General features: G+C 46.8%; 48 protein-coding genes, 1 tRNA gene and 1 pseudogene (2 of these 50 only partly in view). 16 read left to right on the forward strand and 34 right to left on the reverse strand.

The genetic code is table 11. The features are described 5' to 3' along the window. A protein-coding gene (locus DXT99_RS04745; RefSeq protein WP_115564369.1) for a hypothetical protein crosses the window boundary here: on the forward strand, positions 1–969 show its 3' portion. Its footprint begins 27 nt before the window's first position; only the last 969 of its 996 coding nucleotides appear in the window; the start codon falls outside the window, past its left edge; it ends in the stop codon at positions 967–969. A 76-nt stretch (positions 970–1,045) separates the two neighbouring features. Here the strand turns inward: DXT99_RS04745 and DXT99_RS04750 are convergent, their stop codons facing one another. The 3 genes from DXT99_RS04750 to DXT99_RS04760 form a co-directional block, all read right to left on the reverse strand. Beyond that, the gene (locus tag DXT99_RS04750) at positions 1,046–1,756 is read right to left on the reverse strand and encodes an SIMPL domain-containing protein (protein ID WP_115564370.1); all 711 of its coding nucleotides are present in this window, start codon (positions 1,754–1,756) and stop codon (positions 1,046–1,048) included. A 168-nt stretch (positions 1,757–1,924) separates the two neighbouring features. Beyond that, entirely contained in the window at positions 1,925–2,266 is a 342-nt protein-coding gene (locus tag DXT99_RS04755; RefSeq protein WP_115564371.1) for a hypothetical protein, read from the reverse strand. 66 nt (positions 2,267–2,332) lie between these two features. Beyond that, a complete protein-coding gene (locus DXT99_RS04760; RefSeq protein ID WP_115564372.1) occupies positions 2,333–2,617 on the reverse strand; it encodes a hypothetical protein in 285 nt (94 codons plus the stop codon). 202 nt (positions 2,618–2,819) lie between these two features. On the opposite strand from DXT99_RS04760, the gene DXT99_RS04765 reads away from it, so the two are divergent. Continuing rightward, positions 2,820–2,891 (forward strand) — tRNA-Glu (locus tag DXT99_RS04765). 392 nt (positions 2,892–3,283) lie between these two features. On the opposite strand, the gene DXT99_RS04770 is transcribed toward DXT99_RS04765, so the two are convergent. The 21 genes from DXT99_RS04770 to DXT99_RS04870 all read right to left on the reverse strand — a co-directional run bounded on the left by DXT99_RS04770 (position 3,284) and on the right by DXT99_RS04870 (position 21,164). Beyond that, positions 3,284–4,351, reverse strand: coding sequence for an SDR family oxidoreductase (locus DXT99_RS04770; RefSeq protein ID WP_115564373.1), 1,068 nt, complete (start codon positions 4,349–4,351; stop codon positions 3,284–3,286). 177 nt (positions 4,352–4,528) lie between these two features. Further along, positions 4,529–5,560, reverse strand: coding sequence for a pyruvate dehydrogenase (acetyl-transferring) E1 component subunit alpha (gene pdhA, locus DXT99_RS04775; protein WP_115564374.1), 1,032 nt, complete (start codon positions 5,558–5,560; stop codon positions 4,529–4,531). A gap of 219 nt (positions 5,561–5,779) precedes the next feature. After that, positions 5,780–6,454 carry an SDR family NAD(P)-dependent oxidoreductase gene (locus tag DXT99_RS04780; RefSeq protein ID WP_115564375.1) on the reverse strand — a complete coding sequence of 225 codons (675 nt, stop codon included), beginning with the start codon at positions 6,452–6,454 and terminating at the stop codon, positions 5,780–5,782. Positions 6,455–6,726: 272 nt separating this feature from the next. Further along, positions 6,727–7,404 carry an alpha/beta hydrolase gene (locus DXT99_RS04785; RefSeq protein WP_115564462.1) on the reverse strand — a complete coding sequence of 226 codons (678 nt, stop codon included), beginning with the start codon at positions 7,402–7,404 and terminating at the stop codon, positions 6,727–6,729. Between the two features lie 173 nt (positions 7,405–7,577). Continuing rightward, positions 7,578–8,228, reverse strand: a complete 651-nt coding sequence (locus DXT99_RS04790) for a YceI family protein (protein ID WP_115564376.1) — start codon at positions 8,226–8,228, stop codon at positions 7,578–7,580. Between the two features lie 94 nt (positions 8,229–8,322). Then, positions 8,323–9,156 (reverse strand): 4,5-DOPA-extradiol-dioxygenase, encoded by an 834-nt coding sequence (gene ygiD / locus DXT99_RS04795; RefSeq protein ID WP_115564377.1) that lies wholly within the window; start codon positions 9,154–9,156, stop codon positions 8,323–8,325. Positions 9,157–9,270: 114 nt separating this feature from the next. Beyond that, on the reverse strand, positions 9,271–9,933 hold the full coding sequence (locus DXT99_RS04800; protein WP_115564378.1) for an NADPH-dependent F420 reductase: 663 nt from the start codon (positions 9,931–9,933) through the stop codon (positions 9,271–9,273). A 105-nt stretch (positions 9,934–10,038) separates the two neighbouring features. After that, a complete protein-coding gene (locus DXT99_RS04805; protein ID WP_115564379.1) occupies positions 10,039–10,617 on the reverse strand; it encodes a Crp/Fnr family transcriptional regulator in 579 nt (192 codons plus the stop codon). Between the two features lie 235 nt (positions 10,618–10,852). Then, positions 10,853–11,059 carry a DUF2798 domain-containing protein gene (locus DXT99_RS27935; RefSeq protein WP_394851318.1) on the reverse strand — a complete coding sequence of 69 codons (207 nt, stop codon included), beginning with the start codon at positions 11,057–11,059 and terminating at the stop codon, positions 10,853–10,855. A gap of 177 nt (positions 11,060–11,236) precedes the next feature. Next, positions 11,237–12,391 carry an ergothioneine biosynthesis protein EgtB gene (gene egtB, locus DXT99_RS04815; protein WP_115564380.1) on the reverse strand — a complete coding sequence of 385 codons (1,155 nt, stop codon included), beginning with the start codon at positions 12,389–12,391 and terminating at the stop codon, positions 11,237–11,239. Between the two features lie 30 nt (positions 12,392–12,421). Then, positions 12,422–13,411, reverse strand: a complete 990-nt coding sequence (locus DXT99_RS04820; RefSeq protein WP_115564381.1) for an L-histidine N(alpha)-methyltransferase — start codon at positions 13,409–13,411, stop codon at positions 12,422–12,424. A gap of 22 nt (positions 13,412–13,433) precedes the next feature. Then, entirely contained in the window at positions 13,434–14,408 is a 975-nt protein-coding gene (locus tag DXT99_RS04825) for a zinc-binding alcohol dehydrogenase family protein (RefSeq protein ID WP_115564464.1), read from the reverse strand. A 96-nt stretch (positions 14,409–14,504) separates the two neighbouring features. After that, the gene (locus tag DXT99_RS04830; protein ID WP_115564382.1) at positions 14,505–15,299 is read right to left on the reverse strand and encodes an alpha/beta fold hydrolase; all 795 of its coding nucleotides are present in this window, start codon (positions 15,297–15,299) and stop codon (positions 14,505–14,507) included. A 20-nt stretch (positions 15,300–15,319) separates the two neighbouring features. Beyond that, on the reverse strand, positions 15,320–15,712 hold the full coding sequence (locus DXT99_RS04835) for a nuclear transport factor 2 family protein (protein ID WP_115564383.1): 393 nt from the start codon (positions 15,710–15,712) through the stop codon (positions 15,320–15,322). Positions 15,713–15,789: 77 nt separating this feature from the next. Beyond that, entirely contained in the window at positions 15,790–16,146 is a 357-nt protein-coding gene (locus DXT99_RS04840) for a nuclear transport factor 2 family protein (protein ID WP_115564384.1), read from the reverse strand. Between the two features lie 54 nt (positions 16,147–16,200). Then, the gene (locus tag DXT99_RS04845; protein ID WP_115564385.1) at positions 16,201–17,070 is read right to left on the reverse strand and encodes an alpha/beta fold hydrolase; all 870 of its coding nucleotides are present in this window, start codon (positions 17,068–17,070) and stop codon (positions 16,201–16,203) included. A 140-nt stretch (positions 17,071–17,210) separates the two neighbouring features. Next, on the reverse strand, positions 17,211–17,888 hold the full coding sequence (locus DXT99_RS04850; RefSeq protein ID WP_246000441.1) for a family 16 glycoside hydrolase: 678 nt from the start codon (positions 17,886–17,888) through the stop codon (positions 17,211–17,213). A 109-nt stretch (positions 17,889–17,997) separates the two neighbouring features. Then, on the reverse strand, positions 17,998–18,528 hold the full coding sequence (locus DXT99_RS04855; RefSeq protein ID WP_115564386.1) for a DinB family protein: 531 nt from the start codon (positions 18,526–18,528) through the stop codon (positions 17,998–18,000). A gap of 35 nt (positions 18,529–18,563) precedes the next feature. Continuing rightward, positions 18,564–19,694 (reverse strand): right-handed parallel beta-helix repeat-containing protein, encoded by a 1,131-nt coding sequence (locus DXT99_RS04860; RefSeq protein WP_115564387.1) that lies wholly within the window; start codon positions 19,692–19,694, stop codon positions 18,564–18,566. Positions 19,695–19,756: 62 nt separating this feature from the next. Then, positions 19,757–20,434, reverse strand: a complete 678-nt coding sequence (locus tag DXT99_RS04865) for an NADPH-dependent F420 reductase (RefSeq protein ID WP_220273348.1) — start codon at positions 20,432–20,434, stop codon at positions 19,757–19,759. Between the two features lie 88 nt (positions 20,435–20,522). Beyond that, on the reverse strand, positions 20,523–21,164 hold the full coding sequence (locus DXT99_RS04870) for a Crp/Fnr family transcriptional regulator (protein WP_246000442.1): 642 nt from the start codon (positions 21,162–21,164) through the stop codon (positions 20,523–20,525). Positions 21,165–21,726: 562 nt separating this feature from the next. On the opposite strand from DXT99_RS04870, the gene DXT99_RS04875 reads away from it, so the two are divergent. The 7 genes from DXT99_RS04875 to DXT99_RS04905 all read left to right on the forward strand — a co-directional run bounded on the left by DXT99_RS04875 (position 21,727) and on the right by DXT99_RS04905 (position 32,969). Continuing rightward, positions 21,727–23,346 carry a type I restriction-modification system subunit M gene (locus DXT99_RS04875; protein WP_115564389.1) on the forward strand — a complete coding sequence of 540 codons (1,620 nt, stop codon included), beginning with the start codon at positions 21,727–21,729 and terminating at the stop codon, positions 23,344–23,346. A gap of 66 nt (positions 23,347–23,412) precedes the next feature. Continuing rightward, positions 23,413–23,595, forward strand: coding sequence for a hypothetical protein (locus DXT99_RS04880; RefSeq protein ID WP_115564390.1), 183 nt, complete (start codon positions 23,413–23,415; stop codon positions 23,593–23,595). Further along, a complete protein-coding gene (locus tag DXT99_RS04885) occupies positions 23,592–25,931 on the forward strand; it encodes an AAA family ATPase (RefSeq protein ID WP_115564391.1) in 2,340 nt (779 codons plus the stop codon). The genes DXT99_RS04880 and DXT99_RS04885 overlap by 4 nt, the downstream gene beginning before the upstream one ends. Positions 25,932–25,992: 61 nt before the next feature. Further along, on the forward strand, positions 25,993–27,168 hold the full coding sequence (locus DXT99_RS04890) for a restriction endonuclease subunit S (RefSeq protein ID WP_115564392.1): 1,176 nt from the start codon (positions 25,993–25,995) through the stop codon (positions 27,166–27,168). Beyond that, positions 27,149–30,169, forward strand: a complete 3,021-nt coding sequence (locus DXT99_RS04895; protein WP_115564393.1) for a type I restriction endonuclease subunit R — start codon at positions 27,149–27,151, stop codon at positions 30,167–30,169. The genes DXT99_RS04890 and DXT99_RS04895 overlap by 20 nt, the downstream gene beginning before the upstream one ends. Positions 30,170–30,200: 31 nt before the next feature. Beyond that, positions 30,201–31,124 carry a phospholipase D-like domain-containing protein gene (locus DXT99_RS04900; RefSeq protein WP_115564394.1) on the forward strand — a complete coding sequence of 308 codons (924 nt, stop codon included), beginning with the start codon at positions 30,201–30,203 and terminating at the stop codon, positions 31,122–31,124. 60 nt (positions 31,125–31,184) lie between these two features. Beyond that, entirely contained in the window at positions 31,185–32,969 is a 1,785-nt protein-coding gene (locus DXT99_RS04905) for a GmrSD restriction endonuclease domain-containing protein (protein WP_115564395.1), read from the forward strand. 343 nt (positions 32,970–33,312) lie between these two features. Here the strand turns inward: DXT99_RS04905 and DXT99_RS04910 are convergent, their stop codons facing one another. The 5 genes from DXT99_RS04910 to DXT99_RS04930 all read right to left on the reverse strand — a co-directional run bounded on the left by DXT99_RS04910 (position 33,313) and on the right by DXT99_RS04930 (position 37,129). Beyond that, positions 33,313–33,720: a hypothetical protein gene (locus DXT99_RS04910; protein WP_115564396.1), complete on the reverse strand. Its 408-nt coding sequence runs from the start codon at positions 33,718–33,720 to the stop codon at positions 33,313–33,315. Between the two features lie 164 nt (positions 33,721–33,884). Beyond that, positions 33,885–34,691: a hypothetical protein gene (locus tag DXT99_RS04915; protein ID WP_115564397.1), complete on the reverse strand. Its 807-nt coding sequence runs from the start codon at positions 34,689–34,691 to the stop codon at positions 33,885–33,887. 164 nt (positions 34,692–34,855) lie between these two features. Beyond that, positions 34,856–36,265 carry a DNA primase family protein gene (locus DXT99_RS04920; protein ID WP_115564398.1) on the reverse strand — a complete coding sequence of 470 codons (1,410 nt, stop codon included), beginning with the start codon at positions 36,263–36,265 and terminating at the stop codon, positions 34,856–34,858. 106 nt (positions 36,266–36,371) lie between these two features. Then, entirely contained in the window at positions 36,372–36,758 is a 387-nt protein-coding gene (locus DXT99_RS04925) for a hypothetical protein (protein WP_115564399.1), read from the reverse strand. Then, positions 36,755–37,129, reverse strand: a complete 375-nt coding sequence (locus DXT99_RS04930) for a helix-turn-helix domain-containing protein (protein WP_115564400.1) — start codon at positions 37,127–37,129, stop codon at positions 36,755–36,757. Before DXT99_RS04930 ends, DXT99_RS04925 begins: the two co-directional genes overlap by 4 nt. A 148-nt stretch (positions 37,130–37,277) precedes the next feature. Here DXT99_RS04930 and DXT99_RS04935 point away from each other — a divergent pair, with 148 nt between their 5' ends. Beyond that, positions 37,278–37,538, forward strand: a complete 261-nt coding sequence (locus tag DXT99_RS04935) for a transposase (protein ID WP_115564401.1) — start codon at positions 37,278–37,280, stop codon at positions 37,536–37,538. A gap of 894 nt (positions 37,539–38,432) precedes the next feature. Here DXT99_RS04935 and DXT99_RS04945 read toward each other — a convergent pair. Further along, positions 38,433–39,692 carry a site-specific integrase gene (locus DXT99_RS04945; RefSeq protein ID WP_115564403.1) on the reverse strand — a complete coding sequence of 420 codons (1,260 nt, stop codon included), beginning with the start codon at positions 39,690–39,692 and terminating at the stop codon, positions 38,433–38,435. Positions 39,693–40,159: 467 nt separating this feature from the next. Between DXT99_RS04945 and DXT99_RS04950 the strand changes: the two genes are divergently transcribed. The 6 genes and pseudogenes from DXT99_RS04950 to DXT99_RS04975 all read left to right on the forward strand — a co-directional run bounded on the left by DXT99_RS04950 (position 40,160) and on the right by DXT99_RS04975 (position 54,547). Then, entirely contained in the window at positions 40,160–42,391 is a 2,232-nt protein-coding gene (locus DXT99_RS04950; RefSeq protein WP_115564404.1) for a glycosyl hydrolase family 28-related protein, read from the forward strand. Positions 42,392–43,179: 788 nt separating this feature from the next. Further along, complete coding sequence (locus DXT99_RS04960; RefSeq protein WP_181885031.1) at positions 43,180–47,607, forward strand: DUF7619 domain-containing protein; 4,428 nt, start codon at positions 43,180–43,182, stop codon at positions 47,605–47,607. Between the two features lie 637 nt (positions 47,608–48,244). Further along, a pseudogene (locus DXT99_RS27940) lies at positions 48,245–49,165 on the forward strand (NHL repeat-containing protein); the annotation flags it as partial. 264 nt (positions 49,166–49,429) lie between these two features. Further along, positions 49,430–52,606: a DUF7619 domain-containing protein gene (locus DXT99_RS04965; RefSeq protein WP_246000443.1), complete on the forward strand. Its 3,177-nt coding sequence runs from the start codon at positions 49,430–49,432 to the stop codon at positions 52,604–52,606. Between the two features lie 622 nt (positions 52,607–53,228). Beyond that, entirely contained in the window at positions 53,229–53,441 is a 213-nt protein-coding gene (locus DXT99_RS04970; RefSeq protein WP_115564408.1) for a hypothetical protein, read from the forward strand. A 482-nt stretch (positions 53,442–53,923) separates the two neighbouring features. Further along, positions 53,924–54,547: a hypothetical protein gene (locus DXT99_RS04975; protein WP_115564409.1), complete on the forward strand. Its 624-nt coding sequence runs from the start codon at positions 53,924–53,926 to the stop codon at positions 54,545–54,547. Positions 54,548–55,157: 610 nt separating this feature from the next. Here DXT99_RS04975 and DXT99_RS04980 read toward each other — a convergent pair. The 4 genes from DXT99_RS04980 to DXT99_RS04995 form a co-directional block, all read right to left on the reverse strand. Continuing rightward, positions 55,158–56,423, reverse strand: a complete 1,266-nt coding sequence (locus tag DXT99_RS04980) for an APC family permease (RefSeq protein ID WP_115564410.1) — start codon at positions 56,421–56,423, stop codon at positions 55,158–55,160. 191 nt (positions 56,424–56,614) lie between these two features. Further along, a complete protein-coding gene (locus tag DXT99_RS04985; protein ID WP_115564411.1) occupies positions 56,615–56,824 on the reverse strand; it encodes a phosphatase PAP2 family protein in 210 nt (69 codons plus the stop codon). Further along, positions 56,824–57,243 (reverse strand): DoxX family protein, encoded by a 420-nt coding sequence (locus DXT99_RS04990; protein WP_115564412.1) that lies wholly within the window; start codon positions 57,241–57,243, stop codon positions 56,824–56,826. Before DXT99_RS04990 ends, DXT99_RS04985 begins: the two co-directional genes overlap by 1 nt. A gap of 359 nt (positions 57,244–57,602) precedes the next feature. Beyond that, positions 57,603–57,671, reverse strand: the 3' portion of a protein-coding gene (locus DXT99_RS04995; protein ID WP_115564413.1) for a DUF6705 family protein. Its footprint extends 426 nt past the window's final position; the window shows 69 of its 495 coding nt (coding positions 427–495); its start codon lies beyond the right edge, outside the window; its stop codon occupies positions 57,603–57,605.

Genomic DNA, 57,671 nt, shown 5'->3' on the forward strand with positions numbered 1-57,671 from the left:
TTCGAGAAAATGCAGTTTTCTGATAAAAACTGCTTCCTCTGCGGCACCATTATCACGCCCGACCACCGCACACCTGTTTTCGCTGAATGGCTTCAACAAAAATACGGTCTAAAAAACAAAGAACTTTTGCTACTGGATAAAAGCGTCACAACCTTTGATCAACTCACCATCCCCTGCTGTGACCGCTGCCATACACATTACCTGTTACCGCTGGAAGCAAAAGTAGAAGAGGCAGCAGCAAAGGGTATAGAAGGCATGAGAGCATTGGAAGCACAGGAACTTTTCCAGTGGATTGGCAAAATGTACTATGGCACCCTTGTCACTGAACTTATCAAAGAAACAAGTCCGCTCATTATGCCGCAATATGCGGTAAGCGAAGACCCGCTGATGCTAGGCAAGTTCAGAGCTTTCTTCCAGGTGCTGCAATCGTTGCGGGTACCCATGGTATTTTCTGATTTCCTGCCTTGTTCGTTGTTCCTCTTAGAAATAGACCCAGCTGAAGACGAGCTTCCATTTGAGTACCAGGATGAACTCACCACCATGTCTTTCAGCATTAAGATAGGCACAGTCGCGGTTGTCTGCACCCTTTTAGACAATGGCATCATCCGTTCAGCAATGGGCAGGTTATACCAGCTCACACAGGGAAAAGCTTTGCACCCCATTCAGCTGGCCGAATTTAAAGCACGCGTATTTTATGCCGCCTACATATTTAATGTAGTGCCGGAGTATTTTGTGCGCCCAGTGAAGCCGGAGGATGACCACCTGGTGCTTGACACGCTGATTGACGACATCACCAATGAGATCTTCAACCCTTGGGAAATGCTGGCCTACGCCCATATGTTGGAAGAGATGCTAAAGCCCTGGAACATTCGGGAACAGGAGATTCTAAAGAACCCAAGGCAGCCGCTCAGCTTCCTGCTCGATGAAGAAAACAATTTTAAAGAAATGAAACACTACCAGAAGCCATAATCAAGGAAGCTCAAACAGAAGATGCGGCTGCAAATATTTGCAGCCGCATCTTCTGGTATTTAATGCTAAATGCGAATTATTCTATAATAAAGCTAACATCCACATTAGCCGTTACCACTACCTCACCGCCTGCGATGGAAGGCCCTCCGGCGCCATCATAAGCAGCTGACTCCATCATAGCGGATTTATACATTGGTCTTGGGCCACCGCCACTTCCTCCTTCATTAATGGCATATACACGACCTATTTTTGCATCCAACTCAGCCGTAAGGGCGCTAGCTTTCTGTTTCGCATCCGCTACGGCTTTTTTCCGGGCTTCGGCCTTGTACTTTTCAAGGTCTGTTACCTGAAAATTGATACCATGTACATGATTAGCTCCAACGTTATATATCCCCGATAGTATCTCATCAAACCTGTTAAGTATTTTAATCGTAACGGTCATGTTTTTCTGCGCTAAATAAAAGTCCGGTGTTGTTCTACCGTACTCCCCGCCGTTATGCATGGGCTGGAGCGTTACATAGGACGTTTGAATATCCTTCGCATCTACACCCTGCTTTTTCAGGTAGTTGATAATGGCTGCTGCCTTTTTATCTGTTTCAGAACGCGCAGCATCAAGGGTCTTCTCCCGTGTCTCCACGCCTAGGTTTACCACCACCTCCGTTGGCTGCACCTTTACCTCTCCTACTCCGGACACATTAACGAGTGGCGGCAATGGCTGTTGCTGCGCCTGCGCCTGCAGCATCGTCATCGCAAAAAGCAGCAGGACTATCAGATTTATCTTTCTCATTTCTTTTTCTTTAAATTCTAATGATAACGGAAATATAGTTGGTACCTATATAGATGCAGCTTAATCAAATCATGTGCCAGTTTGCTATAGCATTTTCCATAAAAGGAAAAAGCCCCTGGCACGTCGCGTGCCAGGGGCTTTTTAAAAATTAGTTTGATATAAATCCCTCTAATCTAAATCAATATCATCACCAATAGGTCCGTACTTTGTTAACAGAACAGCACCAATTGTTAAAGCGCCTGCAGCTACAACTAACTGCGTGGTAGTGAACCTACGGGAAGCTTTCATGATGATCTGCCCGAGATCCTGCATCAACTCAGGAAGCTTCTCTGTACGGCCCTGGAACACATGCAACGCAGATTCCACTGTTTTAGACATGTCGTGCGGTTGCAGGAGCGTTAATACACTTTCCTCTTGCTGCCCCTGCTTTTTGTTACTGTTGTCTTTGTTACCTGAGCTGTTGTTATTAGAGTTATTGCTATTCTGGTTTTTTGAATTGTTGTCTTCCATAGTTTCTTAGTATGTTTCTAAAGTCAAAAATTTATATTTTTATATACGTGATGCTGGCGCAAAAAGCTACGCCACTCCCTGCTTCGGCCTGCCACCATGCTGCACCACCGTCTCCGTCAGGCGGCTCGCGAGGGTATCGATGTTCAGCATCATACTCGCCGGAAAGCCAATGCTCAGATCATTCAACTCCAGTTCTTCCGTTTCTGGGTTGTAGTTGTATTTTCCGGACACTCCTTTTTCTTTAAAGCTTCCGCTGTTTTCGCTCAGGTCAATACCATAGGCCTGTAGCTTGCTTTTAAATTGATCAAAGGCCTCTGGTTTTAGCCCTTCATAATGTAAATTCTTCGCCATTTTTGCTATACGTCATGGGTTATAAAAGAATGCTTGTTTTAACGGATCATACACTTATTAGTTAATGTAAAGCGAACAATCTGCAGCATAAAAATTTTCAACCTGATTATCAATCATATCTATGACCACAGTGCAATTATTTTACTCAACCGTTTGCACAATATAAATCAGGCCGTATCTTTGCATCGCAATACAGCAACAAGGCCCGTTCGTCTAGGGGTTAGGACGCCAGATTTTCATTCTGGTAACAGGGGTTCGATTCCCCTACGGGCTACACGAAAGGGCCTCAGCAGCAGCTGAGGCCCTTTTTTCATTTGCTTCGGACACTATTCGGACACTAAAACCGCCACCTGTAAATTTAGCCCTTCCCGTTTTGGCCAATTTTTGTTTTTCTGGAGGGGGTAAAGCTTGGGTTATTTGCCTGATTCCTTTTGTGCCATCCCCTACTGTTTGCCTTTAGGTGAATCCATCACTTAGCCAATGAACACCCTTTTCATGATATCTACAACGTCTCACTTACCCATCTCTTAAAACAAATCATTAGTATGATTTGCAAGAAGGCAAAATGAGACACATTACAGGCTGCAGGCAGGTTCCACAATCTAAACATTCCCACACTTTCCGGGACGGTTGCTGTCAACCTGCATCAAGAAAAGACAAAGAGTGTCACGGAATCAAGCGGTCTTTGCGCAGTTGCGTGAACAGGTCGAAAAACGACTCGTCGGTTCTTTGGTATACCAGGAAGCCCAGCTTGCGGCTCTTGGACATATCGGTCATCACCTCAATCGGACGTCCCAGGTCCAGATCAGTGTGCCAGGGTGAAGCCAATCGGTTCAGATCAGGTTCTGCCAAGCTGTACCGCCCGGCAATCTCATGCCACAACGGACCATCCTGGGCCATTTGGTCCTCCAGGGGATGAACGGTGCCGTCAAAGCCAACAGGCTCCACACCGAACCAACCGGCCAGGCGCTTCCACAGCCATTTCCAGCGAAAGTATTCTCCGTTGACTACATTGAACGCTTCATTACGGGCTGCTTCCGTGGTTGCTGCCCATATCAAATGCTTGGCCAGCACCCGTACGTCAGTCACATCCGATAGGCCGTTCCATTGCGCCTCTGAGCCTGGCCATCGGAACGGTCGCTTCGTTTCCCTGCAAATGGAGGCGTAAACGGCCAGGGTGGTTCCCAGGTTCATCTGGTTGCCTACTGCCTTGCCAATAACCGTGTGCGGGCGATGAATGCTCCAGGTAAAGCCATCACGGGCGGCAGCGGCATACACCTCATCTTCCTGGGCATAATAAAAGTTCTCTATATCCAGCCGGGGCTGCTCCTCGCGCAAGGGCGTTTCAGGCAGAAATCCTTCTTTAGCATAAGCTTCGAAAGGACCCAGGTAGTGCTTCAGTCCTGTTACCAAGGCCACATGCTGCACAGAATGCTTCGGAGTCAAGGCATCCAGCAGGTTACGAACCATAGCTGCATTCACCCTAATGTTTTCTGCCTCCGACTCCATCCGCATCCAACTGGTGAAAAACACGTGCGTGGGCGCAACATCGGCAAGGGCAGATGACAAGCTTTCAGGGTTGAGCAGATCTGCTGCAACTGGCCGTAAACCATCTATGCTCACATGAGGATTTCGAGCCAGGCCATAGGTAGTCCACCCCTGCTTTACCAGTTCTTCTGCCAGGTTGCTACCCGTGATCCCGCTTACCCCCACCACTAAGGCTGTTCTGTTCATAATTCTTTTCCAGTTTTAAAATTCATCCAAGGCTTATAGGTACGACTTATAGCTCCAGGGGGCTACCAGCACATTCATTCTTTATCAAAAGTTGTACTTTTTATTTATGAGATAGCTTCTATTAAAATGGCCGTTTCTGGGGCAGGAACTTAAAGAATGAGACAGTGACTTCATAAGTTAGTCTTGCACATACGGATAATCTTCCTGTACATAAACGTCTTCATAAAGCTCTTCAGGAGCTGGATAAGGAGATTCCTCAGCAAATTTAACCGCTTCGGTTATCTGGTCTTTGATTTTTGCATCAATAGCATCTAAGTCAGCTCCTGTTGCATAATCGTTCTCCAAGAGAGTATAACGTACCATTCCAACTGGGTCCTGGTCCCGATAAGTTGCTAATTCCTCTTTTGTTCTGTACTTGGCTGGGTCGGACATGGAGTGGCCTTTGTAGCGGTAAGTTCTGAACTCCAGCAGGGTTGGTCCTTCGCCGGCACGCGCACGCTCAGCAGCTCTTGCTACCGCCTCATGCACATCCTCCACGCTCATGCCGTTTACAGGCTCAGAAGGCATGTCATACGCCTCACCTAAGGTGTAAAGATCAGTTACATTAGACGTACGCTGTACGGAGGTACCCATCGCGTAGCCGTTATTCTCTATTACAAATATTACCGGGAGTTTCCAGGTCATGGCCATATTGAACGTTTCGTGCAACGCACCCTGGCGTACGGCACCATCGCCCATGTAGCAGATGCATAGGTTTTTGGTTTTGTTGTATTTTTCGGCAAACGCTAAACCTGCGCCCAATGGAATCTGAGCGCCCACAATACCGTGACCACCCACAAAGTTTACGTTCTTATCAAAAATGTGCATCGAGCCACCTTTGCCTTTGGAGCTTCCGGTAGCTTTGGCAAACATCTCAGCCATAACCGCTCCGGGCGAAGTACCTAACCCAAGTGGATGTGCGTGGCAACGATAAGCGGTTATCCACTTGTCGTCCTTGTTCAATGCAGTGATAGCACCGGCTGCACAGGCCTCCTGGCCAATATACAAATGGCAAAAGCCTTTTATTTTTTGTTGACCGTATAGCTGCCCTGTTTTCTCTTCGAACCTACGCATTAACTGCATCATCTCGTACCAGCGCAGGTAAGTCTCCTTTGAGAACTCTGTCGCTGTACCTTCCTTTTTATGTTTTTTTTCTTTTGTATTTGCCATTATACTTTTGCTTCTAATTCTGTTTTGTGTGAGAAGATTGGCTGTCGGAGCGTCTGTGAAGGAAGAGGACTCTTCAGGAAGGATTGGCCACTTGCTGCGGATGAAGGTCAAGTACTCTACCGTGAGATCATCCTGCGCCGGGGTGGGAAACAGTCCCTTCGAAGCACCCGTCCTGACATAATGCAGTCAGCACAAGCTGTGCTGACTGCTGATTTTTCATCAATACTCCTCTAAACCGCCCACTTCGATGTTCCAGAACTTTCCGCTTTCAGTGTTTTCGGTTAGCGCCTTATAAATACCAGTGACAGACTGTTCAACTGTAACCGGAGCGTTCTCGCCACCCATTCTGGTCTGTACCCATCCCGGGTGCAGTGGGGTTACCCTGATACTTTTTTCCGCTAACCTTTGCGCAAGTATAACTGCATACATGTTGATGGCAGCTTTGGACATTCTGTAGGCCGGGCCGTTTGGGCCTGCATTGCGGATAAGTGCCATAGCGGTAGAAAGAAACACAATATGAGCGCCGTCTTTTAGATAGTTCAGCACACCTTCGGTAAATAACACGGTGCCGGTCGTATTAACAGAAAATGATGTCTTCAGATGGTCTGCTGTTGGTACTTCGTCTCCCAAATCGGGACCTACACCTGCATTGTTTATCAGATAATCTATCTGGTTGGATACTTCCCCGATTTGCTCGATAGCCTTGTTGATACTCGCCTCATCACTAATATCTCCCTGTACAACGGTAAGGTTGGGGTGACTGTAATTCTCAATTTTACCGGAGCGGGTTACGGCGATAACATGAATGCCTTCGTTAAGCAGCTTTTCAGTAAGGAATCGTCCGATGCCGTTGCTTGCGCCGGTAATTATTGCTTTTTGAACTTCGTTTGTCATAAAGAAAATTTGTTATTTTATTGGCCCTGTACTACATCCTTAAAAGCAGGAGTAGATTCAGGGTGATTATTAAAATTGTGTTGGATTTTGAATCAAGAGCGGGCTTAATGGCAAGGATCAGTAGCTCTCTTATATACTGGGGACGTCTGAGGCTTTCACATCGTCAACATATTGTCTGACGGCACTGTTCATGACAGTACTCAGTGCTAACGGATAGGTTATTTTGTTATGAAGTGATTTTTTGTTTTAGACCCTTTCCCTTTTCTTAGCAACTACTCACCCTTAAGCCACGCTTCCAGGTCCATTAATACCCCACTGTTAATCTGATGTCCCATGTTATATTCGTGATAAGTTAAGGCCACACCCAGGTTCTGAAGGAACGCTTTTGCTTGTCTTGCGTAGTGAACAGGCAACGTCCCATCCTGAACCCCGTGGGCAACAAATACCTTCAAGCGGTGCAGTTCTTCGTTCTTAGTCACTATGGACTGAATGTTCTCCAGAACCCTTCCGCTAAAGGCTATAACTCCGTCCACCTCCTTCGGATGGGTCAACCCTATACTGTAACTCATGATGGCCCCCTGGCTGAATCCACCAAGATAAACTTCCTGAAGACTGTACTTTTGTTTGATCTGCGCTAGAAACTCCCTGATGACTTCTCTGCTGGATAGTTCCTGCGCTGCATTGATGAGAGGTTTGCCTGTTGAAAAATCCACGTTGTACCAGGCAAACCTCTCAGGACCCACGGAAAATGGGCCACGGGCTGAAATAACAATGAAATCTGCAGGTAAGTGGTCTGCAAGGCTGAACAGATCCTGCTCATCGCTGCCTACACCGTGTAACAGAACAATAGCTTTGGTCTTTGAAGATTTAATTTTTGGCTCCCGCACAAGATAGTGCAGGACAAGATTGTCAGATGTTATGACGCTTTCTTTTACGGGTGTATATTTCATATAAGTACTGTCTGTTGGATAAGAGATGGAGAAGAAGAGGAGTAAGCACAGCAGCATTTCCAGCCAGTTTTTAACAGTGTTAAGTTACCTCCCCAGTCAGAAGAGCTAAAGCCAGCTGGGTTAGCAACTGGCTTTAGGAACATCCGCTTAGCGGGACTCTTCTCAGCAACAAATTAATTGCCTTTAGTGGTGGCCGTTGCGCCTACAGGGGTAGTCACCAGCCTCAGGTCAATGATAAACTCATTATCGATGGCTTTATCGCCCAAATCAGCAAAGAAAGAAGGTGAGCCATAGCGCACATCGAACTTGCTCCGGTCTACCTCAATTTTCGCTACTGCCTCGGCTGTATTCCCGCTGATTTTAACAGCGGCAGGAAAACTTACGGTTTCTGTCTTACCCTTAATGGTAAGGTCACCAGTGATCTGGTAGTTGTTTGCACCTGCTTTGGCTCCGGTGATAGGCGCCGCCTTCGTAATTTTGAACGTAGCTTTCGGATGCTTTTCGACCCCAAAGAAGTCGTCTGACTTGAGGTGCCCCACCAGCTTTGCATTGTAGTCGGCGTCTGTAATATCCGTATTGGTGATGCTGTTCATGTCTATATCAAAGGCACCTCCTACAAGTTTGTTCTGCGCTACCTGCAGTGAGCCGGAGGCCAGGGACACCTTGCCGGTATGCTCGCCGCCGATTTTCTTGCCCGCCCACACCAGGCTTGATTTCTGGGTGTCGGCTGTCAGGGTTTTACCCGCTCCGCTTTGAGCAGCAAGCTGGGTGGTCGTGAAGGCCAAGGTGGCCAGTACTGCAAAGAAATATTTGGTGATTCTCATGTGTTAAAATGTATTTAGATGATGAAATAAATTGAATGATAAAATGATATCTCTTGAGGTGCTACAGCTACTATAGCAGGCATAACCCACTTTCTTAGCCAATTTTTACAGATGTCATGGTCAGTGAACCGCCTACTACCCTGTCGTTGAAGAATGACACATCCTCTTTGCTTCCCTTCAGCCCGAGGGTATAAAGAAGGGGCCAGTAATGTTCCGGGGTCGGGACAGCCAGCATGGCTTCCTTGCCCAGTTGCTCGTACTTTATCAGCTTATCGTGGCTCCCGTTACGGATAAGGTCTTTGAACTTCGTATTTATCTGCACTGCCCAGTCAAAGCCATATTCAGGTTCGTTGATTTTATCCCAGGCTACCATGCGCAGGTTGTGCACCATGTTGCCGCTGCCCATAATAAGCACCCCTTTCTTGCGCAGGCCTGCCAACTCCTTTGACAGCTCATAATGGTATTGCGGGCCTTTGGTATAGTCAATGCTTAGCTGCAGCACAGGGATGTTGGCTTGTGGGTACATGTGTCGGACAATCGTCCAGGCACCGTGGTCAAGGCCCCAGTCATGGTCCAGTTCTACTGCGGTGGAACTGATGATGGAAGCCGTTTCCCTGGCCAGCTCAGGGCTACCCGGCGCCTTGTACTGTACGTCGAACAACTCCTGCGGAAAGCCGCCAAAATCGTGTATGGTTTTCGGAGAGTCCATGGCCGTGACACGGGTGCCCTTGCTCAGCCAATGCGCTGAGATAACAAGCACCGCTTTAGGTGTTGGGATTTCTTTGCCCAGTTGCTTCCACTTTTGGCTGAACTCGTTATCCAGAATACCGTTCATGGGTGAGCCATGGCCAATAAACAAGACCGGCATCAGTTGCTCCTGCTCACCCAGGCTGTCTGTGAATCTATTGAAAGCGGATAATGTGGACATACCTATTGCTCCAGTCATAAGTGTTTTAATGAATTGATTCCGTCGCATAATAGCTTGGTCTGCTAAATCAAATGATGCAGCATCCTGCTCATTGATGAATTTTAGAGGAGTGGCTTATTGGTGTAGGATTTTCCATCCTGCCAGCCAATTGTAGTTATACTTCATGTTTAGCTGAATGAGCAAAAGCTGCATGTTCTCCAGGGTTCTGCTAACAGACAAGTCACCTGCTACAATAGGGTTAAACCCGGCAGTGCTCACCAGTTCAGAAGCTATCTGCAAAGCATCCTCATCATTGCCTGCTATAAAAGCGTCCGCTTGCTTGCCGTCAATCACCGGTGTTGCAAAATCGGCGGCAAAGGTGGTATTGAAGGCTTTCACTATTTTAGCGTTGGGCAACAGCTTTTGCAGTTCTTCTGCCGCACTGGTGTCAGGCGCTGTCACTAGTCCGTTGTAAGTGTCGTTTAGCGGATTGGATATGCTGATAACGATCTTCTGGTTGGCTACCTCCTGAATTTTTTGCGCCACTTCTTTCTCCGCAGCAAAAGGAACCGCTACAACAATAATGTCTGCTTCCCAGGATGCCTCCAAGGAGCAATCTATTGACTTTACGTCCGCAGCAGGATGGCCGCTTTTGATCTCCTCAACTACTGCCTGCACCTTGTCTTGCCCTTGGGCACACAGGAGTAATCGGTAATTGCCCTTTGACAGGCTTTTTGAAATGGCAGCCCCCATGTTTCCTGAGGCTCCAATGATGGCGATTGTCTGCATTGTCTTCATGATTTATATTTTCAACAATGCAAAGTTACCACCGCACCATGCCCCCATGCATTGCGCAAAGTCAAGAAAAACCATTGACTTTTGTCAATGAAACGGGAGGTGGGTTTATTTCTGATCTGCCATTTTCTTCCTGATCCGGCTCAAGGTTTCCGGCTTTACGCCCATGAAGGAGGCAATCATGTGCTGCGGCACTCTTTGGGCAATATCCGGATACATTTCTGTAAAGCTTGTATAGCGTTCTTCTACAGGTAAACTGATATTAGAGGTAAGGCGCCTTTGCAGGGCTATGTAGGCACCTGTTATGAGCAGCCGCATGTAGGTCTCATACTTAGGCTGCGCTTTCAAGAGCTCTTCGTGTGCACTCCTGGTTATCAGAACCAGTTCGGCGTCTTCCAACGCGTCAATATTATAGGTGGCCTGCTCTCCGGTCAGGAAGCTGAACAAGTCTGAGATTGTCCAGCCTTCTATGGCAAACTGAAGAATGTGTTCGCTCCCATTCTCAACAGAGTACTCTCTAAGTGCTCCTTTTTCTACAAAAGCGATGGCCTTGCAAACTTCTCCTTCCTGCAACAGGTACTGCCTTTTCCGTAGCTTTTTCGGGGTTAGGTACGACTTGATCTGTTCCCGCTCTTGGTCAGTAAGCGGAACCTTCTCCTGGAGTTTTTGAAAGAATAAGTCATACATAGGCAAGCAACAAATCGGTTTTGCACATCGGAAGATACTAGAAATAACAAGTGCTATTAACTGTGCATCAGCCTTCCTTTTAATGAAATGAATACTGCTTCATTTTGTTACACCTACACAGATAAGTTTCCAGAATACAAAAACTCTTCCGTTCGTAGAAGCTGCGAACTGATAGCCCATAGTGGGTTATGCGTAACAGCAAGCGTGCAAGAGGTAAAGTCACCCTCCACCTGAGCTAAAATCTTGACGCTACCCTATCAGCCATCTTTTTTGCGAATGGGATAATAAAGAAGGCTGTTACATAGGCAACCGGGGCCATCGCTGTCCATGAATGGAGAAGCTTTGAACCCCAACCCACATCAAAACCGTGGTTCCTGGCAACACTTACAAAGGCCATAATAAGAGTCATGGGAAGAACCACAAACAAGGTCTGGATGTGCATTAAATATTTCTTGTTCACGCTGTATAGAATGTGATGGTAGCCAAAGTATAAGTTAAACCTGCTGTTTGCTACTGTCAACCGGGCTGCTCAGGCTTCACTAGCTGTTCGGGAGTCTCCGGTTTTGGTACTTGCCAGTAATCTACCTGCAGCAGATCATTTTTAGCAGGAATATTCCTGCTATTCTGCAAGCCTGATTCCGGAAAACTGCCATTGATGCTGCGGATGGAAAAAGTTACGGTAGCTCTTCCGGCTGTGCCCGGCTGACGTAGCGACAGAAGCACCGCGGAGCACCATTTGGTTTACCATGAATTTCCCGTTATACTCCCCGACTGCACCAGCCGCCCTTTTGTAGCCCGGGTAAGGCAGGTAGGCACTATTGGTCCACTCCCAGCGTTCCCCCCAGTTAAATTGATCTGCTGCGGCTTCCCATTCCGCCTCGGTCGGCAACCGCATCCCCTTCCAGGCCGCGAAAGCAGCTGCTTCGAAATAACTGATGTGGCAGACAGGTGCTGCAGGCTGAACTTCCTGTAACCCTGACAAGGTATAATGCATCCATTTGCCGTCCACTTCATGCCAGTACAAAGGGGCCGCACTACCCTTACTTTTCACCCAATCCCATCCCTCGGCATGCCAGTACCTGAAGTCCCTATACCCGCCTTCCTCCACGAACTCCAAATACTCCCTGTTTGTAACCAGACTCTTAGAGATATTGAATTCATGCAGGTAAACCTTGTGCCTGCCCAACTCATTGTCAAAGCAGAATCCTGTTCCCTCAAAGCCGATCTCATAAATGCCTTCCTTCATAGTCAGGTAAGCGCCTGTAGCATCATGCTGCTGATAAGACACTCCCTGGCGGGTATAGGCTGGCAATAGCGGGTTGTGCCCCAGGATGTACTTGATGTCTGTGTAGAGGAGTTCCTGGTGCTGCTGCTCATGATTCAGCCCAAGTGTGATAATCTCTGAAAGAGCTGCATCAAGTTCAGTAGTTTCCAACAAACGGGTCATTCCCTGGTCCACGTGGCTCCGGTAGCGGTAAACGTCATCTACATCAGGTCGGCTCAGGTTGCCCCTGTCCGTGCGGACCACCCTTGCTCCCACTGTCTCATAGTAGCTGTTAAAGACGAAATTATACTGAGGGTCGAACTCCCGGTAGCCCGGCAATGAAGGCTTCAGCACAAAGGTTTCAAAAAACCAGGCAGTATGCCCCAGATGCCATTTTGGGGGGCTTACGTCCACCACTGGCTGCACCACGTAATCTTCTTTTTTAAGCGGTGCACAAATATCTTCCGTAAGCTTTCTTACAGCTTTATATTGGTCTAATATATTGTCCATGGAAATAGGTTAGTATAGAGTTGATAGGTACTAAACTGCCTTCCAAAAGGCATCCACAAACCAGCCTTTCGTATCGGGACAGCTGTAGACAGGCACAAAACCTGTTTCTCTGGCAAGGTTGTCTACCTCTTCCAGCGTATACTTTTGTGATATCTCCATAAAGACAGACTCATCACGGCCAAATACAATCTTGCTATCGCCAATGGTGACAATTTGATCCTGCAGACTTACCAGGTGGCTTTTACAGGCGCCGCTACCCGGATCGTAGGTTTGATAGTGCTCGAACTGGTCCGGGTCGAAATCACCTTTAAGCTCCCGGTTGATGCGATGGAGCAGGTTGAGGTTAAATCTGCTGGTTAGGCCCGCGCTATCATTATAGGCCTCCCAAATTAGCTTTGGGTGCTTTTTCAGGTCAACACCCATCAGCACCAGGTCACCCGGTGCCAGGTGTGCCCGTAAATCTCTGCAAAACTCCTTCGCCTCCCGGGGTTCCATATTGCCGATATTGGCCCCCAAAAACATGACTATCTTGCGCCTGCCCGATAGCTCCGCTGCTATACGGAGCATCTCGAAATACTCCCCTTCCAGGCACGTGACATCTAAGCCTGTTATTTCATCCTTCAATCTCTTTTCAAGTACCGACAGGATGTTGCCGGATATATCGATGGGCATATAGGTGAAGGAAGCCTTCTGGTCTGAAAGGTACTTGAGCAGGTATTGTGACTTTGTAGCGTCACCGGCTCCAAGTTCAATCAAATCAAATGTTCCGTTATCGGAGGTGATGATTTGTGCCAGATCCGCAGTCTTGCTTTGGAATATCTCCAGTTCACAGTTGGTTAAATAGTACTCCGGGCAAGCCATGATCCGCTGAAACAGCATGTCTCCTGTCTTGTCGTAGAAATATTTCGATGGAAGCCTTTTCGCTTTGCGATGCAACCCTGAGAGTACCTCCTCGCGAAATTTCCCCAGTAGGGTATCGTTCAGCGGATACAGACCCGCTGGATAATTATCTGAAATCATAATGTATGCTTTGATTTTGGCTTTATTCCCCGGTGAGGACCACTATCTTCCCGCCAGCCGAATTGCTTTCCATAAACTGATGTGCTGCTGCGATTTCACCAAGCGTAAACGATTTGCTTATGCTTAGTTGAATGGCACCTGCTTCCACATCACGGATAAACTGCTGAAAGCTTTGCCCATCAACTCTGATCTGTCCGCTGTCGTAAATCGTGAGGTGTACAGTGGCGGGAATGTATTCCATGGGTGCGAAATCCGCGACCGACCATTGTTCGGCCAGCATGCCCGTCATGCAGGCCGTGCCACCCGGAGCCGTACAGTGCAGTGAGTCTTTCAACATGGAGGTACCAACGAGCTCCAGCACCTTGTCTACGCCTTCGGGATAAATGGCCGTTACTTTTTCTGCCAGGCTGCCGTCATCAATAAGTACATAGTCAGCGCCGTTGCGCAACAGCAGCTCCATCTTCTCCTCTTTCCTGGTGGTAGCGATGACGGTAAGGCCGCTGTTCTTGGCCAGTTGGGTGGCCAGCATGCCTATGGAGGAAGTACCGCCTCTAATAAGAATCGTTTCCCCTGCCTTTATTTTCAGCGCCAGGTGCAGTGACCCAAAGGCAGTCTGGAACATCTCCGGCATGGCTCCCAACTGTTCCCAGCTTAGATGGCTTTCAAAAGGACAAAGCAAGGACTGGGGAAGCATTGCATACTCCGCGTAGCTTCCGTCGAATTCCCGGCCCATGCCTCCCATGAAGGCCGCTACCTTCTGGCCTGGCTCAAACTCCCCTGTTGGGTCAAGCTCCACCTCACCCACGCACTCAATGCCCAGCACCCTTGGAAAGGTGACGTTTGGCGAAAGGCCTTTGCGCGTCATAAGCTCTGAGCGGTTCAGGCCGAAGGCTTTTACCTTCACCAGTACCTGCCCGGCCTCGGGAGTGGGTTTGGGCCTGTCCTCCAGGATGAAGTTCTCGGGACCACCGGACTTATGTATAACGGCTGCTTTCATAGGTGTTTTTTTTGGTGAATAAAGGTGGCTACCGCTTCCGTGCATTGTTGAAGAGGTTACGGAAAATGTTCCACTCATCCTGCTCAATACGGAAGATTATGCCTTGTTAAGGCAATGGACCACAAGGTCTTTTAGCTGCTCCGGGTCGAATATATGTGCCAGGTGTCCCTGGTTTCTCACTGGGTACATGGTGATGCCGCGGACCCTTGCCACAAGTGCAGCTGACGCTGTTCGTATCCCAGGTTGCGTCTCCGTCCCCAACAACAAATACGTTACCGCTTCTATGGCATCGGTTTCGGTTGACGTGGGGGTAAGGTTATCCAGCGCCTCAAGTTCACGAAGGAAAACCTTCGTCATTTTTGTGAACTCAATCCAGGCAGCGCTTGCTCTGGAAGCCTCTACAGCCGCAGGATCAAATCCAACTATTCTTGTTTGGGTCAATACCGTGGCCTCGTCCATTCTACCGGCCTCGACTAAGGACGATAACTGTGGAAGGAACCCCTGACTTATTTTCCCATAGATGCTGTTCATCGGCTCATAAAAGATGACATGTCCTTTGAAACCTGATTGGATTATGTAGGCCAACGCTACACCGCCACCGTAGGAATGACCAACGATTGATGCGCCAGGCCCCGCCAAGTCTACCATGGAGGCAAGGTCATCAACCTCCCTTTGAAAGGAGAACAGGCTCTTGTCATCAGGGCTTTGGCCTCGCCCTCTGCGGTCGTAGACATAAACGGTATTGGTTGCAGCCAACAGGCTTGCGAACTGAAACCAATGGCTCTGCACAGTATAGCTACCATGTACGAGTACCACTGCCGGGCCACTGCCAAATTTGGTGTAGCCGATTTTAAGCCCATCTCCCGATACTAGATAGTCATTGCTGGTCATTATTTTGTATCCAAGTGTGACTATTGTTCCTTCACATTATTGAAGGTGTAGCGGAAGATCTTCCACTCCTCCTGCTCTTTACGGAGAACAAAAAAGTCCTGGCTGGTATGCAAAGCCTCCTTGTTGGCTTTCAGGTCAGTAGCCACTGTTTGTGCGGTGGCCTGCACGAAGGCGTATCTGCCGTCAACTACCATGTTTTGAACAGAGTAACCAATCTGAAAGCCTTTTCCCCTGAAATAATCTTCCCCTCTCCTCTTCAACTCGCTTGAAGTGGTTGTTTTCAAACCCTCAGGCATAAACTGCCCATCGGCTGTATAATAAGATGGAATAGAGGCTGTATCGGCTGAGTTCAGGACCTGGGCGTATCTGCCGAGCAGTTTTTCAACTGCTTCTCTTTCAGTTTGCGTGCTCATCTGTTTTCTTGTTTCTGGTTAATCATCAACTCCCTACCCATTTCAGTGTTTGCTGATGAGATAAAAGCCTCTCACCCTTACTCTGCCAGCCTGTAATCGGCCACTGTATGGAACCTGATTTTATCGCCTTCCAGGAAAAAGGTATCTGTACCCATAGGTATTTTGGCAACTGCCGATTCACTTGCCCATGCTATATAGGCAACATTGCCAGTAACTGTCAGTTGCTTCATTTCAAAGGCAGAGCCCGTGGGAATCGCTATGAAAAAGTCTTCGAAGAATTTACGGATAGCGGCAAGCCCTTTCAAAGGGCCCTCTGGTGTTAGCACTTCCGACTCCGCTGTATAATCTTTCATGATCCCATCAAGGTCGTTGTTGCCAAAGGCAGTGAGGTGATGTGTTAATATGTCTCTTGTTACTGTTTCGCTGGTTAGCATTATAATCTGGGTTAAAATTGGGGTGATACAGTAATCTGTTGATTGTGAATAGCACTACTGCTCCAGGAAGGGAAGTATGCTTGTCCACACAGCCGGAAAGTTTTCTAAGAAAACAGCGTGTGTGCTGTTGGGTATAATGCTTAACTGGCTGTTGGGTATCAGTTGGGCGGTGTTCACCACCCGCTGTACCGAGTTCGACTCGTCACGGTCTCCTGCCATCACGAGCACCGGGCTCTTAATGGTGCCAAGCAGTTCTTTTCCAACCGTGAGACGATTATACATGCTGCCCAGCTTGGTGAACATTTCCTGCAGTCGTTGCGGCTCGGGCATCAGCGTAAACTGCTGCTTCCAGTATGCACTGTCGAGTGCTACTGCCTGTTTGGCATCAAACTCAAAGTTCCGGACACCGGGGTACAACTCGCTGGCACCTATGGCAATCAGTTTCTTTACCCTTTCCGGGTACATGCTTGCCAGCTTCAGGCCAGTATAGCCACCATCGCTAAAACCAAGGACAACCACGCTGTCTTTGGTTACCGCGTTGATCACAGCCATCACATCATTGGCCTTTTGCTCATAGGTAATTGGTTTGGTACCAAGTTCAGACTTGCCATGGCCGCGTGTGGAAACAGCGATCACCTGGAAGTCTTGTTTCAGGCTGTCAATAAACTGGTGCATTTCATAGGTAGAGCCAAAAATACCCCCATGAAGAACAACAACAGGCTGCCCTTTGCCATATACCTCATAATAAATTCTTGCATCCCCTGCTTTCACATAATGCCCCGCTCTGGGATTGTTGCCGTAGGGTATGGCATGAGCCGGTGAAGGCGCCTTTTGCATAAAGTGTATCAGGCGCTGGGGTGTTTGCGCCTGGCTATCTACAAAGGCAAGCGAAAGCGCTAATAGGAAAAATAAAATGTGTTTCATTCGTATTCGTCTGTTAAAAAATAGCCTAATCCTGCAATAAGCGGCACACCGCTTATTGCAAAAACTTAGACTTCGTATGCTGTGAGTCCCTTTTCGCTGAATTTAGAGGGGGAGTTAGTTTTGCCGTTTGGTACCGCACATCATTCGTTGCGGACCTTCAGGTCGGTAAAGAATCCCTCCGTCCCGACATCCACCCACAGGCCGATGGCCCCCGAAGTGTTGGCACCGTGCTTCAGGTCATTGACAATCAAGGAGGGATGTTCCTGGCCGTTTACAAAGAGCTTGGCCTGCTGGCCCTTCACCTCTATTCTAATTTTGATCCATTCATTCAACCCCATGTCCGCGTAAGACTCATACCGTTCCGGGGCTTCCTTCCTGAGCCGGTCAAATTTGTAGTCGGGGTAAGCGTAATATTGAATGGAATGGTTGCGTCGTACCTGGTCTTCCGACCTGCTATTGGTTGGGCGGACATAAATACTTTCATACTTTGTATTATTGTCGTTGATCCTGAAGGCAATCCCGATGAAGCCGCGTGCAAAGTCGGGCGCATCCTTGAGCAGCCTGCTCAGCACCTTTACCTCGATTGTGCCGTCTTGAAAGTCAATCCCTTTTATCCTGACAAAGGTAGGCTCGTCAAACTCCTTCACTGCAGTGTCCTTGACCACTCTAACGACCTCTTTGTTCATTAGCTTTTGAATGGACATGGATACATTAACCGGCTCCAGTCTGTCTTTATTAAGTTTGACTACCTGAGAGTACAAGTCAGTTGGTATTAGCAGCAGCAGACTTACGATTGCAAGTAATATGCTTCTCATCATTCATTTTTTAGATTAAGTCTGCAGGCTGCAAGGAGCAGCCTGCAGACAAGGGTACAGGTGTTTTACGGAGGAGGGGCATTGGCTGCCCTTCTCCCTGAAACTTTACTGATTAGAACAGCTTCTCTTGCGGCGGAGTCACGCCTGCCAGGCGCAGGTAAACAGTAGTCTGCCCCCGATGGTGCGTCTGATGCTCGAAGAGTTTGCTTAGGGCGGCTCCCTTCGTCATCTCAAACTGATTAAATAGCTTGATCTTCTCATTCAGCTGGGCAGGCGTCATTCTCTTCGCGTTGTTGATGACAAAGTCATAGCCTGCCATCACCTGCTTAGTGACACTTGCCTTTGATTTATCCGCCGACTTCTCTGATTCACCCTGGCCTACGGGGCTTTTTGCGCCTGTTGCCGCAGCGGCAAAGCCATAGTTGGCGTCCGTTAAATGCAGCATCTGCTCAGCAAAGGAGCGCATCTCAGGCGTGGGTTTAAAGGCATAGCCGGTCTCTGGCATGGCATCCAGGAACTCTTTGGTGTAGGCTTTGGCCCTTTCCCATTCTTTGACTGTTTCATCAACAGATGTTTGTGCCTGCGCAAAACCGCTAAGACTTAAGAAGAGAAATAGTGCTGCAAAAAGATTTTTAGCATTCATTTTGTTTTGTTTATGATGTGGAAAATTGATAATGATTATTTAGTGAAAAGGCCTGCTCCAAGATTGGCACCCGGTGTGCCTGGCTTCAGATGGAGGTAGTTGCGTTTGGTCTGGTCTTCCACGACTTCCACCCTGGCATCTTTTCTGATGTTGACATTCTCTCCAAGCTTCAACCGCTTCGGGTTGGCTTTTACACCGAAGTCTTTTGGCCCGCCTCCTTTATGCACCAGCTCATTATATCCTAAGACCATGGAATTGGATAACTTGTACGTTCTTTGCTCCTCCTTGTCCAGCACCCAAAATATGTTGGCGTTGGCGACCACATTGTTGTAGTACTTGAAGTCTTCTGCAGGAGACCAGGTCCATACTGCCGCGCCATAGTTGCCTACAATCAGGTTGTGGTGCATCTGGCAGTTCTCTGCAGGCCGGTCGGAATTCCAGAAAACAACGGCATCCTTTACATTGTAAAATACGCAGTGATCTACGACCACGCCATGTCCGCTGGCAAGTATAGCCACGTGGTTTGGAATGGCATGCCTGTCACCAATGAACAGACACTGTGTGATTCTTAAATCATCCAGATGGATTCCTTCCCGAACAATGGGGTAGTTTCTGCGAACAGCATCCGAATCCGGTTGCTCATGTACCGGTGTTCCCAGCACCCGCATGCCCTGTATTGTGACATGGCTGGTTTCAATTTGAATACCGTAAGAGGTGCCTTTAAGGGGATCCTTATTCCCATAAGGCTTAAAATTGAGTGGCATGGTAGAAACGATCACGGGCATCTTGGCCGGGTCCCAGTCGGCATCATCAGGTAAAATCTCGGCACGGATGGTCAGCCGGTTCTCTCTGGTAAAATGCCAGTTTACGGGGTGAAAGGTAACCGTAGCATCCAGGCCATAAATACCTGGGGCAAGATACAGGGTAAGTGCTCCTTTCCCATTAGCCCCGTTCACCCGGCGGGCTGCTTCAAGAAGGGAACTAAGTGGGCTGTCTTTGGTGCCGTCATTGGAATCTTTGCCCACTTCAGGGTCTAAATAGAGCGTACCGTCCTGGGGGATGGAGGCAGTATGTTCATACCGCTGTCCAAAAGCAAGATGGGAAACTATGAAGAAAATTCCCGTTAGCAAGAGTAGTAAGGGCTGTGTTGTTTGGCTTTTGTTCATGATGTATGGTTAATGCTTTTCAATAGCTTGATTGCTTTGTTATGAATGCCCCTGAACAGGGCTTATACCCTCTCCTTTGCTTCCGGTGTAGTAACCGTTTTGCCGAGTGCACCAAATTCATGCAGGTCGCCGAAAACCTCGATACGAATAGATTGACTAATGCCACCGACACCTACAGGCTCAAAACCACTGTCACGGATTAGTTGCTCAATCTCACCGTTAATGCCGGTGTCATCTGTAGCATAGAAAAGCACTGCAGGCTGTGGCTTTTGGAAAGCCGCACCGGTAAGTGAGGAAAGGCTTAATGAGCCTAAGGCTTTGGCTAATTTTGCATCTTTAGGAAGAAGTGCAGAAAGGATTTCGCCTGCAGATTGCTCTTTACCGATGACTTTTTTGAATCCTCCTTTATCATCCGGTGCAATGGGATTGGAAGGGTCAACAATGATTTTTCCCTGAAGTTCTGTCGCATATTTGTTTAGCAGCTCTCTTATTGCATCAAACCAGACGGCAAATACAACAATGTCTGCTTCTTTAATGGCAGAGGGGATTTCCATCGGCTGCGCCAAGCCACCTAACTTCTCGGAGAGCTTATTTGCCCTCTCGATTCTTCTGTCTGCAACAATAACAGGGCGGTTGCCTTTTACCAGGTTTTTGGCAACAGCATTGCCGATATTGCCAAGGCCGATAACAGCAACTTTCGATTTGTTAGAATTTATCGGTGACACAGCTATTTCTTCCAATTGGTTAACGGTTAATTTGTGGATACAAATATCCGTCTCTGGGCAGCGTTCCCCAATGACCTAGGTTAAGAAATAGCCTTGATCTAGATTAAGATTTGGCCCTGGGTGTTTTACTGAGCCTCTTGCGCAAGCGGCTCAGGAACTCCGGCGTGATGCCCAGGAACGCAGCAATTTGTACCTGCGGAAGGCGGTTTGATAAGTGTGGGTAAACTTCAAAAAAGGACTGATACCGTTCCTCTGCTGTAGAGCTGATGTTTTGCAGTAACCGTTTCTGGAGTCTGATAAAACTGTTTTCTACCAGAACCCGAAAAATACGGTCAAATTTTGGAGCCTGCATATAGAGTTCTATCAAATCCTTATGGCTGATCTGCAGCACCATGGTGTCTTCCAGTGCATCAATGTTCAGTTCAGAAGGCTTTATACTATGAAAGCTTCCCAAATCATTAATCCAATAATTTTCGGCCGCAAATTGAAGGATGTGTGTGACACCCTTGTCATCTACTTTATACATGCGCAAGCACCCGCGGACAACAAAATAGAACTGCGTACAGACGTCACCTTCCTGAAGCGCATACTGCCGTTTGCGATAGAGACGCGGGTGAAACTTTTCAGCGATCAGCTCCTTCTCCACTCTGTTTAAGGGAATGAGCCGATCAAAATAATCGAGCAATGGCTGAATAGAAGCTTCAGATTGATTTCCCTTCATCTGCGTTGTATCGCTATCATGCATATTTCATCTACTAAGGTGATTTAACGCTGGCTCACAAGATATACAAGAGCCCGTGAAAGAAGCAAAATTCCAGTCCTCCAGTTGCTTAAAGACACTTTCGCTTAAAACACTTCTTATGCAAAACAAAGGGTTTTAAATGAATATGACATCTACAAATTTAGTGCTCCTCTCCTACCTGCAGATACTTATCCATTGCCACTTAGTATTTGTGGATAGGCTTTCATAATTCAGTCTTGAGTGCTACAGGGAAGCCATCAGCAGCAATCTGCAAAAGTTACTTTATTAACTCCTTGTGTCTATCTTCTGGCACTACATAAGCTTGAATAAAAAAGAATTAAAAGCGCCCTTATTACAAATATAATATCCCAAACTTCTATTATTTCATCTATTAAGATAGGAGCTTAATTATTTCTTTAGTCAATAACCACTCTTGTAGCCTAGAGTCGTATCCCCACAGCATAGTGTCTAATTTTAATGCATCTCAAATTATATATATTGATTTCATAAAATCTTGCCAGCATTTTGTTACCTTAAGCCTTTGTTAAAACACCGAGTATATTACATGGCTAAGAACACTACCCACACCCCCGCCAAACCCAAGGCGGATATAGATTTTGAAAACGAACTCTGGAACGCCGCCAACGAACTGCGTGGCGCTGTAGCCGAAAACCAGTACAAGGATTACGTGCTCTCGCTGCTGTTTGTGAAGCACCTCTCTGAGCGCTACGAAGTACGTAAACAGGAACTGCAGCTCTCCTTCTCCGACCCCGAAAGCGACTACTATAATATAGAAAATCACGAGCAGGCGCAGGTGCTGGAAGACGATCTGGAGTACCAGGTAAAGAATGTGTACCGCCTGCCGAAGGAAGCCACCTGGGAGTACTTGCGCGAGAACGCCGAACAGGACGACATAAAAGTGAAGGTGGACCAGGCCTTTGTGCTGCTGGATGAATTGCTGGCCAAACGCAACCCCGACTACAAAGGCGTGCTGGAGCCTATTTTCGTGAAAAGCCAGCTCTCTCCTACGCAGGTGGCGGGGCTCATCAACCTGTTCTCCAAAGACAAGTTCTCCGAAATAAACAACCCTGAATCCGACATCTACGGCCGCGTGTATGAATATTACATTGGCAAGTTTGCCATGGCCGAAGGCTCCGGTGCGGGGCAGTTCTTTACGCCCGGCTCGGTGGTGCGTTTGCTCGTGGAAATGCTGGAGCCGCTGAAGGGCCGCATCATGGACCTGGCCTGCGGCTCGGGTGGTATGTTTGTGCAAAGCCTGAAGTTTCTGCAGGCGCACGGCGGCGACAAAAACGACATCTCCATTTATGGGCAGGAGCGCTACGAAGGCACACTGCGCCTCTGCAAAATGAACCTGCTGCTGCGCAACCTCTCCTTCGACGTGAAGCTGGGAGACTCGCTGCTGCAGGACCGCTTCGCTGACCTGAAGGCCGACTATGCCCTCATGAACCCGCCGTTCAACATCTCGAACTGGCACCCGGAGCTGCTGCCCGACAACGACCCGCGCCTCTTCGGCTCCAAAGACACCTTTACCACGCAAGGCAACGCCAATTACATGTGGTTCCAGACGCTGTGGCACCACCTGAGTGAGCGGGGCACTGCAGGCGTGGTGATGGCCAACGGTGCCATGACTACCGGAAGCGCCGGCGAAAAGAACGTGCGCGAGCACATGATTCAGCAGGGCATGGTAGACTGCATTGTGCAGATGCCCGACAAGCTGTTCCTTACCACCGGCATCCCCGCCTGTATCTTTATCCTGAGCAAGAACCGCGACGGCAAAGACGGGGAGCACCGCGAGCGCAAAAAAGAAATTCTCTTTATTGATGCCCGCAAACTGGGCACCATGGCCAGCCGCCGCCTGCGCGTGTTCGAAGATGCCGACGTGGCCCGCATTGCCGACACCTACCACAACTGGCGCAACCTAGGCGGCAGTTACTCCGACACCGAAGGATTCTGCAAAGCCGCTACCTTAGACGAGGTGGCCGCCAACAATTACGTACTCTCGCCGGGCCGCTACGTGGGGTCCGAAGCAGAGGAAGACGATGGCGTTCCGTTTGAAGAGAAGATGAAGCTGCTGACTACCGAACTGGCCGCTCAGTTTGAGGAAAGCGCACTGCTGGAGAAGCGGATTCGGGAGAATCTGGAGGAGATTGGGTTTGATATGTAAGGCGGACAAAAACTCATTTTTGAAGAAAATATTCATTTTAAAACTTTATCAACTTTTTTACAAGCTATGGAAAAACAACTACCACCTGATCAAGCACTTAGTGAACAAATTGCGAAATCATTGATTGAAGAAGGTTTAATTGAGAACGATGACTGCTTTAAGCAGTTATTAACAGATGGTAGGGTTAAAGAATCTGATTGGAAACTTGCTTTTGAAAATATAATTCAATCTAAAGAGCAAGCGCAATGAAGTTCTTTAAATTAGAATTAAACAAGTTCCGAGGTGCCACACAACCTTTAACTATTGAATTCGACCCATCAAAGAAAATCAGCATGATTTTCGGTGAAAATGGGAATGGTAAGTCAACCATCTCAGATGCAATCGTGTGTTTATGTACTGATGAATTAGGCTCAATCCGAGACAAGTCTTCTATTGATAAGTCATATTTAAGATCTTTAAATAGTAATTATAAAGACCTACTAATAAAATTAAGTACAGATAAAGGTATCTTTTCAGCCAATTACAATTCTACAGGTACTACGTTAATTAAGACTCCTCCTATTAACCTACCTGTTGTTAGGCATTTAAGAAGAAGCCAAATTATAAGCTTGATAGATTCAGAACCTTCAAAGCGGTATGAAGCCCTTAAACATTATATTGATGTAACCAATATAATCAAATGCGAAGATGAACTCCGCAAAACAATTAGAAAGGCTGACGATGAATTAAAGAGTATAATCAGAGTAATTGAAGAATCCTCAAAAATACTACATAAGTCTTGGCAAGATGAAGGTTGTTTAAATGGTAGTTATCAAGAGTGGGCAAAATCCGAGGCGGAGAAAGATTTAACATTACAACAAACAAGACTTCAGAAGCTAAACCAAGTCATTGATAACTGGAAAAAAGTTTTAGATAAAAGAGATGGAGTCAGTAAAACTGTAAAGAAATTTCATACTGAAAAAGGGACGGAGTCAAAATTCAAAGAAATAGTAGATGAATTGATAAGTAAAGATGCAGCCTTAAATACCAAACTTTTAAATGTTTTACAGGAGGCTGAAACTTATATAAGAAGCGTTGATGCATTATCTAAATGTCCTGTATGCGAAGGGGATGCTGAAAAAGACAAGGTTCTTCAATCTATATCTTTACAGTTATCATTTATGAAGGACTTTCAAAACGCACAAAAGAGCTATTCCGAAGCTAAAAAGCAAAGAGAACAAACTGAGGCCTTGCTAAAGGTTTTAATCCAATCTTTCATAAATGAACTTAATTTATTTATCTCAATCTTTTTATTACTAATTGAACCATCTAATATTTTGGTAATCAAAGTAAACGAAATCAAAGACAAAGTATCAAATAATGATAAATACAGGCATCTTAATGAAAATTTAGATACAATTTCAGAGAAAGTTACTCAGTATGAGTTAGAAGCTACTCAATTAAATAAGTCTATTAACCAGTTCAACTTAATTAAGCAACAGTATACTTCACTAACAAAAAATAAATCAAAGGAAGAGAGTGTAAATAAGCTATGTAAAGCTTCTAAGAGAGCATTAGAGATAGTAGAAGGTACACGTAAGCAATTTATTGATCACGAGTTAGAATCAATCTCGAGTGACGTTGAAGGTTTATATCAAAAAATTCACCCAGACGAGAACCTTGGAGGTATAAAGCTCTTTTTAAAAACAAACGCAAAGAACTCTTTAGAGCTTAATGCTGACTTCTATTCTGCAACCTCGATAGCTCCCCAATCTGTTTATAGTGAATCTCATTTAGACACTTTAGGCATTTGCATCTTTATTGCACTAGCCAAAAAGTATAGTGAAGGTACAACAATACTAATTTTGGATGATGTTGTGATGTCTGTTGATGAAAACCACCTTGATAGATTTATCGATCTTTTACATGATGAAGTATCAAACTTTGCTCACATTCTCATAACAACACATTATCGTCCTTGGAAAGATAGGTATAGATTCAGCAGAGCTCCATCTCATCATGTTCATTTTATAGAACTTCGTAAATGGGAATTAAATAGAGGAATCCGTTACCAGAATGGTAAAATTGATATTCAAGAATTAAAACTTGCATTAGATTCTGATGAATTCGATAGACAAAGGATTTCTAATCTTGCTGGAACAATTTTGGAAAACATTCTCGATTTCTTGTCGGTGAGGTATCAATGTAAATTACCCCGTAAACCCCGTAATGATTATCAGCTTAAAGAACTGATTGATTGCTTATCTGCAAGGTTACAAAAAACTATGAAGGTTCAACACCTATTAAAGGGAGTTGATGGTAAGTATACTGGTGATATACTTGTAAGAGAACAGGAATTGAAGCCAATAATTGATTCTCTAAAGCAGCTAAACCCGGTAAGAAATCAAGTTGGAGCTCATTTTAACTTCGATGGCTCCTTGATTTCAGACTCGGATGTTGAAGAATTTGGCAATAAAGTGTTTGAACTTGCCGAGTTGCTAGTATGCCCTGATTTAGGAAACTTCCCAGAAAAGAATAGATCCGGCTCATATTTTGAAACTAGGACTGGTTCAATAAGATTATTCCCTTTAATAGAGCCTAATTAAAGGTTATACACTAGGTGGTTATATCAAATCAAATACAATAATATTAAAATCTAAAGTATAAATGACCAACTGGAAAACATATAGGTGGGGAGACATTGCTACATTAGAGTATGGCAAGTCCTTAAGGGATTATAGAACTTCTTCAGGGAATATACCAGTTTTTGGCACTAATGGGCAAGTTGGATATACGGAAAAGGCATTATGTAATTTCCCTAGTGTCATTATTGGAAGAAAGGGAGCTTATCGTGGTGTTCACTATTCCTCAAAGCCATTTTTTGTTATCGACACTGCTTTTTACCTTAAGCCTAAGTCAAAAAATCTTGATTTGAAGTTTGCTTACTATAATTTATTACTTCAAGACATAAATGGATTAGATTCAGGTTCAGCGATACCTTCAACAAGAAGAGAGGATTTTTATGAGCTTGAAGTAAATTTACCCGATCTTCCCACCCAATGCCGCATAGCTGATATTTTATCTGCGCTTGATGAAAAAATAGAGCTGAACCGCCGCATGAACCAGACACTGGAACAAATGGCGCAAATGCTCTTCAGGCAGTATTTCGTGGATGATATTGATGAAGAAAAGCTGCCGGAGGGATGGCGAGTTGGTAAGCTTGGTGAGATAACTGTTAGAATAACTAAGGGCACTACGCCAACTACTCTAAAAAAACAGTTTGTAGAATCAGGTATAAACTTTATTAAGGTCGAAAGTATAACTGAAACAGGAAGTATTGATTTAAACAAACTAAACTTCATAGATGAAGAAACCAATCAGTTACTCCAAAGATCTAAAGTACAAGACCGAGATATACTGTTTTCAATAGCTGGAACACTAGGAAGGATGGCTGTAGTCAGTCCTGAAATTTTACCTGCTAATACTAATCAGGCAGTAGCTATCATCAGGCCAGATAATTCACTGATAGAGCCATTGTATATTTACTACTGGCTAAAATTAGAGAAAGTACGTGAGGAAACGTTTTCAAGAAAAGTACACGCTGTTCAGGCAAACTTAAGCCTTAGTGTTTTAAGTGAAATAGAAATTATAATACCTCCTTTATCAATTCAAAATCAGAAGTTTACTGAGATTAATAATCTTTTCAAAAAGATTAATTGTAATGGGATAGAAATTCAAAAACTCACCACTCTCCGCGACACGCTCCTTCCCAAACTCATGTCAGGAGAAATTGATGTAATGCAAACCCAAGCAGCAGACATGCATGAGCCAATACTTAGCTGAGAGTGACATAGAGGAAGCGGCCATTGCCTGGCTGCGCGAACTGGAGCCCTACCAGTATAAAAACGGCTCCGAGATAAAGCGGCCCCTGAACAAAGCCGTGCTGGAAGATGTGTTTGAAGCCTTCCTGCAGCGCAGCTACCCGCAGGTGCCGCAGAAAGTACTGGCCGAGCTGAAACAGGAGTTCCTCTTCAACAAAGGCACCGACGTACACCAGCGCAACCACGCCTTCCACCTCAAGCTCAGCAAAGGCATCAGCAAAACCTGGAAAGACGATACCGGCAAAGACCATTTCGGCCACTTCTACCCTATCGCCTACGAACACATTTCGCAGAACGAGTTCCTGGTGGTCAACCAGTTCACTATCGTCGGCAAAAACAAGCGCATCCCCGACCTGATTCTTTTCGTGAACGGCCTGCCGCTGGTGCTCTTCGAGTTCAAGAACCTGTTCAACCAGGACGCCACCGTAGAAGCCGCCTACAACCAGGTGCAGCACTATACCCTGGACATCCCGCAGGTGTTCGAGTACAACGCCCTCACCGTGGTCAGCGATGGCCAGACCACCCTGCACGGCATGTACAACAGCGGCCTGGAGTGGTTCGCCACCTGGAAAAGCATCGACGGCCGCGAAGTAGTCGGCAACGGCTTTGCGCTGGAAACACTTATCAAAGGCCTGCTCGTGCCGGAGCGCCTGCTGCCCTACCTGCGCCACTACATCTTCCATGAGCTGGACAAGGGCCAGCTGATAAAGAAAGGCGCCAAGTACCACCAGTTCTTCGGCATACAGTACGCCCTGCAGGAAACGCTGCAGTCGGTGCGCCCCTACGGCGACGGCCGCATTGGCGTGGTATGGCACACCACCCGCTCCGGCAAAAGCATTACTATGGCCATTTACACCGGCATCCTGCGCCAGCTGCCCGAGCTGAAGAACCCGACCATTGTGGTGCAGGTAGACCGATTCGACCTCAACCGCCAGCTCTTCGACGATTTCGTGGCCGCCAAAGACCTGGTGGGCGACGTGCAAATTGCCAACACCACCGACGAGCTGCGCAGCCTGCTGAGCGGCGAAGGCGGCGGCGTGGTGTTCAGCACCGTGCAGAAGTTTAACCTCAAAGACACCGCCACCGGCCGCGAGCTGGAGCACCCCGTGCTCAGCAACCGCGACAACGTGATTGTGATTGCCGATGAGTGCCACCGCACGCAGTACGGCCTTATCGAAGGCTTTGCCAACAACCTGCGCCGCGCCCTGCCGCAAGCCTCCTTTATCGGCTTCACTGGCACACCCGTCGACAGCAAAGACGCCGACACCGTAGCCGTGTTCGGCGACATCATCCATACCTATGACATCCGCCAGGCCACCGAAGACAAAGCCGTGGTGCCCATTTACTACGAGCCGCGCCTGGCCAAACTGCACCTGGGCAACGCGCAGCTGGAGGAAGAAGCCGAAGAGATAACCGGCGGTCTGGAAGATAACGACAAGAACAGGATACTGTGGGCAGCCATGGAAGACGCCGCCGGTTCTGCCGGACGGGTGGAAGCCATTGCCAAAGACATCCTGCAGCACTATACTTCACGGGCAAAGAGCCTGAGCGGCAAAGCCATGATAGTATGCATGAGCCGCCGCAACTGCGTGAAGCTCTACAATGCCCTGACTGCACTGGAAGGCTGCCCCGAAGTGGCCGTCATCATGACCACCAACATCGCCAAAGACCCGTTGGCCTGGAACCCGCACGTGCGCACCAAGGAAGCAATGGAAGGCATTAAAACCCGCTTCAAAAATCCGGATGATGCGCTGAAGCTTGTGATTGTGCGCGACATGTGGCTCACCGGCTTCGATAACCCCGCCATGCACACGCTGTATGTAGACAAAGTGATGAGCGGCCACAACCTGATACAGGCCGTCAACCGCGTCGCCACCGTTTTCCGCGATAAGCCCAGCGGCCTGATCGTAGACTACATCGGCATCGGCGACAGGCTCCGAGACGCCACCAAAAAATATACCTCGGCTGGTGGCCAGAGCAAAGTAGCTTTTGACATTGAAGAAGCTTTCTCGCTCACGCAGGAAGTGATTGAATTGCTGCAGGAGCAGTTGCCGGAAGGTTTTACCTACAGCAACTGGCCTGCTTTGACTGGTCCGGAAAAAATTAAGCTGGTCAGCCAGGCTACAAACTTTATCGTGTCAGATGATGAGTTGTGCAAAGCTTTCATGCTAAACGAAAAGAAGCTCAGCAGCCTCGCTCCTATTATTAAAAGCCACGACAACATCAACGACATTGCCGTTGACCTGATCTTCTTTCAGCACGTAGGCGCAGCGGTACGAAAAGTAAAGTACCCGACCACCAACATCAAGAAATCGCAGGGCCAGATAAAAGACCTCATCCACCGCTCCATCGAAAGCGAAGACGTGGTGGACGTGTTCCAGATGGCCGGCATCGAGCGCTTCGACATATCCATCATCAACGACGAATTCCTGGCAACCGCCAAGGAGAAAAAGACCGGCAATGAACTGAAGCTGGAGCTCCTGCGCCAAATCATGAACGACGAGATAAAAGTCCGCTCCAGCAAAAACCTGGTAAAGTACCGCAAGCTCAAAGAAGAGGTAGAAAAGATCATCAACGATTACCACAACCACTTCTTCGACAGCCTTATTGCTATGGAGAAAATGCGGGAGGTAGCCAGAGAAATGCAGGAGGAAGACCAGCGCCGAACGCAGTTGGGCCTAACAGAAGAGGAAGAAGCCTTTTACGAAATTCTGGCCAAGCACCCCAACGCCGTGCAGGACTTCGAGCTGATAAAAGAGCTGGTAAAAAAGATACTGGCCGAAGTAAAGAAAAGCGCCTCCCAACCCGACTGGTACAAAAAAGACGACACCAAAGCACAGCTGCAACTGGCCGTGAAAAAGGTGCTGCGCTTCAAAGTAAAAGCCGAACTGCAGGAAATTCTGGATGAGGTAATGGAGCAGGCAGAGGCACGGTATAAAGAGTACCAAATGAGTGTGGCATAAGCCAAAGGAAACAAACTAATTTATATATCAAATGTCAAAATTCATTACTGGAAAAGAACTTGAAGAAGCTGTAGACAGAGTCATTTGGGAAGCAGATGAGCAGTTGATGATAGTATCGCCTTACATCAAACTGGATGAACATTTCAGAAAATTATTTACAGAACACCTTCTCAAGCCAAAGCTCCACATCACGTTGATGTTTGGTAAAAACGAAGGTCGCGTAGATAAAAGCTTCAACAAAGCCGACTTCGATTTTTTCCTTCAGTTCCCGAACATCAGTATTGTGTATGTACCTAACCTGCACGCCAAGTACTACGCTAATGAATTAATGGGGGTAGTTACTTCTATTAACCTCTACGATTACTCTTTCGTCAATAACATAGAGTTTGGAGTACTTTACGAATATAAGTTACTTTCCCTGACCAACAGTTCTGATGATGATGTGTGGGACAAGTGCCAGGATATTGCTAATGAAAATGAAGTAATTTTTGTGAAAAGGCCAATTTTCCAGAAGGGCTTCCTGGGAATGAGCAAAAGCTATATGAGCTCCAAAATACTATTGGATAGAACAGAAGAGTTGTATAGCGGCAAGCAATTAGCAAAAGGTAAGCAAAAGCTTGAAGATTTTGAAGAAGAGCTGAATGCAACCACCGACCACTCCGAAAGACCAATACGCCAGGAAATAGAGACTAAGAAAGGAACCGTTTACTATGCTGCCAAACAACCCACTCCCGAAAAGCCGTTCGAACCAGGTTACTGCATCCGGACAGGCGAAAAAATACCATTCAATGTTAAAAGCCCTTTCAGCAAACAAGCTTACCAGAGTTGGAGCAAGTATAAAAATGATAAGTTTGCTGAGAAGTTCTGCCATTTTTCCGGTGAGCCTTCAAATGGAGAAATCAGCTTCAAAAAGCCGATTTTAGCTAAAAATTGGAAGATGGCCAATCCGGCGTAAAGCTCAGAATAAAAGATTTTAAAAAAGGTCATATTAAGGCAAGCTCACCAGAAGGAAAACATGCAAAAGTACTCTGTCAATCAATACTTAATTGAAACTGTTTTGGCCTGGGTTAAATCAGGTGAAATCGCCATTCCGGAAATCCAGAGGCCTTTTGTTTGGGATGGCTCTAAAGTGCGTGACCTGATGGACAGCCTGTACCAAGGCTATCCTGTGGGTTACGTCATCGCTTGGAAAAACCCAAATGTGAAATTGAAAGACGGTACTTTAAGTGAAGGTAAAAAAATACTGATAGATGGGCAACAGCGTATCACTGCTTTGACTGCCGCTATTCTGGGCCAGTACGTGGTGAACAAAAACTACAAAAGGGTTAAAATAAAAATAGCCTTTAATCCTTTAGATGAAAGGTTTGAGGTACAGAACCCTGCTATTCTAAAAGACAAAACCTGGCTACCCGATATAGCAGATGCCATTAACGGAGATCTCTTTGATCTTGCTATAAAGTACTTCGAACTGAACCCGGAAGTAGATAAAAAGCAGGCACAGAACGCCTTTACAAAGCTTGTCAATATTCCTAAAAAGCAGATTGGTTTAATAGAATTAGCACCTGACCTGGATATTGAAACTGTTACTGAAATTTTTATCCGCATCAACTCCAAAGGTGTAGTTTTGAGCCAGGCAGATTTTGCCATGAGCAAAATAGCATCTAATGCCGAGTATAATGGTAACGAGTTGCGTAAAGCGATCGACTACTTCTGCCATTTAGCCATTGCCCCGGATTATTACCGGCATATTGTAGATAACGATCCTGCATTTGCCAGCACTGAGCTTTTTCAAAAGATGCAGTGGCTAAAATCAGAGACAGAAGATTTGTATGACCCGGAGTATACAGACTTGATAAGAGTCGCGTTCACCTCTAAATTTAACCGGGGAAAACTTTCTGATTTGGTTAGCCTCTTGTCTGGACGAAACTTTGAAACCAGAACCTATGAAGCCGCTATTGCTGAAAGTTCATTTGCCTTATTGAGAGAAGGTGTTCTGAACTTCATAAATGAAACAAACTATAAACGTTTCATCATGATTGTTAAATCGGCAGGATTTATCTCACCCAAACTAATCAGGTCACAGAATGTGCTCAATTTTGCATATATCGTCTACCTCAAGTTAAAAGACCTTGGGGTAAACTCCGTAGCTATTGAGAGTCATGTTCGGCGCTGGTTAGTGTTTTCAATTTTAACAGGGCGTTATTCCGGTTCTCCTGAAAGCACGTTTGACTATGATATCAAGCAGATTTCAAAAATGCCTTTTGCAGAGTACCTGCAGGAAAATGAAGCAGGCGGCCTGTCAGAGGCTTTTTGGGATTTCTCTCTACCCAAAAGTATGGACACTTCAGTTACCAGCAGCCCTTATTTCCTGTTATTTCTGGCTGCTCAAGTGAAGGCTAATGACAAGGGCTTCTTATCAAAAGACATTTCTGTGTGTGATCTTATAACGCATAAAGGAGACATTCACCACCTGTTCCCAAAAGAATACCTGAAGAAGAACGGATTAGAACGTGGCAAATACAACCAAATTGCCAACTACGCATTCATGCAATCTGAAATCAACATCAAAGTAGGCAGTAAATCACCAAAAGAGTACTTTGAGTTAATAAATTCTCAAATGCAGGATCAGAACCTGAAAATATCAGGTATATCAACCCAAGAAGATCTACTGCAGAACTTAGAAATGAATTGTGTGCCTTTATCTATTGACAACATGAGTATTCAACATTACGATTACTTTTTAAATGCTCGTCGTAAAATGATGGCGAACAAAATCAGAGAGTACTATTTTTCGCTATAGCTCTACATTCATAGAGTAAGAGAGCCTGCAGGTTTTAAAACTGCAGGCTCTCTTTTTTATAGAAAATCCCCCTGCTACTCGATCCAGCTCAGCCAGATTATGACAGTTAATGTAGGGATAGTAGTATTGTAAAGCTATTTTGTCCTCATAGGTCAATGCAAACCCTTTAATTAAGCAAGAACAGCCGTTGAAGCAAGAAAACTTTAGGGACTTCCTGTACTTCAACGGCTGTAATCATTGTGGTTTAGCTTCAATAGAGGTAAGGCCATCACTGGATAGGCCCCAGCCTGTTATTCATTGCCCTTATTACAGGTTGTTGGGCAACAGCCTTGTTTCATAGTCACTATACCAATATACCGTCACCAAAAGCGTATTTCTCCAGGTCTGTGACCTGCATCAACGTGTACACATACTCTTTTGCCAAAAAGGTGTGGCACTTGCTATATGACGGCATAGGGTCGTGCCGTAGCGGCTTTACCCAAACCCCATCCTCCCCCACTTCGTGCAGTGGGTTGCCTTTTCTGAATTTGATAGCTGGGATATAGCCTTCCACTTCGTCTCTTTCATTGTCATGTATTGGTATAGCCTGGTACTCCATTCCTATCTGGAAGCCAAGGTAGTCCAGCGCCATATAGTAGCTTGATGGTTTGCACTTCACCTTGTACTTTTCAATGACCTTGATGGCCTGGTGCTCTGGAAAGCGCTTTACTAAGTCCGCAACCTCGCGGTTGAATGCAATTATGTGTTCCATGATGTTTCGTTATTTAAGAAGTTAATATTAGTGCTGGCCGGTCATATGTTGTACCAGCGAGCTTTCTTTAAATTTTTTTATTGGCTGCCACAAGGGCATTTTTTAGGTCGCACCTTATCGTACCGCTTTTAGGATTACGATAAGGCACAAGCGGTACGAGACTATCAGGCAGCGCTGCTGTGCTCTGGTTCTACAAAGTAGAAGTCAGCATCCTGGGCTCTCCTGCACAGGTTCACCAGTTCTACATTCAGCGGAAGCCTTACATAGCTCAGGCCTATTTCAGTTTGAATTACCGGCGCTGTCCGGAGCACGTTCCGCAGATAGCGCTCACATGACTCCAGAACTCCAGACAACAGCAGGTTTTCATACTCAAAACCATGTTCGCTGCAGTGGGTCTGCGCCTGCTGTTTTAATTTTTCGACCTGAAGAAGGTATTTATTACGCATAACATGCGTCCAAACCGCCCTTTTCTGGTGAATGCCGCGTTGCAACTCATGCAAAAAGCTTCTATATGTAGGCAAAAAACCATAAATAGGAGGAAAAACAGGTGTTTTCGCTGTTTTTACACCTATTTCTTCTGTTTTTTGCTGTGTTTCCTGCATGAAAACTTCTTCTTTTGCGGCATTTTTCACCGTATCAGGGTGTGTTTGTTGCTCCAGAAAGAGTGTCTGAACCCATGTCTGACGGTAATTTTGCGTTGTCTGACCCACAATTTGTAATGTCTGTTCATTGTCCGAGTGCAACTCATCACCTGCATGCTCTGTCTGACATGCTGTGTTGCTGGATGTCCGGAGCTCTTCTTCTTTTGTCTGAAAAAGTGTCTGAAGGCGCTCTGACTCCAGCTCTTTCAGGGCCGTTTCAACGGCGTACTTCGTGACTCCCAGCTCCTGAGCAATTTTCCGGATAGGCATTTTTTTCTGGCGCAGCTGCTGCACCTTTTCCTTTACTGAAAGTGTATTTAAATTTTTCATGGGTCTTAAAAGTGGTTTTCAATTTGGTTCTAGTTTTTGATAATAGTGGTCCTATAAAAATTAAGAATGTTGTTTTGGGGCTACACCAGCGTAACTCCTACACTCTTGCCTGTGGGTTCGGGAGTGTAGCAGTGCAGGCGGTGTAGCCGCCAACAAACATTTTTTTAATTAGCCGGAGCCTGCAGCGCCAGGTAAACGACCCAACCGCAATTGCGCCTTACTACCTGCACGCCTGCGCCATCAAGCCTTTTGCGGAAGTTGGTGCAGTTCAGGGGCCTGTATCCATCCTCCTGGCAAAAGCCCTTGTAGCTGGGGTAAAGGTCTTTCAGCGTCAGGCACTTCTCCAGGCTTTTAGCATAGGCATTTTCCTCCATGAACATCTGCACGCTGTCAGACTCCTTCTTATAAAGGGCCACCTGCGACTTAGAGGCAGCACAGTCGCTGAACCTTTTCTGTGCCATTAGCCTGCTGAGCCCCTGGAGAACCCAGTTAAAAACGCCAGAGAGTTCACTTGCGATTATCTTGTTAGCCAATTGCTTGTCCTGGTCTTTCTCTGCGATGGTGCGGTCAAACTCCACAATCAGCAGTCTTCGGAAAAACGCGTCAGTGTGCTCTATATCCCTTGGCAGCTCGTTGCAGTTAAAGAGCATCTTGGCATAGCTGTGCAGGATGGTGGGCTCCTTGTAAGGCAGGCGCACCTCTATCGGCTCACCCGATGTCAGCTGCTTGAATATGTTCGGGTCCAGCCGCGTGGAAAGCTCACTGGCGTAGTTGAGCAGCTTGTCACCCAGCATATACCTTGAATAGCCGTTCTCATTGGTCAGGCTTTGCAGCGAATAACTGCACACGTTGCTGTGGCCCAGCAGCGCATAAATGATGTCGAAGAAAACAGACTTTCCGTTTGCCCCGGTGCCGTAGAGCATCAGCGCCTTCTCCAGTTTCAGCACGGTCTGGTCCACGAACACATAACCCAGGTACTCGGCGATAACCGCCTGCTTCTCTTTGTCAGGCAGCACCTGCTCCAGGTACTTTTCAAACAGCGGCGCTTCTGCACTTTCATCGTAGCTGAAGGGAAGCTGGTAAGTCATGAAGTCCTCTCTCCTGAACTCCCGAAGATGAGGCCTATCAGGGCCGATTTCGAAGGTTCCATTCTGAAGATTGATAAGAACAAACCCTTTTCGTCGCGGCGACATGGAAAGCCTGGCGGAGGCAAGGAACTGGCGGTAGAGCTGCTCTATGAACTGATAGAAACGAGCATCAAAACGGTCTATGCCCATTTTCTCTGCGGCCTTGCCAAGAAAATCCTTCAAGGCGTTCTCCTCTATCGGCTGCCAATAGCTTCCGTTGTAGAGGTAAACAGAGCCGTTGTGGCGACACAAGCCGCACTGCTGCTGCTCGGCTCTTTTTAGTACATGTTCGACAACAAGGACATAGAGGTGGTTTCGCTTCAGTTGTTTTCTTTCTTTGAGTCCGGCTTCTGCCAGAAAGTCTACCTGCTCGAAAGAATCAAGCAGCTTTTCCAGCAGCCCCTCGTGCTTCGGAGGGGCTGCCAGTAAATTGGGTTTTGGGTTCATTAAAATAGGATTGGGTTAAGGGTGATTGATTTTTTTGGGCACAGTGCGGCCTGCGACAGGCTTAAAAGTGCCTGCCGGGAGCTTCTAAAAGCGCTGCCGTCCTATGTTATGCTGCGTTGGGAATTGTGTTCTGGAGCCTTGGCTGAAGCTGTGCAATGGTGATGTCAATCAGCTCGACTTCCAGGTGCTGTGACTTGGCGAAGTCCTGTATGATGCTTCTTTCCAGGTTTATTTCCATCTGCTGATGCAGCAGCTGCGTTCTCAGCAGCTGCACCTCATCTATCAGACGGTCTACCTCCCGCTGCGATTCGCAGTAAAAGCTCAGGTTCGCCTCCAGCTCCTGGGTGAGCAGAAGGCCACGGGTTTTGTCATGCTGCGGCTTAGCCTTGAACTCCTGCAGGCGTTTATCCTGGTTGGCATTTACCTCCAGGAAAAGGCTCTGTGCGGTGAGGTACTTGGCGCTGGGTTGTCGGGTGCTGTGACTCACTCTCATGCGGCCTTCGATATATAAGGCGTTTTACCTAGGCTTTGCTTGCCGGTGCCCCTGCTGCCTGGCAGGCGCTTGGGCTCTTCCATGGCGGCCAGTACTTCGGAGCGGAAAAAATACACCCGACTGTTCACACGATGAAAAGGTATCCTGCCCTCGTTTCTCCATACATCCAGTGTTTTGCGGGTGATGTTAAAAAGCTTGCACACCTCCGGGGTCCTCATAAGTTCCTCGTCCTCTTTTTTGAGGTAGGAGTCTGATGGCGTAGGCCCGCTCTCTTTCTGGAGCTGCACGACGCGCTGGGCAACGCGCTCGATAAACTCGTCTGCTGACTGGTACATCAGCAAATCATGGGGTGGTTTAAATTCTGGTTTCATTCTGTTAAATGGTTTTATGTGTTTGTTGAACTGTTGCAAAGATGCAATGTCGAAAATTGTACATTACCGTTTCTAAGGTTTTGCTTCCCTAAAATAGGGCAGCTTATATATAGAAAAAACACTTATCTTTAGAGCAAACTTCAAAAACATGGAAAGGCTCAAAACTGAGAAGATTTTAAGTATTGTAAAGGAGTACGAGAACGGGAAAAGTGTAAAAAAGATCAGTGAGGAGAACGGCGTAAGCGTATCTGGCATTTATAAATGGCTGAAGCATTACAGTAATGTGAATACTACAGCAAAGGATCGGTTAAAGGAACTGGAAGAGGAGAACCGAAAGCTACAGGCGGAAAACGAAAATCTGGCATTGGACCTGAAACTGGCAAAGGAGGCGCTCGAAAAAAAGCCCTGAAGCCCTGCCAGAAAAAGCGTATCGCACAGGAGCTGTGCCGAAAACACGGAGTAAGCATCAGCAGGGCGTGCCGAATACTCCACTTAAGCAGATCTGTATACCATTATAACTCTCTGAGGGATGATAGCCAGGTAATTACCGCATTGCAGCAAAAAGAAGAAGCGCACCCACAGGAGGGGTTCTGGAAAATATACAATCGGCTTCGTCAGGAGGGCAACCTCTGGAACCACAAGAAAGTGTACAGGGTCTACAAGGACATAGGCCTACCTATTAGAGAGAGAGCTCTGCCAAAGTACCCCTTGCGCGAAAGTCGGCTGCTACAGCTACCAGAAACGCTGAATCATACCTGGACCTTAGACTTCAATTGGGCTGAAATCCATGATATGCCTTGTTGTTCATTCCATGTGACTGATGAGCGTAGCCGAGAGGCATTGCGTGTTGCTGTAATGGGGGCCTCCGGTACACAGTTCGTATTGGAGCAGCTTGACTACTTGCTCAAAAACAGGGCAAAGCCCAAGCGGATACAGATTGAAGACCAGCCTGAGCTAATCCATTCTCTCGTGGAGGAATGGGGTCAGGCAAACGAAGTTGAAATCATCTTCATTCTACACTGTGAACTTTATCCGGTTGTCTATTTAGAGGGTTTTGGTGCCTTAATTAGAAAACATCTATCAAGTCTTAATAACTTAGAGACTCATAATGAACTAGTACAATTTCTTAGATTATCAAAAAAAGTGTACAACTCACGCCTACAGGTAACACTGCTGCAAGGCCTTGGCCCAACCAAGTTCGCTGATGGGGTGCAGTTTTTAAAAAGCACTGGAATGAACCTTAATCGTATGTCTCGATTAAAACGCTCAAAGGTAACACTATTTGATCTCTGCGTTTCACTCGCTACTGTGCCAGAAGTACTGCTTCCTCCTGCTCTACTTTACCCCATACGCGCTCCATTTCCAGCTCCTTGATGTTGTCTGTGATTTTGATATACTTCTTAAAGGTCTGGTAGTTGGTATGGCCAGAGACTTTCATCACCACCTCGGCCCGCATGCCGCCCTCAAGTGACAGTGTGATAAACGTTCTTCTGGCCGTGTGCATCGTGAGGAAATCATACTTTGGCTTTGTATCCACCAAACGCTCTCCTCCTCTTCTGGTGGTCATGCTGGTCGGCTCATCCAGGCCCACCAACTCACCAAGCTCTTTCAGGTAGTCGTTTGTCTTCTGGTTAGACAGCACTGGCAGCGGATACAGCTCTTCCTTGTACTTCTCCAGTATGGCCATGGCCCTTGGTGACAAAGGAACGCTGTTGGCCGTGTCTGTCTTCACCTGGCGCAGCACCCATCTGTTTCCCTTGATGTCAGAGTGGCGCAGGGCGGCCACATCAGAGTAACGCTGGCCGGTGGCGCAGGCAAAGCAGAACACATCCCTTACCCTATCCAGCCGCGGGTGCTTCGACAGGTCAAAGCTGTTGAGCTTGTCCAGCTCTGCTTTTGTCAAGTAGATGATATCCACGTCTTTCTGCGGGGCCTTGAATTTTTTGTATGACAGGTTCTGATGATATCCTCTCTCCAGTGCCCAGCCCAGAAAGGCTTTTAGTGTGGCAAAGGTTTTCCATACGGTATTATCCTTGTGCTTTAGGTCCTGCACCAGGTAGTTGCGCAAGTCATCGAAGAAGCGCATGTCCATGCCTTGGAACGAGAGCACATACTTCTTCTTTTGTCCGAATGCGACCAGGTGGTTGTAGATGCCGCGGTACTTGAGCAAGGTGGTCCGGCTGCGATGTGCGCCGTGGATATGGATGTACTCATCATAGCACTCCACAAAGCTCTTCTCTTTTTCCGGTTCCGTCGGGTGCACCTGCGCGATAATGTCTTCCTTAAAGTCAGCGAAGCGGAAAGAGGGGTTCTCCTCAAGCCTTTTGTTGTAGGCCTTGCGCACTCTGTTCTTAAGGTCACCGAGGCTGAAGTTCAGCTCCCCGGCTCCCTTGTAGCTGCCGATGATGTGGTTGCCCTGCCGGTTGGGCTTTGCGTTCCAATAAGAGGGGTGAATCTGCATGCCTATCTTGACCTTGATGGTCTGCTTGCCCAGCCGGGCGAAAAGGTAGATAGAGGTTTCGCCGTCCAGGTTCGGCTTGTCCAGATAGTAATTTAGCGTCATGAAAGGGTGGTGTTTTAAGGGTCTGCCAAATATACGGGATTGTCCGTAACCGCGGACACATTTCGGACACTAATATTTTACATAGCCTATTTTTATTACTTATGGCTACGCAACAAACTACCTCAAAACAGCCTTAAAGGCACTTTCTACGCCACTTTGTGTATCTTTAAGTATAGTAAAACCACTATAGTTTTAGTCCCCTACGGGCTACAAAAGCCGCTTCAGATAAAACTGGAGCGGCTTTTTTGGTTCGATAATTTATCCTCTTCGTTTGAATTTTCTATAGTTCCGTTAGTTTCGTGTACCAGTAGGAGCTAATATATCCACAATTTGCTCCTAAACTTTTAATTGCCTTGCCTACCATTCAGCATATGCTTCCTAAATAATAGATTGGGAAATTTAAACAAGCCGTTGAATATTCTGGCAGCAGTTTTGTAGTGGGAAAGGCAGACTAGAACCTTCCTGATATGAGATTAATCTGCTTCCTTTTCACGTTTTGGCTAGCCTTTACAGCGGTTACAGCATCCGCTCAATCCCTTCCAACTGGCCCGCGGGAAGAGCAGGGTAAATCGGTGCGCCTGACACAGGTTCCTCTGAACGCTACACCTGCCGAGATACAAGAGCTACTGGACCGCCACCATAACGTATATTTCATGCCTGGCACCTACAACATCGGAACACTGCATGTCAAGAAATGGCGCCGGGGTCTAATATGGGGAGCAGGTCGTCTGACAACTACTTTAAAGGGGAGCATTGTCATCAACGGCAGCCGCAACATCACGTTAGGAAACTTCAGTGTCATCAATAACAACACATCAAAAGGTGACGCTGTTATTGATGTTATCGGCAATACCAGAGGAAAAATAACGTTTCTCAACGCTTTAGTCTCTGCAAACAAAGATGGCATTGCCATGCGTCTGAAAGCCCCTGGGAAGTATATCATTCAAGGGTGCAACCCTAAATGGAGCGACATTGGTGTAAGCATTGAGCATCCCAGGGCGATCACAAATATATTCGGCGGTAACCTTCAGTACAACCGCATCCATATACAGCAAGTGCAGGGACACCTCGATGCGAGGGCCTTTGGCATGCAGGTAAGCAATGGCGGTGCAGACATTGTAGTGCAGTCTCCCTCGCCTCTGGGCTACCATTTGATTGAAGGGCTTCGTACTGAAGGTAGCAACGGTAAAAACCATCTGGAAAAATTGCTACACGTGCCTCAGACCAGGGCTGCCGTGAATGTCGTGCTGCGCGCCAATACACTGGGAAGCATGCTTCACTATGCGGATTATAATGCCAATGGAACGCTGATACTGTTGGAGAACGTCAATTACCCTGGTAAGGATGACAAAAGTTCTGTTGGTGTAATGACAGGTAGCAAAGGACCGGCGAAGGTCCTGAGTTATGGAAACAAGTATGGCTTTAGCTATGACGAGGCTCCAGGTCCATTCGCCATCAGCCCAACAACAACCGTCCAGTCCATCGGCGACCTGTGGATGCTACCCAATACAACAGATTACAAAAAACCGTTTAACGAGCCCATTACGAAGCAGGCCATGCAGAAAGCTGGCAAAGCTGTGCCGCCAAAGGTTACTTTCTTGACTACCGCTGATTCTTCCGCCGTACAGCTGCCGGTTTTCCCTCTTTATGAGGTGGCTACGTCCCCCCGCATTTCCAATCTGGCAGAGTTGATGCTGAACGTGAGGGATTTCGGCGCAGTACCAAACGACGGTATTGATGACCGGGAGGCAATCCAAAGGGCCTTGGATGCTGCAGTGATAGACGGGAGGGCTTCTGAGCCAGTCTATTTCCCATCCGGAAAATATGAGTTGAGCAAACCGCTGTTTCTTGACCACTTGGCCGGCGGCGGTTTTTGGGGTGATGGCGCAGACAAGTCAGTACTGATCAGCACCACTGGCAAGGGGGTTATTACTTCGGATGGTGCTGGCTATTCCGCTTTTGTGGACATGGGTTTTGTAAACAAGGCTGGTGCAGAAACAAAGACAGCCGATTTTGACTGGGTTAATGACCAATCAGCAGATAAGAGCCGAAAAAAGACAGGAGCAGCTTTGCAGGCGAACATGTTCTATCGTTGCAAGTTTGAAAACGGCAGCATCGGAATGGCAGTTGGTGCTCATAAAATGGGAGACGGATTCATGATCATCGACTGTGTTTTCAGGAACATAAAGACACCTAAAGGGGAGGGTGCTGCCTATTCATCTGAAAACTTTAATGTGCTCACAAATCCTTTGGTGCACTGTCTGTTTGATGATGTAGACTGCGCAGTCTCCAATAAAAAGGGAAGCTTTAATTTCTATGGCAATAAATTGACTAACATTCACAAAGCAGCACTTAAATTCTACACTATCGTGGGGAACGGTTTTGCCATTGTTAACAATGAAATGGATTCGTCTCCAGTTCCCTTCGTGACGACTGGTCACAGTTCGGCAAAAGCGCATCTACTTATCGAGCGGGTCAGTGCAAAGGCGGCAGGAACAAAGTCTAGTGCCTCTAAATATAATCTTGGTGGTTCCGTTATGTTCCTTCACTCCTACTTTCCTAACCGCACTATTATAAACGGCGGTGGTATCGGCGATAATTCACTGATTGTATATAACACCGCAGCTGCTGAGGCTTTGACCAAAGGAAGGGCGCATGGGTATTTGATAAGCGTGAAAAGGAAAGGCCAAAAAGATTAAAATACTGAGGCTGCTTGCTATAAAGCTTTCATCTTCACGAAGTACACAGGCATACTACCTCTTGTAAACTCCAGCATAAATAGGTAAACGGCGAGGTCCTTCCAAAAATTCGTACTATTGTAGAGTAGGTGAAAGCCTCTTTCAAGAAAATAGCCTTACGGCTCCTCCTCTCCTACCATCAAATAATTAGCTAGAGTAGTTAAATCCATGTGGATAAAGTTCGATAATTCACTCCTTCGGTCTACAAAAGCCGCTTCAGATAAAACTGGAGCGGCTTTTTTGGTTCGATAATTTATCCCCTTTGCTTGACCTAAGCTTTCTTTTCTCCAAGTGCACATCATTTGTGCTACCTATGAAACAGTTACTACAGTTTTTGCTATTCTAAATTTCGCAGAGATATTAGGTCCCTAAGCTATTTTCATGATTGAAAGCTCCAGAGTTAAGCTTCTTCTTCACGGTGACAGGCTTTAATAGAAGCCTTCAGGTATGTTAAAAAGCTGCTGACGTATCACGAAATCTAGTGAAGCAGGTTTCAAAAAAACATCAGCAGATCAATAAAACTGTATAAGGTACCAAATATTTGCATGGCCAAATAAATTAATTGCTATATATTTATGTCACTTAATATTACAGAACGCTCTACTTCCATTTAAAATGGATACAGATATATGAAAACAATTTTACTCTTATTGCTGTCCCTCCTTCCACTGTACTCTTCACTTTCCCAGAATCCTGATTACCAGAAAAAATTTGCTGTAGGTAGTGTCCCCGCTATGAGTATGTACAGCATGACGTTAGACAAAGAAAACAATCTCTATCTGACACAGATGTCTAGGATTGTAAAAGTGAAGGAGGGTAAAATACTACTGGATTTTAATGTTAACAAAGACGATTACAACGCAGGATATAACAATAGTGAAGGTGTGTACTTGGACGTTGCAGTTGATCGGGCACAATTCATTTACATTCTTAATCGTAAACAGAAGCGCATCGAAAAGCACGACCAACAGGGCAAACTAGTAAAAGTCTTCCCCACTGTCCCAGATGCAAACCCAGACCAGTTTCTGTCTTTGTCTTTACATATCGACCATAATGATCACCTTAATATTTTTGAATCATACAACAGGAGAGTGATCGTATATGATGCAGACGGCGCACTTATCAAAACTATAATTTTGGCAGACCCTGATCCGGTATGGAAGTCAGATTACACTTCCATAGCATTCGACAATCAAAATAATATTTATTTAGCTGAAATTAAGAGAAGTTCATGGGACCCAACCGCATATATAACCCATTTAAACCGTGAGGGCAACATCATACAGCGTTTCAGCGAAGCTGTGATGAAAGAAAGTGGGTTCTACAGGTCTTATTCTCTGGCAATTGATGTAGATAAAAATGGTGACGTCTACGCCTACAATAATGGATCCGTCTACACAAATTCTATCAATTGGCCTATCGTAGTCTTTTCAGCTAATGGTTTATTGAAAAAAAGTCTTTCGGTTAATGCCGGCAGGGGGAGTTCTATCGTGTTTGATGACCAGAATAATATGTACCTCAAGAAGGTCAGTTCAAGAGGAGACTATATCTTGAAGTATGATCAGGAGCAACAGCTTTTAGAAAAGATAGGTAACCTCAGGCGTCCTTATGAAGTTGGATTTGATAAAGCTGATAACCTTTACATTCTGGATCATATAAAAAATCAACTTGTTAAATATAACTCTGCAGGTGAAGAAGATAAGGATTTTCAGCTAGCAGACGTAAGACTCGTCAACCCTTTAACATTTACGATCGATGATAAGGGATTGATTTATATTTTGGAATATTCTGGACCATCGAACAGTAGTCCAAGTTCGAGGATCAGGAAGTTCGACTCTAATGGAAATCTGATAGGACTTTTATCAACTAGTATACCGGGAGCTTATCATGGGTACCAAAACATATATAGTTCAGCAGGGTTAGCGGTTGATCATGAGGGCCATATTTATGTAACTTGTTATACCCACAGCGACACTCACTCTTTACTAAAATTCGATTCTCAAGGGAAGTTAGTTGACAAAATCGGGCCTAACGGAAAAAAGCCCGGGCAATTGCATAAGCCCCTAGATGTAACAGTAGATGCTGCCGGAAATATTTTTGTATTGGATATGAATGGCAAGAGGATACAGAAGTTCTCTTCCAGCGGTAAATTCATGCAGCAATATGGATCTTTTGACCCCAATGAAAACAACTATCCCTTACGCGCCAGCATTGCTTCAGATGCTTTCGGAAATGTTTTAGTAGCCACACCAGTTGGCACACATATAGGTACACGAGCCCCGGTTGTAGAATATTATGACTTGACTGGCAATATAAAGTTCTCATTGCCAATCAATACCCCAAGTGTGGCCATGAATAAGAGCGGCAGCCTATTCGCAACAACTGATCCAAGCTATGATATAGTTACAGTATATGAGACAAAATCACCTAGAGAATACAACCTTATGCAAGGTAACACATATCATGATGAAAACGCCAGCTGTACGTTAGACACCACTGAAACGGGACTTGCAGACATTCTTATCAAAGCAGAGCCAGGTCCTTATTATGGTGTAACAGATGCAGCAGGTAACTACAGAATACTAGTTGGGCAGGGCTCCTATACAGTAGGACTAGTATCCGAGAATAACACTTCTGGTAAAGTGATAACCCAAACTTGTGCTTCAGGTGATATCCATTTCGAAACGTTTGGTAGTAACTCTTCAGGCAATGACATCGGTTCAAAAGTCTCCCTCTCCCCCCACCTCTCCGTCAGCGTCTCCTCCACGCGCCGCCGGCGCTGCTTCGAGAGCACTACAACCGTACGATATAATAACTCCGGGTTTTCGACTGCACCTGATGCCAAAGTGTATTTGCAGCTCCCGCCGGAGGTGGAGTTGCTCTCTGCAGACAAGGCCTACACCCGCCTGCCCAACGGTACTTATGAGTTCGCTGTGGGGGACTTAGTGGCTGGGCAGAAAGGCACGATCACCATCAAAGACATTGTAACCTGCGGAGATGAGAGCGTCCGCGGCCGCACCGTCTGCACCCGCGCCTGGATTACGCCTTCTAACAACAAACCTACCCAACCGACACCAGCCATCACCATCACCGGCCGCTGCGACGCCCAGTCAGGTATGATCCGTTTCGTGATTAGAAACTCCGGCACAGCCGACATGGAGGAGCACGAACTGTTCCGCAAGTTTGCCAACGGAGCGCTATCCTCCATTGAGCAGTTCCGACTTGCCGCCGGCGATAGCATGGTACTTCGGGTTCCTTCAATGGAATATACCTGGCGACTGGAGGCGGACCAGCCGGACGGCAACGGTGACAACAAAACAGCCAGCGTGACGGTAGAGGCCTGCACCGATGCCAATGCGGGCACAACCGTGAGCTCCGGCCTTGTGAATCTTATGCCGACAGATGACGAGGAGGCCGAAGCGTCGGAGGAGTGCGTGATGATCACAGACTCGTATGACCCGAACGATAAGCTGGTGACGCCCATGGGAAGAACCTCCGAACACTATACCCCCACGGGCACCGCGCTCAAGTACAAGATCCGCTTTCAGAACACAGGCACGGACGTGGCCTACCGGGTGGTGGTGGTAGACACGCTCTCTCAGTACCTGGACCTGAGCACGCTGCAGGTCGGGGCCGCCTCGCATGCCCACCGCTTTGAGGTGAGCGGCAAAGGCCGACCGGTGCTTACCTGGACCTTCGATAACATTATGTTGCCCGACAGCACCTCAAACGAGCCGGGCAGCCACGGCTACATCCAGTTCAGCATCAAGCCGAAGGCAGACCTGCCGGAGAAGACCGCCGTGGAAAACCTTGCCGACATTTTCTTCGACTTCAACTCCCCTGTGCGCACTAACACAACGCTCAACCGCATCTATGATATGCCGCCGGTGGTGGACGAGGCGGTGCGGGTGAACCTGGAGGACGTGCTGGCCACACCGGCCATCGCGGCTTTTGAGCCTGCTGCCGGTAAGTTTGGGACGGAGGTCACGATCACAGGTAAGCGCTTTGCCCCCAATGCCATCGACAACAAGGTATACCTGAACGGGAAAGCCGCCACTGTTGTCAGCGCCACTGACTCAGAGCTGCGCGTGCTGGTGCCTGCAGGCGCGACAACAGGTGCCATGAAAGTGGTAACTCCAAACGGCGGCGCTACGGCAACAGAGCCTTTTGAGGTGTACCAGCCGCCGGTGCTCTCCGGCTTCAGCCCGGCAGAGGGTATGGTAGGCCAAAAAGTAACCCTGCAAGGGCAACACCTGCAATCGGAGTTGATTGAGGCTATACAGCTAGGGAATTTTGATTGCGAAGTTATAAATCACAGTGGCTACTCGATAACGGTACAGGTACCTGCCGGAGCCACGACAGGTACCTTCGAGATCAGCACCAAAGGCGGTGAGGCGGTGAGTACTCCTTCTTTTGTGGTGTGGTACAGACCTACCATTAGCAGCCTGAGCAAAGAATCCGACATCGTAGGAGCTTTCATCACCATCACAGGGGAAAATTTTGCCGCTGACAAGGCACGAAACAAAGTGCTTTTTGGGCAGATAGAGGCGCAGGTGCTGGAGGCTACCCCACAACTACTGGTAGTAAGGGTGCCAGAGCAGGCTGCGTCTGGCTTTATAACGGTAGAGACACCAGGTGGACAGGCAGCTAACATGTTCGAAGTGATTCCAGCGCCGCGATTCACGGCCATGCAGCCGGCGCGGGGGAGCGTGGGAACGGTAGTGGAGATCAGCGGCAAGCACTTCGGTATTATGGGTCTGCAGGACAAGATCGCGTTCAATGGGCAGGAGGCGCTGGTTCTGGAAGCCTTAGGTGATAAGTATAGGGTAAGGGTACCACGGGGCACCACCACCGGCAAGGTGCAGATAATCGGTTATGGTGGCAAAGCCTACAGCACCGCTGACTTTGTAGTGGATGAGCTAACGCCGGCAGAGGCCGTACAGGTGTACCCAAACCCGAACTCCGGCCGCTTCACACTTAGCCTGCAGCACGCCGACTTCGATGTGCAGTCCGCTGAAATTTATGACGGGATAGGCAGGCTGATTCATACCACTACCGTCGATGGCCCACGGCCAGAAAAGCTGGAACTGCAGATCAGATCGGCAAAACCGGGCCTCTACACCCTGCACATCAAATCCGGGCGGGGTATGATCATCAAGAAGGTTACAGTGCTCTAGTTTCCACTTGTTTGTAAATATGAGATCTAAAATAGAGGTGGCAGATAGTCTGATGAAGAGGACTTTACTACCCCTCTCCCACCTCAAAATACTTTCTCAAGACTGCTAAGCCCATGACACGAAAGGCCTCCAGTTCACACTGGAGGCCTTTTTTTATATAAGTAGCAAAACTGTCACATTCAATTACAACTACTATCAGTTTTCCTCATTTTCACCTTCGTTAGGAGCTAAAGCCTCTGAAAACCGAACGTTAACTCGTATGCTACTTCTGCTCTTTGATAAGCCTGTCAGTATAGCATAGTCAAACATGCTATGCCTTAGTTAATTTGAGTTTAGGGGTGAATGTTGTTTCTACTCGATTCTCGAAGAGTTTTGTCGCTGCTTACAAGAGTCACATATATTCATCAATAATAACTAGCGAATTTTTATATATTTAACTCGATAGATATATAAAATTCATTATCAATTTAACATTCTAGTAATATTAAAATAGATGAAAAAAATTCTACTGCTTTTTCTGATTAAACTGCTTTTAATTTCTCATGCATTTTCCCAAAATGATACTTTAAAAACGAAATACATTATTGGTGCAAATTTAAGCACGCCATTTGGTGTCGTTATAGACAATGAGGGTAACATGTATGTGGCAAACAGTTATCAGGTAAGAGTGCTAGATAAGAATGGAGAGTTTGTGCGGGACATTTTTTTTGAAGATATACCATTTGCGGGTCAAGCACTTGCTATAGCGAAAGATGTGAATGACAATCTGTTTGTATATGATAGGTATCATAACACAGTTATCAAATTAAATAAAAATGGTAAGGTCCTTTCCAGGTTCAGAGTGGCAGTTATTACAGGTTATACATCACATGATGTTGGAGGAATTGCCGTTGCGCCAGATGGTTCAGTTTATATTACACATAATTCTAGTAATGCTGTTTATAAAATTAATAGTGAAGGAAAGTATTTACTTAAATTCGGCACATTTAATTCGCCTACAGACGTTTCAGTAGGTCCAGATGGAAACATCTATGTTGCTGATACTAAAAACAAACAAATTGTAAGGTTTGATGACAGCGGCCATTATATTACATCATACTTAACCCCAGGCAATGGAGCTCCTTCTTTCTTGGTGCCCACAGGTGTAGAAATAGATAATTCTGGAACTATCTATGTAGCAGATGCAGGAAACACGACTTTATACTCTTTCAATCAGAACGGCGATAGAGGCCTTAGTACCAAGTTACAAAATGACGAAAAGTATGAAAGCTATGGCTTTGGCCTCAATATGGGCATTGGACTTGATAACTCTGGAAATATTTTTACAACTTTTAGTGGCAGCATATCATTAAAACCAAAGGGCGGTAAAATTATTGAATTATCTTCCGAAGGAGAAATAATTGCTGAATATGGTTCAGAAAACGCTGCAAGAGAAAAAATAAATTTTTCAGCATTAGAAATAGATAGCAAAGGGCAATATATATATTTTGCAGATCGCTTAACAAAGCGGGTTCATAAGTACAGTGCTCAGGGAATCAAAGTCTTAGAATTTGGTAAAGATGGACCTGGCACAAAGTTCAATGCTATAATGGATGTTGCTTATGGCTCTGATAACACTGTCTATGTTTTGGATAGCCTACAGGATGGTAGGGCTATAAAGTACAACTCCCTAGGTAAGCCAACTGTAGAGTTCGAAGCCCTTCCAAAGGAAACACAGTCTTATAACTTTCGCTATAAAATTGCCACTGGGCAAGATAGTTATATATACATATTATCTCAGGGCAAGGTAGTCAAGTATAATTCTGAAGGAAAGTTGATTTCAGTGATTTCCTTTTCAGATGCAACAGCCACAGTAGAAAGACCCACTTACCGGGACTTAGCTGTTGATGCCACAGGTAATATTTTTGTTCTATCCAAAGCTTACCATACCGATTATTTTAGTGCTAAGAGAACAGTCAAAAAGTACTCTCCTGTTGGAGAACTGTTAATGGAGTACAACTTACGGGACAGCATCATGCCAAGACCTCAACCCAATGATCCTAAAAGCATTGCAATTGATGCTTCTGGCAACCTTTATGTAGCCGGACAATCTGTAGATATTTTTGATACAGCTGCCAATCTTACAGGTTCTTTGCCTGTTATCAGTGATTTAGTGGCTGTTAGCGCCACTGGTGAATGTGTTGTGACAAATACATTTCAGAAATATAACAACATCCTAATTTTAGGAAAGTCTAATGCAAATTCAAAAAAGTATATTACAGGAACTGTTTTCAATGATGTAAATCAGAACCAAAAAATGGAAGGTAATGAAGCTAAACTGAAAAATATGATAATAAAATCTTTACCTGAACACATATATGGGATGACAGACATGTATGGAAACTATAGTTTGGCTGTTGATGCTGTCGGTACACATGAAGTCTCTCAGATATTACCAGAGAACCTGGGAATGAAATTAACACAGACATTCCCAAGTCAGAGTTCTAGTCACTCAGTCGAAGTGACGCAAGATATAAATGATGTTACTAATATTAACTTCGGCAACCACGTCACCCTCTCACCTTACCTCTCCGTCAGCGTCTCCTCCACGCGCCGCCGCCGCTGCTTCGAGAGCACGACCAAACTCACCTACTCCAACACCGGCTTTGCCCCCGCCGAAAACGCAAAAGTGTTCCTGCAACTTCCCGAGCAGGTGGAGTTGATTTCGGCTGACAGACCTTTTACCCGCCTGCCGAACGGAACCTACGTATTTGAGGCGGGCACAGTAGCACCGGGCCAAAGTGGCGTCATCACCATACAGGACGAGGTTATCTGCGGCGACGAAAGCATCCGCGGCCTTACTGTTTGCACCAAAGCCTGGATTACACCGGGCAACCAGATCCCAACCGCACCACCAACAGCAGTCAGCACAATAACGGGCAAGTGCGATGCGAACACAGGCTATGTGTGGTTCGTAATCAGGAACAACGGGCAGGTAGACATGGAGACAGGCGAGCAGTTCCGCGTTTACCAGGACGGGAAGCTGGCCACCGTGGAGAACTACACCCTCGCCGCCGGCGACAGCATGGTGCTCCGGGTGCCGGCCATGGGCCGGACCATCCGGCTGGAGGCCGACCAGCCAAACGGTAACGGAGACAACACCCTTGCCAGCGCCACGGTGGAGGGCTGCGGGACGGGAGGATCGCCTGCCGCCGCCTTCAGCACCGGCTTCGTGAACGCCATGCCCACTGACGACGAGGAGGCCGAGGTGGCAGAGGAGTGTCTCCCGATTTCTGATTCCTTCGACCCGAACGATAAGCTGGTGACGCCCCAGGGGCTGACGGAGGAGAACCTTACGCCCACAGGCACTGCGCTCAAGTACAAGATCCGCTTCCAGAACACCGGCACCGACGTGGCCTACCGGGTAGTGGTGGTCGACACGCTTTCGGAGTACCTGGACCTAAGCACGCTTCAAATCGGCTCGGCCTCCCACGGCTACACCTACGAAGTGAGCGGCAAGGGCCGCCCGGTGATTACCTGGACATTCCAAAACATCATGCTGCCCGACAGCACCTCTGACGAACCGGGCAGCCACGGCTATATCCAGTTCAGCATCAAACCAAAAGCAGACCTGCCGGAGAAAACGGTTGTGGAGAACTTCGCCGACATCTTCTTCGACTTCAACTCCCCCGTGCGCACCAACGTCACGGTGAACCGCATCTACGACATGCCGCTGGAAATGCGGGAGGAAAACAGGATTGTGGCTGACGAGGTGATCATGACACCAACTATAGCTGGCTTCACTCCTGCCGCCGGCAGATTCGGCGCGGAGGTAAGTATAACAGGCTCTAAATTCTCCGAAAACAAAAGCTCAAACAAGGTATACGTCAACGGTGTGCAGGCGGAGGTGTTGGAAGGAGATGCCACTACACTGAAGGTGAGGGTGCCAGTGGGTGCCAGCACAGGAACACTAAGCGTTGTGACAGAACATGCAGGCGCCAGCAGCAAGGCAGCCTTCGTCGTGTACCAGCCGCCCGTTGTCTCCGGCTTCAGCCCCGCTGAGGGTGTGGTGGGTGCCGAGGTGACACTGCAGGGGAATTACCTTTCTTCTGAACTGGTCGAACGTGTGCAGCTTGGCTCCCGGGATTGTGAAATAATACGTGTCAATCAGAATACCGTTAGAATACGAATTCCTGCCGACGCGGCAACCGACACGTTCACCGTGCACACCAAAGGCGGCACAGTGCAGAGCGAGGCAGCTTATCGGGTGTGGTATGCCCCCGCCATCACAGGTTTTGACAAACCCCTGCAGCGGGTAGGTGGCAGGCTCCTGCTGCAAGGGGAGAACTTTGCCACGGAGCCAAACCGCAACTCTGTTTTGTTTGGCAATATCCAGGCAGAGGTGCTGCAGGCAACCGCGCAGACGCTGGAAGTAAGGGTTCCTGCGGGTGCTCAGTCAGGGACGGTCAGCCTCACCACCCCAGGCGGCACCGCCTCCAGGGCTTTTGAGGTCATTCCGGCGCCAGTGATCACTGCGGTATACCCGGCCAAGGGCAGCGTGGGCACGTTAGTGGAGCTTCAGGGGGAGCGCTTTCTTACTTTAGGAAAACGGGACACCGTCTCATTTGGCGGTGTGGAGGCTATTGTCTTAAACGCTTCCGGCACTGCCCTCCAGGTTCGCGTGCCCCGTGGCGCGATGACGGGTAAAGTAAGGGTCGCTGGCGTGGGCGGCAGCGATGAAGCGGACTTTGAGGTGGAGCAGCTCACGCCCTCGCAGGCCATTGCTGTTTTCCCGAACCCAAGCACAGGCCGCTTCACTGTTGACTTCACCAGGGCGGACTTCAATGTGCAGGCCGTGCAGGTCTTCGATACGACAGGCAGGCTTCTATTCAGCGAAGCGTTGAACGCGGGGCAACCGGAGCGGGTGGAGGTTGATCTGTCGGGTGAAAAAGCCGGGGTTTTCCTGGTGATGGTCCAAACCGAGCGCGGTAAGGTCGTAAAAAAAATAACGCTGCTGTAGTTCGGCTATCACAACTGCTAATACTTTCTATTTTAGTTGGTAGCTCGTCTCATTTCAATAGCGTGTGCTTTAGCCACTACTGATGCCTTTTACATGCAGCATTACATAAATTGTTTGGTTCCCATTTACGTTCTCTCGAAAAATTGGACTGTTATAGTTGGGAGAAAAACCCACCTTCAAAACACAAACCTTACTGCCCCTCTCCCCACCTGCAGATACTTATCCACAGCCACTAAATCTTTGTGGATATGGTTCGATAATTCACTCCTTCGGTCTACACGAAAGGCCGCTCTAGTTTACATAGAGCGGCCTTTTTTTAACCTCGGACACTACAACGGCCACCTATAAATTTAATACCTCTCGTTTTGGCCAATCAATACTTTATAGTTACCTGTAACTATAAAGTATGAAATTCAAATTAGCTTTGATTCTTATTTTCAGTTACATGTTCTGTTCTTGCTCAGATGAACCTGAAGAAAGAAGTGGCTTAGTTGACCCTGACCCTCTCTATGCTTTTGGTGTTATTCTAAAAGAATGAGTTGACAGCTCAACGGTTTTAACAGACTCCCTACTAAATGAAATATTTAGAAGCGTTGAAGATGAAGTAGGCTCAAAGTACAACATGTTTAAAGTTATAAGGGTGGACAGCACTTCTTATGAAACTTTAGCCGGTCCTTACAACTTCTCAAAGAATAAAGAGCCATTTTATCTCATAACTGAAGATAGTGTATACATACTGATTGCAAAATCAATAAAAATGAAAATAGCTCCAGGTACTTCTTTCAGCCATTCAAAGAGAGAGAAGAACCCCTTTTCATCAATTGTTGGTAGCTGATTTGAATTTGATACTGTAGATGTAAGCATAAATGGAGAGGAGCCTGTAAGAAATACAACTGTTGATTCAAACTTTTCAACTGGTATAACACAGTAAGCCATCTACCAAGATAATACTGGACTTTGGCTTCTACATGAAAATGAAAAAACAAATCTTAGCAAAATGGATGTAAATAAAACCCTTAATATTGACATTAAGTAAACGGGGTGATAACATCTACAACTGTAGATTGAAGAAAAGGATGGACTCTTATACTCGAAAACTGCTATACAGAAACTAAAGCAGGTCAACCAGAATGAGTGGTAACTGTGCAGCAGCACAAGAAAAAGTGGTTCTTGGTTAAAATTACATTTCACAAAACGACACATAAGCCAAGCTGTGGCTAAGCTTTGCTCTGTGTGTGTACTAACTGTTGTGTAATTCAAAGGAATAATGAATTAAAACTTTTGACACACAAAAAATAAATTTAATCTAAAAATATCATGAGAGTACTTATTTACTTTATAGCTGTTGTGATACTTGTATCGTGCAATAAAAAAGAAGAGGTGGAACCGGTTTCAAGTCCAGGATTTCTTGAAGGATATCTTAAGGCAAATTCAAGAATTGGAGTATCTGAAGTAAACGAACCCAACGTCAATCCACATGAAAAAGAACTTGACATATATAGAGGCTATTATATTGTACCTTCAAGTAATATAAAAATCAATGCCCTTGGGGCTAGAATGCCAGAAAAAGGCACTTATGAAATAACAGTAACAAGCGGCGCTCTTTGGGACTTCGTAAACAGAGACCACATACTTGTTGATAGTATCACCATAGGTGATACAAGTAAGTTTCAATTCAAGAGTGTTGATCAAGGTTTAGCATTATCAGCGAACAACAGATATTTGATTGCAATTAAATACAAAAAGCACAACTCTGTATATGAAGCCAAATACCAAGATCACCAGCCGAATGGTGTAAACTCTTTTCTTATTCCACTAGTAATTAACGATATCGAAATAGAATCTCTATTTTATCATGGAACAAGGGACTATTATCCGGTTAAAGGCGGTATTGAAGCGATTAGAGGGCTAGTTGATTTCAAATATGAATTAATTAAATAAATTACAGATAACAGCATTGATGGGGGGAGTGTAATTTTACCTGTGTCATTCCCACTCTTACTCAAATAAAAAAGCTTCTAAAGCAGCCAAATTTCTGTGGAAAAGGTTCGATAATGCATTCCTTCGGTCTAAAGGAAAGCTTCTCAGTTAACGCTGAGGAGCTTTTTTTATGTACTTCGGACACTAAACCCGCCAAGATAAAATATAACACCTCTCGGATTGGTAATTTATCACATTTTTGAGGAGGTAAAGCCTCTGATGTTTGCCTTATTCCTTTTAGTGCCCTCTCCTACTATATGCCTTTAGGTGAACCTATCTGTTAGCCTATGAACACACTGTTCATGATATCATGAACGTTCTCACCTACTCGTCTCTTAAAATAAATTATAACTTTAATTTGTGAGACGGCAAAATGATACGCAATACAGACTGCAGGGTAAGTACCGCTGCAGGATCCAAGATCTTATCATTCCCACGATTTGCGTGACAGTCTAAGCCAGTAAAAGAAACGGAGAGGAGAGTTTCTAAAACAGAGGGTTTTCCGTGGCAGGCAGGATTCTTCTATAGACGGGCCTGCCGGGACATTGGCCTTAGCTTAGCCTTGCTTCCATTACCTGTCGTAGATCCTGTGGAACAACAGCCTGATACCAAACCCTGCAAGAAGTAAACCTACTCCTGACAAAATAACGTGCATAGGCAGGGAAACAGACATAGCCAGGCAGCCTGCCAGCCCTAAAACTGGTATAGCCCTCCCGTAGATCTGCTCGCTCCTGGGTTGCTTAAGTGCGGCCATATTGGTGATGCTGTAATAAAGCAGGATGGTAAAGGTGGCAGCCCGCACGATAAATTCAAAGGATCCCGCGAGTGTAAGCGCCAGGATAATCAGCCCTGTAAGGAAGATACCCAGGTGCGGGACCCTGTAGCTCTTATGAACTCGCTGGAACACAGGGGGAAGGTCGTTTCTGCGTCCCATAGCTAGCATCATTCTGCTAATGCCCAGTATCTGGCTCAGCAGCACTCCCAGCATCGCCGTGGACGCGCCGAGGGTGACGATAGTCTCGATGCCTGGCGTAGCCAGTGCCTCTGCCACAACCTGCAGCGGCGAGGTGCTGCCAGCCATGCGTGAAGTACCGATCACTCCTATAGCCACCGCCGCCACCGCGGCATAGAGCACGATGGCTGTGACAATCGTGATAATGACAGCCCTGGGAATTGTCTTTTCCGGCTCTATCACCTCCTCGGCCAGCGTCGCAATACGGGCATACCCGGTGAAGGCGAAAAACAGCAAGGCCGCGGACTCGGCGATGCCCGCTATGCCGAAGGGAGCAAAGGGCTGGAAATTCTCCCCCCTTACCGCCGGTGCACCGCTGAATACCAGGTAAAGGAGGGAAACCAGGGTAAACAGGACGATGACCAGGTTCAGCATCCCAGCCTTTTTGATGCCGAAGTAATTGGCGGTGGTCAGAAGCACCACCGCCACCAGGGAGATGGCCAGAGGCGAGGCAACAGGTACCAGCTGATAAAAGTAGCTGCCGAAGCCGATAGCAACCACACCAGCCGCAGACAGCTTACTTATCAGGAACATCCAACCTGCTGAAAAACCAAATGCGGGACTGAGCAACCTATAGCCGTACTCATAGGTCCCTCCGGAATGCGGGTATACTGCAGCCAGTTGGGCAGAGCTCAGGCCATTGAATGCCGCAATAAGGCCAGCCACGATAAGCCCTAAAATAAAGGCAGGGCCAGCGACTCCCGCCGCCACTCCTGTCACGACGAAAATTCCCGCACCTATGATTGCGCCTAACCCTACCCCGACAGCGTCCTTGAGGGTGAGGACGCGCAAAAGCGCTGTTTCTGTCTCTTTGGAATCCTTCATTTCACCTGGTTGAGATGTATGTTGTGATTGTAGTTTCTCTTGTTCGCCTGTGCCCTTAATATGCTATCTCAAAAGCAAATGTCTACTTGAAAAAAAAGTGCCTCTCATGAGCTTGATTAGGGAGCCTCCGCTAGAGCGTCATGTTGTAGGCTCCTGATTATAATCCGTTAAGGGAGGAATGCGTCACACCTTTATTCTGCGGGGTCATCTGCGAGCACAGTCGTTATCGTTTCACGGGTGAACCTCTCTACCCTGGGCAACACCCAGATATTGATCACCACCCACAGAAAGCCAGCGGAGAAACCCGCCAGCGCATCGGAGGCATAGTGCACCCGCAGGTAAATCCGGCTGAAGCCTATCAATACAATGAACAGGGTGAGCAACAGCACCACCTCATTCATCAGGAAAGTTTTCTGTCAAGGGACCACCGACCGCCGCCCCTTATCAGCAGAAAGATGCTTCCCAACAGCATAGACCAGTCTGTCCTGCTCCCGTGCAGCATCTCCCAGAAGCCATCCTGCTGCAGAACCTCTGCTTTTGTGGTTGCAATGGCCACCAGCATAATGATAATGAGGGGAACACTTGCTAAACGGGTGAACAGCCCGAGCAGGACAAACGCACCGCAGATGGTCTCAAAGCTTCCTACAAAATACCCAAGGAACTCCGGCTCGGGCAAGCCTATTTTCTCAAAACGGCCAGCCCCCCTTGTGCCGGGGAACAGGAACTTCTGAATGCCCTCCGAGAGAAACACCGCACCCACCATCAGCCTGATGAGAATGGTGGTCCGGCTTGCGTCAGTCTGGAGAAGTCTTTTTATCATCAACCTAAAGTTACCTTGTCAAGTAAATTATTAAAGGCTAATTTACTAACAAAGTATGTTGTGTGAAGCAACATCATACTTAAGCTTCTTATCATTATATCTTTTCAGTTGAACTCTTTAACATAATCAGCTTTATAGAACCAGGAAGGCTCCCCGTGATGAGGAGCCTTTTCTTGTAAGTAACCTATTCCAGGATATGTTAAGCCGGGGCTATTCTTTAGCTAAACTCACACTCACGATGTTCTTAAGTCAAAAATGCGCTACTCTCATCGATCAACGTCATCCTATTCTAACTCTACTTAAATGAGCTTGAGATGAGACATGGTTCGACCTTGCCAATACCCGTAGGTGCGAATAACCTAGTTAACTTTTTTTAAAATTATACCGGACGGCAGCGAAAACCCTGAGGTACTAGTTTTTTTCTTGAC

Source organism: Pontibacter diazotrophicus, from assembly GCF_003367245.1.
Lineage (GTDB): Bacteria > Bacteroidota > Bacteroidia > Cytophagales > Hymenobacteraceae > Pontibacter > Pontibacter diazotrophicus.

Bases quoted from the DNA above. Each gene is read 5' to 3' on its own strand.
- DXT99_RS04750 (WP_115564370.1), bottom strand. From the start codon at position 1,756: ATGAGAAAGATAAATCTGATAGTCCTGCTGCTTTTTGCGATGACGATG.
- DXT99_RS04755 (WP_115564371.1), bottom strand. From the start codon at position 2,266: ATGGAAGACAACAATTCAAAAAACCAGAATAGCAATAACTCTAATAAC.
- DXT99_RS04760 (WP_115564372.1), bottom strand. From the start codon at position 2,617: ATGGCGAAGAATTTACATTATGAAGGGCTAAAACCAGAGGCCTTTGAT.
- DXT99_RS04770 (WP_115564373.1), bottom strand. From the start codon at position 4,351: ATGAACAGAACAGCCTTAGTGGTGGGGGTAAGCGGGATCACGGGTAGC.
- pdhA (WP_115564374.1), bottom strand. From the start codon at position 5,560: ATGGCAAATACAAAAGAAAAAAAACATAAAAAGGAAGGTACAGCGACA.
- DXT99_RS04780 (WP_115564375.1), bottom strand. From the start codon at position 6,454: ATGACAAACGAAGTTCAAAAAGCAATAATTACCGGCGCAAGCAACGGC.
- DXT99_RS04785 (WP_115564462.1), bottom strand. From the start codon at position 7,404: ATGAAATATACACCCGTAAAAGAAAGCGTCATAACATCTGACAATCTT.
- DXT99_RS04790 (WP_115564376.1), bottom strand. From the start codon at position 8,228: ATGAGAATCACCAAATATTTCTTTGCAGTACTGGCCACCTTGGCCTTC.
- ygiD (WP_115564377.1), bottom strand. From the start codon at position 9,156: ATGTCCACATTATCCGCTTTCAATAGATTCACAGACAGCCTGGGTGAG.
- DXT99_RS04800 (WP_115564378.1), bottom strand. From the start codon at position 9,933: ATGAAGACAATGCAGACAATCGCCATCATTGGAGCCTCAGGAAACATG.
- DXT99_RS04805 (WP_115564379.1), bottom strand. From the start codon at position 10,617: ATGTATGACTTATTCTTTCAAAAACTCCAGGAGAAGGTTCCGCTTACT.
- DXT99_RS27935 (WP_394851318.1), bottom strand. From the start codon at position 11,059: ATGCACATCCAGACCTTGTTTGTGGTTCTTCCCATGACTCTTATTATG.
- egtB (WP_115564380.1), bottom strand. From the start codon at position 12,391: ATGGACAATATATTAGACCAATATAAAGCTGTAAGAAAGCTTACGGAA.
- DXT99_RS04820 (WP_115564381.1), bottom strand. From the start codon at position 13,411: ATGATTTCAGATAATTATCCAGCGGGTCTGTATCCGCTGAACGATACC.
- DXT99_RS04825 (WP_115564464.1), bottom strand. From the start codon at position 14,408: ATGAAAGCAGCCGTTATACATAAGTCCGGTGGTCCCGAGAACTTCATC.
- DXT99_RS04830 (WP_115564382.1), bottom strand. From the start codon at position 15,299: ATGACCAGCAATGACTATCTAGTATCGGGAGATGGGCTTAAAATCGGC.
- DXT99_RS04835 (WP_115564383.1), bottom strand. From the start codon at position 15,712: ATGAGCACGCAAACTGAAAGAGAAGCAGTTGAAAAACTGCTCGGCAGA.
- DXT99_RS04840 (WP_115564384.1), bottom strand. From the start codon at position 16,146: ATGCTAACCAGCGAAACAGTAACAAGAGACATATTAACACATCACCTC.
- DXT99_RS04845 (WP_115564385.1), bottom strand. From the start codon at position 17,070: ATGAAACACATTTTATTTTTCCTATTAGCGCTTTCGCTTGCCTTTGTA.
- DXT99_RS04850 (WP_246000441.1), bottom strand. From the start codon at position 17,888: ATGATGAGAAGCATATTACTTGCAATCGTAAGTCTGCTGCTGCTAATA.
- DXT99_RS04855 (WP_115564386.1), bottom strand. From the start codon at position 18,528: ATGAATGCTAAAAATCTTTTTGCAGCACTATTTCTCTTCTTAAGTCTT.
- DXT99_RS04860 (WP_115564387.1), bottom strand. From the start codon at position 19,694: ATGAACAAAAGCCAAACAACACAGCCCTTACTACTCTTGCTAACGGGA.
- DXT99_RS04870 (WP_246000442.1), bottom strand. From the start codon at position 21,164: ATGCATGATAGCGATACAACGCAGATGAAGGGAAATCAATCTGAAGCT.
- DXT99_RS04875 (WP_115564389.1), top strand. From the start codon at position 21,727: ATGGCTAAGAACACTACCCACACCCCCGCCAAACCCAAGGCGGATATA.
- DXT99_RS04880 (WP_115564390.1), top strand. From the start codon at position 23,413: ATGGAAAAACAACTACCACCTGATCAAGCACTTAGTGAACAAATTGCG.
- DXT99_RS04885 (WP_115564391.1), top strand. From the start codon at position 23,592: ATGAAGTTCTTTAAATTAGAATTAAACAAGTTCCGAGGTGCCACACAA.
- DXT99_RS04890 (WP_115564392.1), top strand. From the start codon at position 25,993: ATGACCAACTGGAAAACATATAGGTGGGGAGACATTGCTACATTAGAG.
- DXT99_RS04895 (WP_115564393.1), top strand. From the start codon at position 27,149: ATGAGCCAATACTTAGCTGAGAGTGACATAGAGGAAGCGGCCATTGCC.
- DXT99_RS04900 (WP_115564394.1), top strand. From the start codon at position 30,201: ATGTCAAAATTCATTACTGGAAAAGAACTTGAAGAAGCTGTAGACAGA.
- DXT99_RS04905 (WP_115564395.1), top strand. From the start codon at position 31,185: ATGCAAAAGTACTCTGTCAATCAATACTTAATTGAAACTGTTTTGGCC.
- DXT99_RS04910 (WP_115564396.1), bottom strand. From the start codon at position 33,720: ATGGAACACATAATTGCATTCAACCGCGAGGTTGCGGACTTAGTAAAG.
- DXT99_RS04915 (WP_115564397.1), bottom strand. From the start codon at position 34,691: ATGAAAAATTTAAATACACTTTCAGTAAAGGAAAAGGTGCAGCAGCTG.
- DXT99_RS04920 (WP_115564398.1), bottom strand. From the start codon at position 36,265: ATGAACCCAAAACCCAATTTACTGGCAGCCCCTCCGAAGCACGAGGGG.
- DXT99_RS04925 (WP_115564399.1), bottom strand. From the start codon at position 36,758: ATGAGAGTGAGTCACAGCACCCGACAACCCAGCGCCAAGTACCTCACC.
- DXT99_RS04930 (WP_115564400.1), bottom strand. From the start codon at position 37,129: ATGAAACCAGAATTTAAACCACCCCATGATTTGCTGATGTACCAGTCA.
- DXT99_RS04935 (WP_115564401.1), top strand. From the start codon at position 37,278: ATGGAAAGGCTCAAAACTGAGAAGATTTTAAGTATTGTAAAGGAGTAC.
- DXT99_RS04945 (WP_115564403.1), bottom strand. From the start codon at position 39,692: ATGACGCTAAATTACTATCTGGACAAGCCGAACCTGGACGGCGAAACC.
- DXT99_RS04950 (WP_115564404.1), top strand. From the start codon at position 40,160: ATGAGATTAATCTGCTTCCTTTTCACGTTTTGGCTAGCCTTTACAGCG.
- DXT99_RS04960 (WP_181885031.1), top strand. From the start codon at position 43,180: ATGACGTTAGACAAAGAAAACAATCTCTATCTGACACAGATGTCTAGG.
- DXT99_RS04970 (WP_115564408.1), top strand. From the start codon at position 53,229: ATGTTTAAAGTTATAAGGGTGGACAGCACTTCTTATGAAACTTTAGCC.
- DXT99_RS04975 (WP_115564409.1), top strand. From the start codon at position 53,924: ATGAGAGTACTTATTTACTTTATAGCTGTTGTGATACTTGTATCGTGC.
- DXT99_RS04980 (WP_115564410.1), bottom strand. From the start codon at position 56,423: ATGAAGGATTCCAAAGAGACAGAAACAGCGCTTTTGCGCGTCCTCACC.
- DXT99_RS04985 (WP_115564411.1), bottom strand. From the start codon at position 56,824: ATGAATGAGGTGGTGCTGTTGCTCACCCTGTTCATTGTATTGATAGGC.
- DXT99_RS04990 (WP_115564412.1), bottom strand. From the start codon at position 57,243: ATGATAAAAAGACTTCTCCAGACTGACGCAAGCCGGACCACCATTCTC.